This window comes from Streptomyces sp. NPDC000404, assembly GCF_040300365.1.
GTDB classification, from domain to species: Bacteria; Actinomycetota; Actinomycetes; order Streptomycetales; family Streptomycetaceae; genus Streptomyces; species Streptomyces ramulosus.
In genome coordinates this window covers 1-57,152 of sequence record NZ_JBEPDN010000008.1, presented here as the reverse complement: position 1 = coordinate 57,152, position 57,152 = coordinate 1, and the positions used below count along the sequence as shown (strand labels likewise).

50 protein-coding genes, 5 pseudogenes and 3 CRISPR repeat arrays (1 of these 58 running past the window's edge) are annotated in these 57,152 nt (G+C 68.4%); of the genes and pseudogenes, 35 read left to right on the top strand and 20 right to left on the bottom strand.

What is annotated here, in order from left to right; genetic code table 11:
• The 13 genes from ABT345_RS16865 to ABT345_RS16805 all read left to right on the top strand — a co-directional run.
• On the top strand, window positions 1-419 hold the 3' portion of the coding sequence (locus tag ABT345_RS16865; RefSeq protein WP_345092837.1) for an SPDY domain-containing protein. The gene continues 382 nt to the left of window position 1, outside the view; only the last 419 of its 801 coding nucleotides appear in the window; its start codon lies off the left edge, out of view; its stop codon occupies window positions 417-419.
• Between the two features lie 46 nt (window positions 420-465).
• Window positions 466-1,290 (top strand): SPDY domain-containing protein, encoded by an 825-nt coding sequence (locus ABT345_RS16860; RefSeq protein ID WP_345092840.1) that lies wholly within the window; start codon window positions 466-468, stop codon window positions 1,288-1,290.
• A 144-nt stretch (window positions 1,291-1,434) separates the two neighbouring features.
• A complete protein-coding gene (locus ABT345_RS16855) occupies window positions 1,435-2,214 on the top strand; it encodes an SPDY domain-containing protein (protein ID WP_345092842.1) in 780 nt (259 codons plus the stop codon).
• A 704-nt stretch (window positions 2,215-2,918) separates the two neighbouring features.
• Entirely contained in the window at window positions 2,919-4,718 is a 1,800-nt protein-coding gene (locus ABT345_RS16850) for a type IV secretory system conjugative DNA transfer family protein (protein ID WP_345092845.1), read from the top strand.
• 110 nt (window positions 4,719-4,828) lie between these two features.
• A complete protein-coding gene (locus tag ABT345_RS16845; RefSeq protein ID WP_345092848.1) occupies window positions 4,829-5,353 on the top strand; it encodes a hypothetical protein in 525 nt (174 codons plus the stop codon).
• A 74-nt stretch (window positions 5,354-5,427) separates the two neighbouring features.
• Complete coding sequence (locus ABT345_RS16840; protein WP_345092851.1) at window positions 5,428-6,144, top strand: hypothetical protein; 717 nt, start codon at window positions 5,428-5,430, stop codon at window positions 6,142-6,144.
• Window positions 6,144-6,950, top strand: coding sequence for a tryptophan synthase subunit alpha (locus ABT345_RS16835; RefSeq protein ID WP_345092854.1), 807 nt, complete (start codon window positions 6,144-6,146; stop codon window positions 6,948-6,950). The genes ABT345_RS16840 and ABT345_RS16835 overlap by 1 nt, the downstream gene beginning before the upstream one ends.
• Window positions 6,943-7,521: a hypothetical protein gene (locus tag ABT345_RS16830; protein ID WP_345092857.1), complete on the top strand. Its 579-nt coding sequence runs from the start codon at window positions 6,943-6,945 to the stop codon at window positions 7,519-7,521. Before ABT345_RS16835 ends, ABT345_RS16830 begins: the two co-directional genes overlap by 8 nt.
• Window positions 7,518-8,777 carry a DNA cytosine methyltransferase gene (locus tag ABT345_RS16825; RefSeq protein ID WP_345092860.1) on the top strand — a complete coding sequence of 420 codons (1,260 nt, stop codon included), beginning with the start codon at window positions 7,518-7,520 and terminating at the stop codon, window positions 8,775-8,777. The genes ABT345_RS16830 and ABT345_RS16825 overlap by 4 nt, the downstream gene beginning before the upstream one ends.
• Window positions 8,778-8,990: 213 nt before the next feature.
• Window positions 8,991-9,401 carry a hypothetical protein gene (locus tag ABT345_RS16820; protein WP_345092863.1) on the top strand — a complete coding sequence of 137 codons (411 nt, stop codon included), beginning with the start codon at window positions 8,991-8,993 and terminating at the stop codon, window positions 9,399-9,401.
• A gap of 35 nt (window positions 9,402-9,436) precedes the next feature.
• Window positions 9,437-10,582 (top strand): DnaB-like helicase N-terminal domain-containing protein, encoded by a 1,146-nt coding sequence (locus ABT345_RS16815; RefSeq protein WP_345092866.1) that lies wholly within the window; start codon window positions 9,437-9,439, stop codon window positions 10,580-10,582.
• A 211-nt stretch (window positions 10,583-10,793) separates the two neighbouring features.
• A complete protein-coding gene (locus tag ABT345_RS16810; protein ID WP_345092869.1) occupies window positions 10,794-11,372 on the top strand; it encodes a hypothetical protein in 579 nt (192 codons plus the stop codon).
• 391 nt (window positions 11,373-11,763) lie between these two features.
• Entirely contained in the window at window positions 11,764-12,093 is a 330-nt protein-coding gene (locus ABT345_RS16805; RefSeq protein WP_345092872.1) for a nucleoside triphosphate pyrophosphohydrolase, read from the top strand.
• A gap of 222 nt (window positions 12,094-12,315) precedes the next feature.
• Here ABT345_RS16805 and ABT345_RS16800 read toward each other — a convergent pair whose 3' ends face one another.
• The 7 genes from ABT345_RS16800 to ABT345_RS16770 form a co-directional block, all read right to left on the bottom strand.
• Entirely contained in the window at window positions 12,316-13,170 is an 855-nt protein-coding gene (locus tag ABT345_RS16800; protein ID WP_345092875.1) for a DUF5655 domain-containing protein, read from the bottom strand.
• Between the two features lie 171 nt (window positions 13,171-13,341).
• Window positions 13,342-13,476: a hypothetical protein gene (locus tag ABT345_RS16795; RefSeq protein WP_345092877.1), complete on the bottom strand. Its 135-nt coding sequence runs from the start codon at window positions 13,474-13,476 to the stop codon at window positions 13,342-13,344.
• Between the two features lie 146 nt (window positions 13,477-13,622).
• Window positions 13,623-14,063 carry an SRPBCC family protein gene (locus ABT345_RS16790; protein ID WP_345092880.1) on the bottom strand — a complete coding sequence of 147 codons (441 nt, stop codon included), beginning with the start codon at window positions 14,061-14,063 and terminating at the stop codon, window positions 13,623-13,625.
• 134 nt (window positions 14,064-14,197) lie between these two features.
• Window positions 14,198-14,404 carry a hypothetical protein gene (locus ABT345_RS16785; RefSeq protein ID WP_345092883.1) on the bottom strand — a complete coding sequence of 69 codons (207 nt, stop codon included), beginning with the start codon at window positions 14,402-14,404 and terminating at the stop codon, window positions 14,198-14,200.
• Between the two features lie 929 nt (window positions 14,405-15,333).
• The gene (locus ABT345_RS16780; protein WP_345092886.1) at window positions 15,334-15,981 is read right to left on the bottom strand and encodes a hypothetical protein; all 648 of its coding nucleotides are present in this window, start codon (window positions 15,979-15,981) and stop codon (window positions 15,334-15,336) included.
• 9 nt (window positions 15,982-15,990) lie between these two features.
• Window positions 15,991-16,272 carry a helix-turn-helix domain-containing protein gene (locus ABT345_RS16775; RefSeq protein ID WP_345092889.1) on the bottom strand — a complete coding sequence of 94 codons (282 nt, stop codon included), beginning with the start codon at window positions 16,270-16,272 and terminating at the stop codon, window positions 15,991-15,993.
• A gap of 58 nt (window positions 16,273-16,330) precedes the next feature.
• Window positions 16,331-16,471 (bottom strand): hypothetical protein, encoded by a 141-nt coding sequence (locus tag ABT345_RS16770; RefSeq protein ID WP_345092892.1) that lies wholly within the window; start codon window positions 16,469-16,471, stop codon window positions 16,331-16,333.
• A 627-nt stretch (window positions 16,472-17,098) separates the two neighbouring features.
• Here ABT345_RS16770 and ABT345_RS16765 point away from each other — a divergent pair.
• The gene (locus ABT345_RS16765; RefSeq protein WP_345092895.1) at window positions 17,099-17,311 is read left to right on the top strand and encodes a DUF397 domain-containing protein; all 213 of its coding nucleotides are present in this window, start codon (window positions 17,099-17,101) and stop codon (window positions 17,309-17,311) included.
• A 240-nt stretch (window positions 17,312-17,551) separates the two neighbouring features.
• Window positions 17,552-18,382 (top strand): SAM-dependent methyltransferase, encoded by an 831-nt coding sequence (locus ABT345_RS16760; RefSeq protein WP_345092898.1) that lies wholly within the window; start codon window positions 17,552-17,554, stop codon window positions 18,380-18,382.
• Between the two features lie 19 nt (window positions 18,383-18,401).
• Here ABT345_RS16760 and ABT345_RS16755 read toward each other — a convergent pair whose 3' ends face one another.
• Window positions 18,402-19,373, bottom strand: coding sequence for a helix-turn-helix domain-containing protein (locus ABT345_RS16755; protein ID WP_345092901.1), 972 nt, complete (start codon window positions 19,371-19,373; stop codon window positions 18,402-18,404).
• Between the two features lie 598 nt (window positions 19,374-19,971).
• Here ABT345_RS16755 and ABT345_RS16750 point away from each other — a divergent pair.
• Together ABT345_RS16750 and ABT345_RS16745 are read left to right on the top strand one after the other, a co-directional pair.
• Entirely contained in the window at window positions 19,972-20,448 is a 477-nt protein-coding gene (locus tag ABT345_RS16750) for a hypothetical protein (protein WP_345092904.1), read from the top strand.
• A 76-nt stretch (window positions 20,449-20,524) separates the two neighbouring features.
• Window positions 20,525-21,397 (top strand): ribosome-inactivating family protein, encoded by an 873-nt coding sequence (locus tag ABT345_RS16745; protein WP_345092906.1) that lies wholly within the window; start codon window positions 20,525-20,527, stop codon window positions 21,395-21,397.
• Here the strand turns inward: ABT345_RS16745 and ABT345_RS16740 are convergent.
• Entirely contained in the window at window positions 21,378-21,557 is a 180-nt protein-coding gene (locus ABT345_RS16740) for a hypothetical protein (RefSeq protein WP_345092909.1), read from the bottom strand. The two genes, ABT345_RS16745 and ABT345_RS16740, sit on opposite strands and share 20 nt — an antisense overlap.
• A 263-nt stretch (window positions 21,558-21,820) precedes the next feature.
• A CRISPR array of direct repeats spans window positions 21,821-22,818; the repeat unit is 23 nt; unit sequence CGGGACACCTCCGCTCGCGCGGA.
• Window positions 22,819-22,826: 8 nt separating this feature from the next.
• Window positions 22,827-23,558: pseudogene (gene cas1e, locus ABT345_RS16735) on the bottom strand (type I-E CRISPR-associated endonuclease Cas1e); the annotation flags it as partial.
• A gap of 345 nt (window positions 23,559-23,903) precedes the next feature.
• Between cas1e and ABT345_RS16730 the strand changes: the two are divergent.
• The 6 genes from ABT345_RS16730 to cas6e all read left to right on the top strand — a co-directional run bounded on the left by ABT345_RS16730 (window position 23,904) and on the right by cas6e (window position 31,919).
• Window positions 23,904-26,732: a CRISPR-associated endonuclease Cas3'' gene (locus ABT345_RS16730; RefSeq protein ID WP_345092911.1), complete on the top strand. Its 2,829-nt coding sequence runs from the start codon at window positions 23,904-23,906 to the stop codon at window positions 26,730-26,732.
• Window positions 26,733-26,914: 182 nt separating this feature from the next.
• The gene (gene casA, locus ABT345_RS16725) at window positions 26,915-28,471 is read left to right on the top strand and encodes a type I-E CRISPR-associated protein Cse1/CasA (RefSeq protein ID WP_345092914.1); all 1,557 of its coding nucleotides are present in this window, start codon (window positions 26,915-26,917) and stop codon (window positions 28,469-28,471) included.
• Between the two features lie 26 nt (window positions 28,472-28,497).
• Window positions 28,498-29,157, top strand: a complete 660-nt coding sequence (gene casB, locus ABT345_RS16720; RefSeq protein ID WP_345092917.1) for a type I-E CRISPR-associated protein Cse2/CasB — start codon at window positions 28,498-28,500, stop codon at window positions 29,155-29,157.
• Between the two features lie 34 nt (window positions 29,158-29,191).
• The gene (gene cas7e / locus ABT345_RS16715) at window positions 29,192-30,385 is read left to right on the top strand and encodes a type I-E CRISPR-associated protein Cas7/Cse4/CasC (protein WP_345092920.1); all 1,194 of its coding nucleotides are present in this window, start codon (window positions 29,192-29,194) and stop codon (window positions 30,383-30,385) included.
• Window positions 30,382-31,215 (top strand): type I-E CRISPR-associated protein Cas5/CasD, encoded by an 834-nt coding sequence (gene cas5e, locus ABT345_RS16710; RefSeq protein WP_345092923.1) that lies wholly within the window; start codon window positions 30,382-30,384, stop codon window positions 31,213-31,215. Before cas7e ends, cas5e begins: the two co-directional genes overlap by 4 nt.
• On the top strand, window positions 31,212-31,919 hold the full coding sequence (cas6e, locus tag ABT345_RS16705; protein WP_345092926.1) for a type I-E CRISPR-associated protein Cas6/Cse3/CasE: 708 nt from the start codon (window positions 31,212-31,214) through the stop codon (window positions 31,917-31,919). The genes cas5e and cas6e overlap by 4 nt, the downstream gene beginning before the upstream one ends.
• Window positions 31,920-33,447: 1,528 nt before the next feature.
• Here the strand turns inward: cas6e and ABT345_RS16700 are convergent.
• A complete protein-coding gene (locus tag ABT345_RS16700) occupies window positions 33,448-33,663 on the bottom strand; it encodes a DUF3761 domain-containing protein (protein WP_351322801.1) in 216 nt (71 codons plus the stop codon).
• Between the two features lie 852 nt (window positions 33,664-34,515).
• Between ABT345_RS16700 and ABT345_RS16695 the strand changes: the two genes are divergently transcribed.
• The 4 genes and pseudogenes from ABT345_RS16695 to ABT345_RS33250 form a co-directional block, all read left to right on the top strand.
• A complete protein-coding gene (locus tag ABT345_RS16695; protein WP_345092932.1) occupies window positions 34,516-34,833 on the top strand; it encodes a WXG100 family type VII secretion target in 318 nt (105 codons plus the stop codon).
• On the top strand, window positions 34,833-39,131 hold the full coding sequence (locus ABT345_RS16690) for a DUF6531 domain-containing protein (RefSeq protein WP_345092935.1): 4,299 nt from the start codon (window positions 34,833-34,835) through the stop codon (window positions 39,129-39,131). The genes ABT345_RS16695 and ABT345_RS16690 overlap by 1 nt, the downstream gene beginning before the upstream one ends.
• Window positions 39,132-39,140: 9 nt before the next feature.
• Window positions 39,141-39,611 carry a hypothetical protein gene (locus ABT345_RS16685; RefSeq protein ID WP_345092938.1) on the top strand — a complete coding sequence of 157 codons (471 nt, stop codon included), beginning with the start codon at window positions 39,141-39,143 and terminating at the stop codon, window positions 39,609-39,611.
• Between the two features lie 16 nt (window positions 39,612-39,627).
• Window positions 39,628-39,995, top strand: a pseudogene (locus ABT345_RS33250) (IS630 family transposase); the annotation flags it as partial.
• A 32-nt stretch (window positions 39,996-40,027) separates the two neighbouring features.
• On the opposite strand, the pseudogene ABT345_RS33245 reads toward ABT345_RS33250, so the two are convergent.
• A pseudogene (locus ABT345_RS33245) lies at window positions 40,028-40,156 on the bottom strand (hypothetical protein); the annotation flags it as partial.
• A 190-nt stretch (window positions 40,157-40,346) separates the two neighbouring features.
• Window positions 40,347-41,351: a CRISPR direct-repeat array (repeat unit 29 nt; unit sequence GTCGGCTCCGCGCGAGCGGAGGTGTCCCG).
• A 496-nt stretch (window positions 41,352-41,847) separates the two neighbouring features.
• Between ABT345_RS33245 and ABT345_RS16675 the strand changes: the two are divergent.
• Window positions 41,848-43,215: a NucA/NucB deoxyribonuclease domain-containing protein gene (locus tag ABT345_RS16675; protein ID WP_345092943.1), complete on the top strand. Its 1,368-nt coding sequence runs from the start codon at window positions 41,848-41,850 to the stop codon at window positions 43,213-43,215.
• Between the two features lie 42 nt (window positions 43,216-43,257).
• On the opposite strand, the gene ABT345_RS16670 is transcribed toward ABT345_RS16675, so the two are convergent.
• The 4 genes from ABT345_RS16670 to ABT345_RS16655 form a co-directional block, all read right to left on the bottom strand.
• The gene (locus tag ABT345_RS16670; protein ID WP_345092946.1) at window positions 43,258-43,725 is read right to left on the bottom strand and encodes a hypothetical protein; all 468 of its coding nucleotides are present in this window, start codon (window positions 43,723-43,725) and stop codon (window positions 43,258-43,260) included.
• Window positions 43,726-43,922: 197 nt separating this feature from the next.
• The gene (locus ABT345_RS16665) at window positions 43,923-44,582 is read right to left on the bottom strand and encodes an HNH endonuclease family protein (RefSeq protein WP_345092949.1); all 660 of its coding nucleotides are present in this window, start codon (window positions 44,580-44,582) and stop codon (window positions 43,923-43,925) included.
• Between the two features lie 51 nt (window positions 44,583-44,633).
• A complete protein-coding gene (locus ABT345_RS16660; protein WP_345092952.1) occupies window positions 44,634-44,774 on the bottom strand; it encodes a hypothetical protein in 141 nt (46 codons plus the stop codon).
• Between the two features lie 18 nt (window positions 44,775-44,792).
• Window positions 44,793-44,996 (bottom strand): hypothetical protein, encoded by a 204-nt coding sequence (locus ABT345_RS16655; protein WP_345092955.1) that lies wholly within the window; start codon window positions 44,994-44,996, stop codon window positions 44,793-44,795.
• 134 nt (window positions 44,997-45,130) lie between these two features.
• Here ABT345_RS16655 and ABT345_RS16650 point away from each other — a divergent pair, with 134 nt between their 5' ends.
• The 3 genes from ABT345_RS16650 to ABT345_RS16640 all read left to right on the top strand — a co-directional run bounded on the left by ABT345_RS16650 (window position 45,131) and on the right by ABT345_RS16640 (window position 47,201).
• On the top strand, window positions 45,131-45,832 hold the full coding sequence (locus ABT345_RS16650) for a DUF4232 domain-containing protein (RefSeq protein ID WP_345092958.1): 702 nt from the start codon (window positions 45,131-45,133) through the stop codon (window positions 45,830-45,832).
• A 326-nt stretch (window positions 45,833-46,158) separates the two neighbouring features.
• Window positions 46,159-46,524 (top strand): hypothetical protein, encoded by a 366-nt coding sequence (locus ABT345_RS16645; protein WP_345092961.1) that lies wholly within the window; start codon window positions 46,159-46,161, stop codon window positions 46,522-46,524.
• 311 nt (window positions 46,525-46,835) lie between these two features.
• Window positions 46,836-47,201 (top strand): hypothetical protein, encoded by a 366-nt coding sequence (locus ABT345_RS16640; protein ID WP_345092975.1) that lies wholly within the window; start codon window positions 46,836-46,838, stop codon window positions 47,199-47,201.
• 918 nt (window positions 47,202-48,119) lie between these two features.
• Window positions 48,120-49,245: direct repeats of the CRISPR family, unit length 29 nt; unit sequence GTCGGCTCCGCGCGAGCGGAGGTGTCCCG.
• 116 nt (window positions 49,246-49,361) lie between these two features.
• On the opposite strand, the gene ABT345_RS16630 is transcribed toward ABT345_RS16640, so the two are convergent.
• The 3 genes and pseudogenes from ABT345_RS16630 to ABT345_RS16620 form a co-directional block, all read right to left on the bottom strand.
• Window positions 49,362-50,426, bottom strand: coding sequence for an IS110 family RNA-guided transposase (locus tag ABT345_RS16630; protein ID WP_345092964.1), 1,065 nt, complete (start codon window positions 50,424-50,426; stop codon window positions 49,362-49,364).
• Window positions 50,427-51,319: 893 nt separating this feature from the next.
• Window positions 51,320-51,754 carry a DUF6193 family natural product biosynthesis protein gene (locus ABT345_RS16625; RefSeq protein ID WP_351322542.1) on the bottom strand — a complete coding sequence of 145 codons (435 nt, stop codon included), beginning with the start codon at window positions 51,752-51,754 and terminating at the stop codon, window positions 51,320-51,322.
• 420 nt (window positions 51,755-52,174) lie between these two features.
• Window positions 52,175-52,267 (bottom strand): annotated as a pseudogene (locus ABT345_RS16620) (3-oxoadipate enol-lactone hydrolase); the annotation flags it as partial.
• A 1,519-nt stretch (window positions 52,268-53,786) separates the two neighbouring features.
• Between ABT345_RS16620 and ABT345_RS16615 the strand changes: the two are divergent.
• From ABT345_RS16615 to ABT345_RS16605, 3 genes are all read left to right on the top strand, one after another.
• Window positions 53,787-54,353 carry a hypothetical protein gene (locus ABT345_RS16615; RefSeq protein ID WP_345092684.1) on the top strand — a complete coding sequence of 189 codons (567 nt, stop codon included), beginning with the start codon at window positions 53,787-53,789 and terminating at the stop codon, window positions 54,351-54,353.
• A gap of 11 nt (window positions 54,354-54,364) precedes the next feature.
• Complete coding sequence (locus ABT345_RS16610) at window positions 54,365-54,601, top strand: hypothetical protein (RefSeq protein ID WP_345092687.1); 237 nt, start codon at window positions 54,365-54,367, stop codon at window positions 54,599-54,601.
• Between the two features lie 358 nt (window positions 54,602-54,959).
• Complete coding sequence (locus ABT345_RS16605; RefSeq protein ID WP_345092690.1) at window positions 54,960-55,343, top strand: hypothetical protein; 384 nt, start codon at window positions 54,960-54,962, stop codon at window positions 55,341-55,343.
• Here the strand turns inward: ABT345_RS16605 and ABT345_RS16600 are convergent.
• Window positions 55,315-55,616 (bottom strand): annotated as a pseudogene (locus ABT345_RS16600) (SOS response-associated peptidase family protein); the annotation flags it as partial. The gene ABT345_RS16605 and the pseudogene ABT345_RS16600 sit on opposite strands and share 29 nt — an antisense overlap.
• Before the next feature lie 115 nt (window positions 55,617-55,731).
• Here ABT345_RS16600 and ABT345_RS16595 point away from each other — a divergent pair.
• Complete coding sequence (locus tag ABT345_RS16595; protein ID WP_345092692.1) at window positions 55,732-56,727, top strand: GNAT family N-acetyltransferase; 996 nt, start codon at window positions 55,732-55,734, stop codon at window positions 56,725-56,727.
• Window positions 56,728-57,152: the final 425 nt, after the last annotated feature.

The following is a 57,152-nucleotide window of genomic DNA, read 5'->3' as shown; positions in this document are numbered from 1 at the left end:
AGCGGTGGCGCAGGGCACCGGGAGGCCATCCCACCGCGATCAGCCCGGACGGCGCCGCGTTCCTTCAGTGGCATCAAGCCGGTCCTGGCCAGGCCGTGTGGCGGCTCGGCGCCGGCGTCGAGACGGTCCTGAGCTGGAGCGCCACGGCTACGTCCACCACCCCGATGCACCTGATGGAAGCCCTGACCACCGCGATGGCCGCCCCCGAACCCGTCATGCGGCCCCGCGGGCACGTCCCGCCCACCTCACGCATCCGCGCCCACTCGCGCTCCGTACTGCCCTCGCAACTTCGAGGCTGGCAGCAGAACCGCCTCAACGCAGCGCGCGCCGCGACCTGGGCTCGCGGCGGCTGGACCAGTGCCCGTCCGCGCGGCAAGGTCCCGCCGCGCTTCGCCGCGCAGGGCGTCCGCAACCGCTGACCGCGGACCACCGGGTGATACCTCGACCGATTTCGCAGAAGGACTCATGCATCAACCGCCCTCGGACGGGCTCTCCCCGTCCCTCGAGCACATCGCTGCTGTCGGCACGGACGTCAGATATCCGTGCGATGTCTGGCCCCGCCACCTCGCCGGGCCCGGCGACGCGCGTCACCTCACCCACCCGCTCGCCGCCTCGGGGTGGACCCGCACGTCGGATCCGCTCGCTCCCGGTCTGGTGCTGCTCAGCCCCGATCAGCAGACCAGCGTCAGCATCAACCCGCAGTCTCCGGACCGGTCTTACTGGTGTTTCATCGGCCGCGACGGCACGCCGGAGGAGTGGTGGGCCGAGTTCGGGCAGGGGACGCCGGTAGAGATCCTTGCCGGACTGGCCGATGCTCTCATCGCGCCCACTCCTGAACCGGCTCCTACCGTCCCGGACGTGCTACGCCGGCACGGGTGGACCTGGGCCGGCGACGACGACTGCCTGATCTCCGCCTCGCCCGACGGGCTGGCCACGGTCACCCGCGACGGCAAGGCCGACGTCCGTGCCGTCGAGCCCTGGCACATCAAGGTGCGCGCAGCGACCAACCGCACCCTGTGGCACGGCTGGCTGGACTCCACCACCCCCGCCCACCTCGTCGCCGCCCTCGCCGAATCCTTGGCCAGCCCCACTCCGGTAGTGCGCTCCACCGCCAACATGCTGGCCCCGGGGGCCCAGCAGGCGCGCAGTTCCATGACGTCCGCGCAGCTGGCCGACGCGCACCTCCAGCGGGTCGAAGCCGCCGCCCGCAGCGGCCCCACCGCGCCCTCGCCCACCCCCGCTTCGGCGCTTCCTCCGCCCCCGGTGCCGGGGCAGCGACGCACGCGCTGACGCCCGACGCGCGGCTCTCCGCACCACGCCGACACCAGGATTCATGACCACCCCCGCACCAGTCCTGTACCGCCACCACCACCTCGTTCTCAACCGCCTTGCCCCTCCGGTAGCACCGCCCTCGCCCGTGCGAGAGCTGCCCCGATGAGGCGCACCCCGCAATCCGTCCTGCGCCACCCCGTCGCACCGCGGTACCTCGCCGGCAGCGGCGACCCCCGCTACGTCACCGCCCCGCTGTACGCCGTCGGCTGGACCGTGAGCACACAGCACCTGCCCGGTATCCGGCTGGCGTCCCCCGGCGGCTCTCGGACGCTGCAGCTCGCGCCCCGCCCGGACGGTGAGTCGGCACCCCACCCGCACGGAGAATCGTGGACGATCACCGGCCGCCCTGACCGCGGCTGGGCATGGAGCATCTCGGCCGACGGACAAACGCCGGTGGAGATCATCGGCGCCGCCACCGACGCGCTCACCTCCGGCCACGCGCCCACAGGCAACGACGAATTTGCCGTCCTCCGGTCTGCCGGTTGGAGCGTCTCCCGCGGCCGTCTGACCACCGCCACCTCCCCGGACGGCACCTGCGTCGTCGGCACGACCGCCGGCGCCGGCCTGTCCATCCTGGCCGACTGCCCCGATACCGGCCGAACGTTGTGGCGGGCCCACCTCAGCGGTGCAACGCCAACGCCCGTGGTCACGGCGCTGATCGGCTCCCTCGCGAGCCCTTACGGAGTGCTCCGCCCGCGACACGCCCTCCCCGTCAGCCCCTCGCACCTGCGCGTCGGCGAGGCCGTGCGGATACCGGCGCACCGCCTCGTCGACCTCCGTGTCGCCGCCGCCCGCCGAGCCCTCCGCCGCGGCCAATCAGGCCCCTTTCCCCTTCCGCCGAGCCCGGCCGGCGACAGCCGCTCCCCTCGCCGCCGTCCCTGATCCGAGGAGAACCACATTCCCGACGACACCCACGCTCACCAGCTGCGGCACCTGGCCCGCTACAGCCGCGCCAGTGCGGCGCTCAACTCCGCTTGGGACGCGTACAGCGACGCGTCTACGGATCTCGACGGCTGGCCGCACGACGACCACGCCTATGCCCTCCGTCAGGCCGAGCGCAACGCCGACGGCCTCGCCGCCTTCGAGCCCGTCCGCGACGCTGCACGCCAGCTTCTCGCCACGGCCGAGATCCAGCTCACGCGGATCTCGCCGTACGGGGGCCAAGGTCGCTGGCCGTACCAGATCGGCCTGCTGCGCACCGCGCTCGACCAGCTCGACGGCCTCCAGGAGCAGTGGGACCGCACCCGCGACGGCCTCCCTGACGCAGCCGCACCCGGCTCCCCGGCCTACGACGACGCTCTCGCCGCCTTCCACGCCGCGGCCTGGCCCCACCTCGACACCTGGGCCACCCATGGCTACGCCCTCACCGAGATCAACGCCGTCGCCCGACGGGCCCCGTCTCCCCTGGCGCCGGCCCCGACGACCACAGCCGTCGCACGGCGTCCCGAGGTCTCCGCGCGACGGTGACGCACGTGCCCGCGGCCAACGTCCGCTCACGCCCTCTGCCAGAACGTCCCGCCGGCGGCGCGCCGCGACGGTGACCGCGCTCGACTCACTCCCCTTTCAGATACGGTTCTGCTCTCCTCTTGCCCTCTGCTTCCCGCCCCTCCTCCGGTGATGGGTACGACGTCGCCTTCCGCGTCCTGCTCGGGGCGCTCGTCGTCGCCGTCGTTCTCGCTCACCTCACCTGGCTCTCCGGCAACACCGCCGCCCTGATCTCCGACGGCAGCTGGGCGCCGTACGAGCCGACCACCGCCCTCCTGCACCCTGACCGTCTCTGGCCGTCCGCCGGAGAAACGTCCCTTCTCATCTCCACCCGCATCATCCCCCTCGCCGCCCTGCTCGCCCTCGGCGCCGGCGCCGGGCTCCTATGGTCCCGGCACCGCGACACCGCTGGCTCCGGCGGCCGGAAGACGAAGATCACCGGCATGGCCCGAGCCCGGGACATCCAGCCGCTCCTGGCCAAGGCAGTCGCCGCCAAGGCCCGTGAGCTGCGGCCAAGTCTGGCGGGCACCGCGGACATCGCCCCCTCCGCCACCGGCATCCTGCTCGGCAATCTGGACGGCAGCCGCCGCGAAATCCGCATGTCGTACGAGGACGTCGCCGTCGCGATCATGGCGCCCCGCAGCGGAAAGACCACCTCGCTCGCGATCCCAGCCGTCCTCTCCGCCCCCGGCCCCGTCCTCCTGACCAGCAACAAAGCCGCGAACGACGCCTTCACCACCACGCTGGACGCTCGGGCGAAGGTGGGCCGGGTGTGGACGATGGACCCGCAGCAGATCGCCCACGCCGACCGCCAGATGTGGTGGAACCCCCTCGCCGACGCCAAGAGCTTGGAAGGCTCCCAGCGGCTCGCGCAGCATTTCCTCACCGCCAGCGTCGACGCTTCCCAGCAGGGCGACTTCTGGTCGAAGGCCGGATCCAACATCCTCGCCCAGCTGATGCTGGCCGCAGCGCTCGACGAACGGCCGATCACGGACATCATGGGCTGGCTCGCCGCCCCCGGCGACCGCACTCCGCTCGACATCCTCCGCGATCACGGCCACGACGCAGTCGCCGCCCAGCTCAAGGGCACCATCGAAGGCCCGCCCGAAACCAGGGATGGCATCTTCGAAACGAGCCGCCAGTACGCGGCCTCGCTCCTAAACTCCAAGATTTCCGCCTGGGTCACCCCTCAAAAGGACGTGCCCGAGTTCCGGCCGGCCGACTTCGCCACGTCGACCGACACCCTCTACCTGCTGAGCAAGGACGGCGGCGGCGGAGCCTCGGCGCTCATCGCCGCGTGCGCCGACTCCGTGATGCGCGCCGCAACGGCCGAGGCCGAGCGCGCCGGCGGACGCCTCGACCCGCCGCTGATCGCCATCCTCGACGAGGCCGCAAACGTGTGCAAAATCAGTGATTTGCCTGATCTGTACTCGCACTTGGGGTCCCGCGGCGTCATCCCGATCACCATCCTGCAGTCCTACCGCCAGGGCCAGCGCGTCTGGGGCGAGGTCGGCATGGACGCCCTCTGGTCCGCCGCCACCATCAAGGTGATCGGCAGCGGCATCGACGACATCGACTTCGCCGACAAGTTGTCCCGGATGATCGGTGACCAAGAAATCGAGACGGTCTCCACCTCTCACTCCGAGTCCGGCAAGTCGACCTCGGTATCGATGCGGCAGGAGCGCATCCTCCCCGCGGATGCCGTCCGCGCCCTCGCCAAGGGCAAGGCGTTGCTGTTCGCGACGGGCCTGCCCGCAGCGCTGCTCCGGCTGCGCCCCTGGTACCGCGAGCCCGGCGCCGACCAGCTGTCCGCCGCCTCCACGCGCGCCACGAAGGCGATCACCGCCCGCGCCCTCGCGAAGCACGAGCCACACCAGGACGACTACGGCCAGGCCGCGTAGCTCAACCAGCCTACTGATTTTCGGAGTTCATTATCGAGACCGTTGACCTTTCCCGTCACACCAGAGTCCTGGGCGCGCTGGCATCCGACCTCCGCGCCCTGGGCGAGGCCGTGCAGACGGCGCGGAGCAGCAGCGAGTTCGCCCGGCCGGTGAGCGACCTGGGCGCCGTCACCGCGCGGGCGCACGAGGTCGCACTGCGGGGCCACGCCGAACTCCAGGCCCTGGCGGCCAGCCAGTACGCGGTCATGGGCGGAGGCCAGGAGCATCTCGCCCGCCTCGTCGAAGCCGTCGCGAACACCGGCCTCGGCGCGGCCTTGTGCTCCCGCTCGATCCATCTGCGGACGGAGGTGCTGCTGTACGAGGACGCCGACACCACCCCGGCGTCGAGCCGCGAATGCCTCACGGGGGCAGTGGACCGGCTTCTCGCCGCAGCTGACGGGTGCAAGATCGTGGCCCACCACCTCTCCCGCCGTCTGGCCTCCGCCGCAGCTCGTAGCGCAGATCAAAAGCGCATCGCCGACGCGCTCTCGCAGAGCGCCGCCTCGCCGTCGGCCGCAGCCGCTCCGACCACCACACCCTCCGGCGCCGCGGCGGCCGGCCACCGCCCCCCGGTAGCCACACACCGCCCCCGCTGATGACCGCCTCGTCGGCGTCCTGCAGCCCAGCTGGAGACTCCCGGCACACCTACGAATCCGATGGCCTCGATGGCATGTCCCCGCGCAGCGCGGTGGAGGCGGTGCTCGCCGGCCTCCGCGGCCATCACATCACCGCCATCGCACAGCCGCAGCGGCCCACCGCGTCGGTGCAGCTGTCTCGGCCGGCCTCGGCCATCGCGCAGCGCTGCCCCACCCCAAGGAACTTCACCATCAGCAGCATCCCCATTGCCCTGGACCTCGTCGACACGGCCGATCAGATCGATCGCTTCCGATTCCGTCTGAGGGCCGACCCTCCCGATCTCCGGTTCCCGGCCCTGACCGGCGTGAGCGCGCAGGTCCGCACCCTGGTCGACATCACCACCGCCGTTCAGGGCAAGTTCGACGGCTACATGCACGCCTCCCGGACCGACGGGCACGCGCCGATCGTCATCCAGGCGTACAGCACCGCCCTCGCCTCGCTGGGCCAGGCCTTGGCCGAACTCAGTGTCGTTCAAGCCGAAGTCGCACTCCACGACCGCGCATCCTTCTCCGCGTATCGCAAGCGCCCGTCGGACGTTGACGTGGAGCGCCTGCGGAAGGACGCCGACGAGGTCGTCACGCACCACCGCGGGGAGGCGGACGAGATACTCGAATGCACGTCGATCGAAATCCGGCACGGCGCAAGCAAACTGGCACCGCCCTCAGCCCGCGTAGTGTCCGCTGCCCGCACCCACCCCACCCACGCCCCGACGCTCCCCGACGCGGCGCCGAACTCAGCGAAGAGCCGCTGATGCCCGCCCCGGCAACCCATGCCCTCCACACCGCCCTTCCCTGGTCACGGTGTTCGCTGGGCCTGTTCCTCGCCGCCGGCCTTCACCCAGCCGCGGTGGAGCGCCATCACCTCACCCGTCTCTCCCAGGCAGGGGCCGCCCTATTCGAAGTCGGGCTCCCACACCACGACGCCTTCCTCGACGGCCCCGTCATCCAGACCGCCTACCATCGCGCCCTGCAGCGGGGGAACGCGCTCGAACGCACCGTCCGCACCGTCGAGCACGCCGCCGGACTCCGTCCGACCGTCGTCATGACCTACTGGGAGCCCGTCAGACATCACGGCCCCGCCCGCCTGGCGCGCCAGTTCGCCGACGCCGGTGCCGCAGGAATGATGGTCGTCGATCTCCCCGACCACAGCGCCGCGCACTGGCACGACACCGCGGCGGGAGCGGGGCTGCACACCCCGCGCCTCATCCCGCGCCACACTCCCGCTGGCGTGCTGCCGAGCGCGGTCGCCGGAGCGCCCGGGTGGCTGTACGCGCCCGCCAGCTCGGCTCCGACCGGCTACCGGGGCCCGCTCGACACCGAGGCTCTCGCCGACTTCACCCGGCGCCTTCGCGCCGCGAGTCCGCTGCCTGTGGTTTCAGGGATCGGGATCTCCGCCCCGGCCCTCGCAGCCAAGATCGCACCGCTGGTGGACGCGGTCGTCATCGGCACCCCCCTCGTCCGTGCCCTGAGCACCGACCCCGATCAAGCCCCCGCCCTGGCCGCCGCGTTCGCCGCGGCCCTCCGCCACCCGCCCTCCCCTACGGACCTCCATGACTGATTCCCCCGTCCCCACCCGGGCCGAAGCTCTCGCCGGCCTCACCGCCGATGCGCTCGCCCTTCACCGTTCGCTGCGCGCCGGCCACCCCGCCGACACGCACACGCTGACCTCCTGGATCACCGACACCCACGTCCTCACGCGCACCGCGCTGCTCTTGTTCCGTGACCTGACGCGGCCCCGGCAGCACTCCGCCGAGGACCTGCTGCGCCTCGACCGCGTCGCGCAGATCGCCAAGGCCGCCCAGCACGCCGGCGCCGAGCTGACCGCCGCCCTCGCCCAGGTCGTCGATGGCGAGCGCCGCCGCTCCCGCTCCAGTGCCGCGGGGCCCGTCGTCCTGATCGGCCCTTCCCCTCAGCAGCACCTCACGTCGGCCGCCGAACTCCTCGACCGCATCCCCACGCTCTTCCACGCCCTCCACCACGCCCCTGACACCACCGCGCTCCAGGCCGTCCTCCAGACCACGGGGGTCGATGTGGATGAGCAGCAGCTGCGTCTCGTGGACGGCCCGCCGTCCTGCACGTGCCGCGAAGACGCGCAGAGCCCGGCTCGGTCCGTCGAGTTGGCCGCTTGATCCTGGACCTCTTCGCCGGTCCGGGTGGCTGGAGCCACGCGCTGAGCGTGCTCGGCGTCCGGGACGTCGGGCTCGAATGGGATGAGTGGGCCTGCAAGACCCGTGCCGCTGCCGGGCAGTTGACGATCCGGACGGACGTGGCGGCGTATCCAGTGTGGCCGTGGGTGGGCCGCGTCCACGGGTTGATCGCATCGCCGCCGTGCCAGGCATGGTCGAGGGCCGGGAGGCGCCTGGGCCTGATCGACCAGCCGCTCGTCCACCAGGCCGTCGCCGACCTCGCGGCCGGACGCGACACCCGCGTCGGTCTCCTGGCTGCCTGCCGCGACGAGCGGAGCCTTCTCGCCGCCGAGCCCATGCGCTACCTCCACGCCCTGCGCGCCGCCGGGCAGCCGGACTGGGTCGTCATGGAGGAAGTCCCCGACGTACTGCCCCTGTGGCGGCAGTACGCGGCCATCCTGCGATCCTGGGGCTTTTCGGTGTGGACGGGCGTCCTCAACTCGGCCGACTACGGCGTACCGCAGACCCGGCAGCGGGCGATCCTCCTCGCCTCCCGCGTCCGCGTCGCCGCTCCCCCCGCACCCACCCACGCCCAACATGCCGAGGGAGAAACCCTGTTCGGCCCCGGGCGGGAGCGCTGGGTGTCGATGGCGGCGGCGCTCGGCTGGGGCGCGACCGACCGCCCCGTCCCCACGGTCTGCGCGGGCGGCGGGCCCGGCGGCGGACCTGAGCCCTTACCGTCCGGCGCCCGCCGGGCGCTGTCCGGCGCGCGAGATCGCGGCACCTGGGTCCCGGTCGACACGGTGCTGGAGCCCCGGGATTCGGGTCGGGCCGCCCGGCTCGGCGGCCGCCGCTCCCAGACCTCCGATGCTCCGGCGTCCGACCGCACCGGTCAGACGGGACGGTGGAGGTGGGCGCTGCGGAGCAACAACCAGACCAACGCCACCGTGCGCGGCATCGATGAGCCGGCCGGAACGCTGTTCTTCGGGCACAGGTCCAACGAATGTACCTGGGTCGCCGATCCCGACCCCGCTGAGCAGGCGGACGGTGCACCCAACCCGCCGCCGGAGCCGATCCGGATCACCGCCCGCGAAGCCGGCATCCTGCAGACCTTCCCGGCGGACTACCCCTGGCAGGGCAACAAAGGCCGAGCCTTCAACCAGATCGGCAACGCCGTGCCCCCGCGCCTGGCGGCCCACCTCCTCGCCCCGCACCTCGGCGCCGCTGTCCGCCCCGACGACTTCACCCTGGCCGCCTGATGTCCTCACCGATCCCACAGATACCTCACCCAGGGAGCCCTCACGCCCTCCGACATCCCCACACCGCACGACCTCGCCCGCGCCCTGGCCCAGCACCTGCACCCGGATGCCACGCCCCGCGACGTCACCATCGGCGTCGATGCGCGCCGCACTGCTCCCCCGCACTTGCGCCACCGTGGGCGGGGCGGCCCCGTCAACGCCGTCGCTCTGTCGTTGCATGCCGCGCTCTTCGGCCTGCCGGAAGACCGCCCACCCCTGCCGACGGCCCTCGACGAACTCCTGCAGGCCACCTACACCGCCCGCGACGGCGATCAACAGCAGGCAGTGCTCGACCAGCTGTCCGATCAGCTTCGCAACGCCGCCGAGATCCTCGAATGGGCCCGCAACCACGCCAACTGGCGCAGCCTGCCGCCGGATACCTGGGAATGGCTGCGAGACGCGACGGACACTGCCCGGCTTCTGGCCGACGGACTCGACAGCATCAGCCCCACCTTCGCCACGCCAGTGCCCTCGGCCTCGAACACGAACGCGAACGCGAACGCACCGAGCCAACCCTCGGCCGCCCCGTCGCCTCTGCCACCCGGCCCCAGCGCCTCTCCGGGGCTTGCCGCCTGCCGCCGCTGACCGCCCCCTCTCCAGCCCCCAGCTCCGTTACCCCCATGACGTCATCACTCTGGTCGCCTGATGCCCGCGCCCCACGTGAACACGATGCGGTCCAGGACGGCGTGTTCACGGCACAGCCCGTGCAGTACGCCGAACAGGCCCTGCTCGGCGCTCTCCTCCTCAACCCTCGCCTTCTCCCCGGTCTCCCCCCGCTCACCGCCGACCACTTCGACAACCACACCCACGGCATCCTGTTCACCGTGATGGGGCGGCTCGCGGTGCCGCCCCCGGCTGAGCACGCCACGACGCCGGTGTGGGTGACCGCCGTCGCCGACGCGGCCCGGGCCGACGCGCCAGGCGTGACGCAGTCCTACCTCCACACCCTCATCGCCGCCTGCCCCGCCCACGCCCACGCAGCCGCGTACGCGGGGATGATCCGCGCCGACCACGCCCGCCGCACCCTGCGCGAGCGCGCCCTCACCCTGGAACAGGCCGCGACCGACACCCACCATCCCCAGCCGGCCACCGCGACGCTCGCCGCCGCCGACGCTCTCGCCGCCGAACTCGACGCCTTCGCCGCCGCGCACGCCCCGCACCCCGGCTCGCTCCCCCACGCCCCTACACCCGCACCACCGCCCCGGATGCCGTCCGAGGACGTCCGGGCCGACGAACGCGACCTGCTCGCAGCCCTCGCCGCAGCCCCCGACACCCTGCAGCGCCTGCGCTGGCTCTCCGCCGACGACTACGCCATCCCGCTGCACGGCGCCGTCCACCGGTGCCTGAACGCCCTCGCCCACCGCCGCGAACCCGTCGACCCCGTCACCGTGCTGTGGGAAGCAGCCCACCGCGGACTGCTCGACCACACCCCGGCCGCCGACGTGATGGCACTGGTCAGCACTCCCACCGGCACCCCGGAGTACTGGGCCACCGTGGTGGTGGAGCGCGCACTCCTCCACCAGGCCCATACCACCGCCCGGCACATCCACGCCTACGCGGACGCCCCCGCCAACACCCCGCACCAGCTCATCACCGGCAGCCGCCGCGCCCTCGCCGCACTCCACGCGATCCGCGTCCGCTGGCACCAGGCCGCCGCCGCGCCCCGAGCCCCGGGAACTCGCCGCCCCGCCGCCGCACGAGGACGCCCACCTCCGTCGACGCGCCTACCCGTCCCCGCCGCCACAGCGCCGAGACGATCCTCGTGACGCAAGACCACGCCCCTCACACCCCTCCGGCTCCCGCACAGGGCACCACCGGACCTCACAGGCAGGACCAGCCATCGACGCTTACCTCCACCTCGATGTCCACCCCTCACATCCCACTGCCGTCGTCGCCACCCTCACCGGCACGCAGTCCTGGTCTGTCAGCTCCGCGCTCCTGAACGCCGACTGGGCCGCGGCATCCGCCGACACCCTGGTGCTCGCCCGCATCGACCGCCAAGAACCGTCCGTAGCCCGCCAAGTCGCCCAGTTCTACACTGCCCTGGGTGCCACCGTCGTGATCACACCCCGGCTACAGGAACTGATCGACAACATCGAGACCCGGGGAATGTCCCCCCAGGCTCAGCGGCTGTATGAGGACATCCGCGACGGCGACCTCGTCATCCACGCCCACGCCCATAACGGCAGCACCACCGCCGCGGTCGGCACGTACCTCTCCACCGGCACGAGCATCCACCTACACGGCGAAGACCACCTCCGGCAGCAGACAGAGGATTTCTCCTCAACCGGCCGAGCCCTCCGAGCGTTCGAGGACACCTACGGCGACCGCGTCCGTCCCGGCCCCGCTCCCGCGACCGAAGCGGAGCGGCAAGCCGAAGACGCCGTCACCTCCCTCAGCGCACCGACCACCACGCCTGCCGAACCCGCCGGGCCTCAGCACCTTCCCGCGTACGCCCTCGCCCACGACACCCGCGCGCACCGAAACCACCTCAGCCCGACGCCCCCGACTCCTCCGGCGCCGCGGGCCGACCTCACCGACCGCCGCACGCGGTAGCCGCGCGAACAGCATCCCTGCCTGCACCAACGACCTGACCACCACCTCACCGGTAGCAGCCACCACCGCGAAACGAACCTCATGACACAAGACATAGATGAACTACAGAATGCCCGGTACAGCCCCACGCGCATCCGAGCTACATGGAACGGCACAGGAAGCGTGAGCGACGCGGCCAAGGCCCTGGGGTTCTCCCGCTCGAAGGGGTACGACCTTGTCCGCCGCGGAGCCTTCCCGTGTCGTGTCCTCACCATCGGTCGCACCTCCCGCGTCGTCACAGCATCCCTGCTCCGCGTCCTCGAGAGCGGCGAACCGGAATACAACACACCCTAAAATGGCCTGACTTGAGGGGTGGCGATCGGAGTTCGCCTCACGATGAGGGCCGCAACGAGTGAAGCACCACCCGAGCGACGAGAAGCTCGTCAGGGATCTGATTCCGCAGATCATCCGAGAGCGCGGGGCCATACCGGGCGCCTATATCGCGAACCCGGAGGAGTATCGCGGCCGACCGCGATACAAGTTCGTCGAAGAGGTCACGGAGGTCCTGGCAGCGCAAGAGGGAGATGACGCACTGACCGAGCTGGCAGACGTGCTGGAGGTCATGCACGCCCTCGCCGCGGACCTGGGATCCGACATGGCCGAAGTGGAGACGATCCGCGTGGCCCAAGCACAGGAGCGAGGCGGGTTCGCCGACCGGGGCATCCTACGCGGAACCCGGTAACCGCTACTCGGCAATGTGAACGGGCGAGCGCCGTTCCCGAAAGGCGCCACGACGTCGCACCCGGGCCGCACAACAGCGAGTTCGAAGTCGCCTCACCCAAGCCCCCTCCACGTCGAAACAGATCACAGCGTGGGCGCCGGTTGACCGGCGCCCACGCTGTCGCTCAACCGGCACCGCCTGATCCGCCTTGAGCAGCACCACGGTCGGCACGGCCGCGATCTGTCACACTCCGGCATAGCTCAGCTGGAACAGCTCACGGGCGCGGTGCAGGTCTCGCTCGGTGCGCAGCTGCACCTCCAGGTCGCCCCCGCCGTGATGGCCGAGACCGGTGACGTCCCTGGTGAACCCGGGGACGAGGTCCACCACCTTCGGGTCCGCCTTGAGGTAGACCAGCACCTTGCTCTGCCGGGGCGGGCAGATATACGCGAAGTTCCGCAGCCGGCGGTACGCCCGGTACGTCTTGCGCTGCACGCAGGTGACGCCGTCCCCGGCGCCGAGGAGCATCTCATCGGCCGCGTCCGCCAGCTCCGCCATCGCGCCTCGCGCCTGCGCCGTCGTCTGCGGCGGCGCTTCGCAGCGCCGCAGACGCCTGCCGGCCGACCTCCCGGTGACCGACGCCACGGTCTCCAGGCCGATGTGTTCACCGCCGAAGTACCGGTAGCGGACCAGATCGATGCTGTGCCGGTGCTCCCGCACCGCATGAGCGTCGTAGCGGGTGTAGTCCCCCGCGATGCAAATCAGCCGGGGCGCGGTCCACAGGATGTGCGCCGCGGCCGAGGCTCCGATCCGGTCGCTGACCAGCCCTTCGAACACGCTCCGGTGCCGCATGAGCCAGGCCAGGTAGTACAGGCCCTGGTTGATCACCCCCGCGTCACGCCCGAGCTTGTACTCGATCACCACCGGGCTGCCGTTCTCATCGACCCCCAGCGAGTCGATCCGCCCGCCCCCGTCGCCGTCGCAGCCGATGACATACTCGCTCGCCACGAACGTGACCCCCAACATCACGTCCATGTTCGCCTCCACCAACCCCTGGACATCCGCCTCGACTTCAGCGAGATGCGACGCGACCTCAACCACACCGTTCTCTGTGTGAAACAGCTTCAGGCCCAATCCCCTCCTTGGAATGCCCAGCCATAACACCGGGAGGTACTGGGTTATTTCCTTGAATCCCTTAACTCTTGCAGTGATTTCGTGCGGCCCTCGTCAAACCGCGCGCGGAGCGCTTGGCTCAGGCCGTCGCGATCCCGCTCAACCTGCCAGGCCGGGGCGGACCGCCCCGTCGATGGCCGCTTCGCCTCCTTCGACCGGCACGCCATGCTGCTGCACCGCCTCGTCGACGCCCTTGGCGGCAGACACAGCCCTCGCGTTCTCCTGGGAGTTCACCCCTCGGTGGTACGCCCGGCCTCCAGTGCAGCGTCAGCGCACACTCTCTCTCGCACATATCGCGCCGCCAGGCGCAGAGGGGCCGCACCGCACCGCCCACCGGGCCCTCTCCGCATTCGGCTATCACCAGGACGGGGCAGCAGGATCTACTTGGCCCTGGCCTCCGCCTCCACCAGCTCCTTGAACTGCTGGAGATCGCTCCGCACTCCACGCTCGATCGCGACTGCCTGCGCGAAGCCCTGCGGGCCGCCGAAGGATTCTTTGATGGTGCCCGGGTCGTACTCGAACCGGGCCTGGAGCCGCGTGTGGCCGCGGTCGATGGGCAGCAGCGAGAAGGTCCCGGCCAAATCGGGACCGCTCGTGGTCTGCCACGTCATCACGTTCTCCATCTCACGGTCGACGATCTCGATGTCGAAGTCCTGTGCCCGGCCGGCCGCGTCAACGTCAAGGTGCGCCCGTCGCTCACCCTCCGGCCGAGCCGCCCGTACACCGTTGAGGAACTGCGGATAGGCCTCCGCACGATGCAGGCAATCCCAGGCTGCTTCGAGAGGGACAGCGATATCGATGTGTTCTTCGAGCGTAGACATAAGCACCTCATACTCTCCGGGGCTTCACCAGCACACCCCGTATCTTCGTCGGGCCCCTCGCGCCGGCCGCTTCGTCCACCCCAGCCCCTCATCAGGTAGGTCCGGCCTGGACCGCCCCGGAAGTCGCCACCGCCTCACGTCCACTCCTCCGGACTGCCGCCGTGCCACTCGATCGCCCCCTGCGCCGTCGCCAGCAGCACATCCGGATCGTCGACGCCTGCGCGCCGCAGGAACTCCTCCACGTCCGCCAGGTTGTACGCGAGGCCCAAGATCTCGCCGCCGATCGTCACCCGACGGCCGCCCGTCGGCGACGGCGGATGCACGACAACGGTTCGCCTCATGGAGCCATAGTCAGCCCCTGGGCCCCGTCCCGCACCCCGAAGCCATGACAGGCGGCAAGCGCGACGCCGGCCACCATGACGAGGGACAGCGGGAAGGGCGCCCTCCCCGGCCACGGGGCGCAACGAGCCCGAAATCCCCGCCACCACCATCGTCAGCCCCCTGGCTCCCGGGCTCCTCCCCCTCCAGTTCCTGCTCCGTAGGATCAGCGACTACCGCCTCCGACTCTGCCGCTCCCCGGCACCTTGCTGATCCGCAGCCCGGATGTGGCCCACCTCCTGCACGGCATCCTGGATGGGGCAGCCCGCCTCCATGAGCATCGCCACCAGCGCATCCAGCGGCCCGAGCGCCAGCTTCAGCGCGTACTCGGAGGGCACCTCGGACGCGTCCAGCGTGCCCAGGCCTGCAGCGGTGATGCCTCTGTTCGCCGCGATCCGTTCAGCAGGTGCTCCACCGCGCCCACAGCTCCGCCAGCTGCGCCGACGTGCCCAGCGTCCATCCAACCGCTCTCGCTGAGCTGCCACACCGCCCCGGCCGCCACCTTCAGCTTCTCCGGACGCCCCGTCGCCCGGTTCACCGGATCTCGGCCACCGCCCGCTACCGTGCCAGCCGGCCGTACCCGGAATGCCGCCATGTCGATCGGGAGACGGTCCAAGGTCTGCCCGCGGGAGATGTCCTCCAGCAGCCGCTCCACGTCCGTCAGGTAGTGCGTTACGCTCGATGGCCGCCCCGGCTCCCGGGGATACGCATGGCCTCCAGCCTCATCGGCACGGCCTCAGATCCCCGCGCCCCTTCGGGTCCCGGGGAAGAGCATGGCGACGTGGGGCCGGTCCCGCGCCTGCTCGCACTGCGAGGCCGTCTCCGGATCGCCCGCTAAATTCAACTGCGGACATTGTGTTGTTGGTTGGCCGTGATCCTCTTTCTGTTCCGGCTATTTGTGGGCGTTGGCCTGTTCGTCTGCCGCGGTGACGGTGGCGGGCTTCCCGTCCTGGAGCTGTTGAAGGCGCTTCAGTGTCGCGGAGAGCATGACCTCCGCGCCCGAGGGGTCACCGCCGGTGGCGCCGTCGATCTTCACGCGGATGTTGACCTTGCCGGAGCGGCTGTAGCCGTAGACGCTGTCGTCGCTCGCGCCGGGGTTGATCACAAGCGTGCTCTCGTCACCCACGGGGTGCTTGAGGTGCTGCTGCTTGTTCGTCTCGTTGCCCTTCCATGCGGTGTAGGTGCTGTGCGCGTCCTGGGCCGAGTCGAAGAGGCAGATGTGGACGGATGCCATGTTGAGCGTGGAGCCGTTGTACTCGTAGTCGACGTCTGAGCCGCGGGCCCATCCCTTCGGGGTGGAGTCGTCGTCCGTGGCGTTGCAGTACTGCCCTTCGGTCGTCGACTTGGCGCCGTGCAGGGAGTAGCCCGGGAGCGTCTCGCCGTCCCCCAGCAGCGCCTGGGTCAGATCCGCCTGGGTCAGGTCTTTCGTGATCGGCTTCGGGGTCGGGGAGGAGGCCGGCGTGTCGTTGCTGGAGGAGCAGGCGGTGAGTGCGGCCATTCCGGCGAGGGCAGCAGCAAGTGCGACGCGAACACGTGACATGCACACAGCCTATCCAGCTTGATCGTCAACGAGCTTGGCTGGCTCGTGCAGCCGGGGCGCCCTTCGTTCGTGTTCGTCTTCCCAGACTTTGAAGAGGAGTTGCGGGTCTGTTCCGCTGATCTGCGCAAGGCGGAGGATGAAGATCGTGCTGGGGAACTTCTTGCCGGACAGGAAGTCGGCGACGTCGCGGGGAGTGGATCCGGTCCTGTCGGCTACCGCTTCAGCCGTCAAGCGTGCTTGCGAGCAGATCCGCTCCAGGACCACTCCGATGTGATGCCGTCTCTGATGCATGGGCGCTCCGGGTGCGAGGAGTGTTTGGGCGCCGCATTACGCGGCGCCCAGACCTTGTTCAGAGCTGTTGGTTCGAGTCGCTGTCGCAGCTGTGTCGCGTCAGGTGCAGGCACAGGAGTGCGAGGGTGGCGACTTCCTTGAGCCAGGATCCGTGCTCCTGGAACAGCAGCACATCCGCCTGGCTGGCCAGGATGCGCACGCAGTTCTCAAGGCAGGAGCCGCACGGTCGCCTCCATGTCCTGGCGCGTGATCGGGCATGCCGTGGTTTACGTCGCCGTCGTCGGGGGGAGGGGGCCATTTACGTTCTTCTCCTTCGAGGGGGCGTCGGCAGGGACTCCGGCTGAGGTTGCGATCCGTAGGCCGGGTCCTGATGCCGCCCAGCTGAGTAGCTGAGTGCATCCGACGCTAAACGGAACGTGGCGACCCGAGGGGCTTCCTGGGAGGCGGGATATCCCGAACAGGGCCCGGATTAACGAGAGTTGATCCGAGGCAGCTGCCGGTCCGGCAGGCCCCTCCACCTCCGGGACGCATGGGCCGTCCAGACTCTTTCCCCTGGTGAGAGGGCAGTTTCGGTGCCTACCGGGCATCGCTTTCGCCTCCGCCGAGGACGCTGCCCCTCCAGGTGCGCGCTCGTCCGGAGAGCCTCCTGACGGCCCTCAAAAACGTTGCCCTTCGGGCGGCACTTGCATTTGGACCACCGCCCAGATTCAGACATTGTCGCCTCAAGCGCGCATACATGGCGGTCGCCCGGTGAGCCTCCCTGGCGAGCCGAAATGCAATTGCATTTCGCGCGTCGGGAAGTTCGTTCACCACAGGGGGTAGTGCGGTGGAGAAGCAGACAGGTACGGCGCGGGCGACCGGCGTCGTCTGGTGGAAGAGTTCGCACAGCCTCCCCGAGGGGGCATGCGTCGAGGTGGCGCAGCCGCCGGGAGGAGTGGTCCTCTTCCGTGACTCGAAGATCCACAACGGCCCAGTGATCGCCGTCTCCGAAGCCGTCGCCACGGCCTTCATCTCGGCAGTGGTCGACAGCAGTTTCTGAGATCAGGTTCACCGGAGAGGGTGCGCAATCCGAGCCGCATGCGGCGTGTGCTTCTGCACCAGCGGAGTTGATCACATGCGGCTCGCTCCCCCGCAGGATGATGCCCGATCAGTTCCTGGCGGGATGCGTCATCGCTGTGCAGAGCTGAACATCGCCGGTAACCGGCCGGTAGACAGAGCAATAATGCAAGTGCATCTCGCCTGAAGCTGGGTAGAGGGCGAAGAGCGACAGGAGGTCACGGTGGGGAACCAGCAAGAGCCCGAAGCGGAATGCACAGAAACGGACTTAGGGCAAAGCCGGGCCCACAGTGCACGGATGTACGACTACTACCTCGGCGGGAAGACGAACTACGCCGTGGACCGACAGGCTGCCGAGGAGGTCGTTCACGCCTTCCCTGCGATTGAGACAGTGGCCCGCGTGAACCGCGCCTACATGCACCGGGCCATGCGCTTCCTCGCCGGCGAAGGTGTACGCCAGTTCATCGACGTGGGCACGGGCATCCCGACCGCGCCCAACGTCCACCAGGTGGTGCAGGAAGTTGCTCCGGACTGCCGTGTCGTCTACGTGGACAACGACCCGATCGTCCTCGTGTACGCGGACTCCCTGCTGAGCGGAACCCCACAAGGTCGGACCGTTTACGTGGACGGCGACGCCAGCAGGCCCGCAGACGTGCTGACTGCCGTGAAGGCCGAAGGGATCGTGAACTTCGATCGCCCCATCGCTCTGAGTCTCCACGCACTGCTCCACTTCGTCACCGACGCGCAGGACCCCTACGAACTCGTCAACGTGTTCATGGATGCCCTGCCGGCGGGCTCGTTCCTGAGCCTGACCCACTGCACCGGAGACTTTGCACCGGATGCCTGGCAAGCCGTCGCCGATGCCTACGCGCGGCAGGGCACTTCTGTCCGCGTGCGTTCCCGGACAGAGGTCGAGCGGTTCTTCGACGGCTTGATCCTGGAGAAACCTGGCGTCGCAGTGGGGCACCGCTGGCGCCCGGAGGCTGCCAGCGGACCGAGCCTGGTGTCGGACGCACAGGCTTCGTTGTATGTGGGTGTAGCTCGCAAGCCGTAACCACGACCACGGGGGCAGTTCAGCGATAGCAGTTGGACTGCAGTAGGTGGTGCAGCTTCTGTGTCGTCGCGGTCGGGCTCAACGACATGTGCCGGAGCATGTCGAACTTCCTGACCCTACGGTCCACGGACTCCTCGTCCTGGATGACCAGACCGCCGTCGAAGTTCTCGGAGTAGGCGATGGTGGGCAGCAGCTTCTCGGCGAAATCGAAGATCATCGTGGAGCCCACCTCCGACGGCAAGGAGCGGTTCAGCTCAGCGAGGCGCAGCTGATAGCGCGGGTCCTCGTTCAGCTCGATCAGGTGCTGAACCTGCCGGCGCATGATCCGCGCGTTGCCGACCGGGCGCAGCAGCGAGACTTCGTCGATCACGCAGACCAGCTCCTTGCCCGGCGTCTCGGCGAACTTGGCCTGGCGCTGCTGCCGAAGCTCGACCAACGCAGCATGGTTACTCGGGTCCGACCCGCGCCCGATGACCGCCTTGGCGTACTCAGGGGTCTGCAAGAGCCCGTTTAGGTACTGCGGCTCGTAGGACCTGATTCGCTGAGCTACATCCTCGAAGCTCATGACGGCTTGCAGATAGGCCGTTGTTATCCCCGACCACTTCTTCCACCACTCCGGCCGTTTGCCGATCAGAGCCAACTCGCGCATCGGCTCCCGACCGGCATCATCGATCCGGTACAGCGAGAACAGGTCCTCCAAGTCCCGCTGGTCGATGCCAATGCGTCCGCCTTCAATCCGGCTGACCTTCGACTTCGACCAGCGCAGCACCTTCGCCACGTCCTGCTGATCCAGCTTCAGCGCCTGACGCCTCTGCCGCAGCTCCCTGCCGAGCACCATGCACGGCGCCGACAGAGTGAGCTCATCCCTCAGGAGCTGCACCCGGCCCCTGGTCTTCTGGCCACCCTCATCGGTCTCCTCAGCGCCCGCCGTCCGCTGGACCACAACCAACTCCCTGATTTCCGCGCTCTCCGTAATGCTTTTGGTACTCATGGTGCATGAATCTTCGGCAACGAGTGGACACGGTCGCAAAAAAGTCCGATATAGCCCGTATGGGGTCTTGAATATGCCCTAGGCGTATCTCTTCCAGGGTGGACGCACCTGCAGCAAGGGTCAACACACTGTCCCGGCCCACCTCCCCGGGGGTACCTTCTCAACTGGCGAACTGCCCAGCGCGTTGACCAGCCGGAGTCGACCTGGAAGTTCGAGACGACCGAATGCGCCAGAGCCCCACACCTTTGCGTTCGGTACGCAATTCGGAAGTGGCGAAAAGCCGCCCCTTAAAGTCCCTTTCCGTTCCTCTGTCAGCCGTACGCCCCATCCGGGTGCGCCAACCCACCGGAGCGCCGAAGTACGCCTGCGACGCCATCACCATGCCTCGCATGCACGTGCAAATGCTCGCGTTGAGCGGTCGTCAACGAAGCGTTTAATGCCGCTGCCTAGCGTTTCTGGTGCATCGATCGCCGATCAACGACGAGGTGGGTTAAGCGTGTTGTTCCGTACACGAAGCAAGGGAAAGGTTTCTTCCTTATACGCCGGGGTGAGAACGTCTCGGAGGCGGGCCACGGTCATGGCCGGGGTGCTCGCGAGTGTGTCCGTGGTGGCACTGGGGACGGCTTCCGCAGCGTCGCAGGGGTCGGAGAAGTCGACGACGGCCGTTGCACAGGCAGCCCCGGCGACCGACTCGACACGTGCGCACTGGCAACCGCCGACACACCAGAGCGCCGCGGACTCCGAGGTCAACACCGACTACCTGATCAACGAGGTGTCGCCGGCGCAGCACGGCGGCTCGTGGTACCAGTCCCACCTCAACGGCATCAACGTGACATGGGTAGCGCCCTCGGGGCGGGATCCGTACGACGGTTGGGACTGGATCGAGATCGTGGACAGTCATGGCAAACGCATCACGTGGGACTGGGCCTGCGCCAACGCCCACTGCGACGCGTACGGCTCGACCATGATCAGCAAGGAGCTGAACGAGGGCGAGAAGTACCAGGCCCGCTACTGGAGCGACGGAGGCCGGGTCACCAAGGGCCACCTGCAGGCCGAGTTCGATTTCTGGGCCTGACATGGGAGGCCGAGAAGAGATGACGCGAGGAACTGAACACGGTGCTCTGCGGCGACGATTGATCACTGCGACGGTCGTGATTTCCGTACTGGCGGGCACGCTCGGTGCGGGAAACGCGGTCGCCCAGGACAGCCCGGAGGCCCGGCCACAGGCGCAGGCCCGTTCACAGACGCAGGCCCAGCCTCAGCCGAAGGCGGGGGGAACCAACAAAGAGTACAGCGACCTCTACACGCGCACGATCGGGAACATCCGCAACGCGATGAGAGGAGACGCGGCCGTCGAACAACACGGATCCGGCTATCTGATCGACAACCCCGACTCCGGTATTTTCCAGCAGATCAACATAGGAGGGCTCGCCGATCGCGACGACATCGCGGGCGGTGCGTTCCGAGGGCTCTTCCGCAGGTCCGACAACTATCTGCTGGGCTTCTACGTGGCTCAGGGGGACCGTCAGACCGTCTACACGTTCACCGAGAACGGCAGCGACATGATTCCTGCCAACGTGTTCCCGGGTGTCCAAAGGTCGCGCTTCCCCTTCCGCGTCACCTACAGCGACCTTCCCGAGATCAGAGTCGACCGGAGCACCCTGTCAGACGCCGTACGCCTGCTGTTCGACCACGACCCCAACACGAGCAACGCCGGCCTGCGGGGCCATGTCGAGACACTGGCCGTGGCCCTGGCCGAAGGGGCACGGTTCACGGGGATTTCCGCGCAGATCGCCCAACTTCTCCAGGGTGGGCTGGAGTGGAGAGTGGGTAACCACGCGGATGAGATCCAAAACTGGAGCAGTCGGTCCGAGGTCGTCGTGAACGCGCGGAGAGAAGACCCGACCGGCACCGGCCCCGAGTGGCTGCTGAGAGTCCCGACCCGTTGGAACGGCGCCATGGTGTGGCTGAGCGCTCTGGACCTGGCCCGCCGGATCGCCCTGGTCAAGCCAACGAGGCGCTGACGTAACCCGGTCGTCGTGGGCAGCCTCCACCATGCTCCACCTCATGCGGGAGGGCCCGCCGCTGCCACTGCGCCAGCGTCTCGGCGCGGCCGCCCTCGGTGCCCTCGGCGACGACGAGCCGCACGGTGTCCGCTTCGAAGTCGAACGCAGGCATCCCCAACGCGAACACCCCGAATACGAGTGGCTCGACAGGGATGCCCAGCCGGGCGGAGAACGTCCGGCCCTGCCCCAGGCAATCGCCTGGGGCAGGACCGTAAGGACGGAGGAGTCGGCCTGCACGCCGGGAGACGATGGCCCTGTTGCCGCATGCCGGACGGCAGCTGTCCGTGCCCGATCCCACCCCTCATGGCACTTGCACCGGGCAAGGTTGCGCCGTGGGCGCACCGGCCTCGGTCGGAGCTGATGGAGCGGTCGGAGTGCGGGCGGGACATCTCCGCTCGCGCGGAGCGAACACCTTGTGGTCCTCGACGCCGGACTTCACGATCGGGACACCTCCGCTCGCGCAGAGCGAACCGCTGCTGGTCGCGTACGTCGCGCTCATGTCCCGGGACATCTCCGCTCGCGCGGAGCGAACTCGACGAGCCACACTTCGACCCGGGCGCGCTTCGGGACACGTCCGCTCGCGCGGAGCGCACTTGGCCATCGGGGTCGCGGCGGCGCCGATGGCCGGGACACCTCCGCTCGCGCGGAGCGAACCTGTCCGGACCTCGCCGAGGCGGGTCCGATGGCGGGACACCTCCGCTCGCGCGGAGCGAACCCCAGGCTCTGTCCTGGATCCGTACTCACGGCCGGGACACCTCCGCTCGCGCGGAGCGAACATGACTCGCGCTGCCGTACTTGCGCTGGGCCGGGACACCTCCGCTCGCGCGGAGCGAACGTCTCCACAGTACGGATCGTGGAGCCGGGATACGGGACACCTCCGCTCGCGCGGAGCGAACTCGATGACGAAGTGCGTGCGCCTCTCCGTGGTCGGGACACCTCCACTCGCGCGGAGCGAACGCACGGTGGCCGGTGGCTCCCGCCAGCAGCGGCGGGACACCTCCGCTCGCGCGGAGGCGAACGCCGGGCTGCAGCGGCGCGAGTTCCCGGGCCGCGGGACACCTCCGCTCGCGCGGAGCGAACGGCGCCAGCACCGGGGGCGGGTCGAGCACGTCCGGGACACCTCCGCTCGCGCGGAGCGCACGCCACCGCGAACGGTGGCCTTGCGCTGTAGTGCGGGACACCTCCGCTCGCGCGGAACGCACCCGCCTCGGCCGTCCGAACCGCCGCGCGTGGTCGGGACACCTCCGCTCGCGCGGAGCGCACGTTCAGAGGAGCGCTACGTGCTGCGCTCCGTTCGGGACATCTCCGCTCGCGCGGAGCGCACGGTGCCGGTGATGGTGACGACCGTACCGCCCGCGGGACACCTCCGCTCGCGCGGAGCGCACGTCCCTCTCGGGATCGGAGCCCGGTCGTGGGTCGGCAGTGAGGGTGATGCGTGGAGGGAGAAGGCGAGGGGAATGGTGAGTTCTGCTTTGTAGAGGTCGGCGATGTCGTAGACGAAGGACTGCTGGTTCCCGCTGTGGACGAATCCGAGGGCAGGTGAGCAGCCGAGTGCGACGACGGCGGCGTGGACGATGCCGTACAGGCAGGTGTTGGCTGCGGAGAGTGCGATGTTGACGGGGTCCTGGCTGTCCCAGGTGTCGGGGTCGTACGTGCGGCGGAAGCGGCCGATGCGGTGCTGTTTGGCGAGGAGGCGGTAGAGGGCTTTGATGCGTTGCCCTTCGAGTCCTCGTAGTTGCTGGAGGGTCGCGCCTGCGGGTGCTTGGCCGGGGCCGAAGCGGTGTTCGTACATGGCGGTGGCGACGGCGAGCCGGCGGGTGTCGTCGGCCCAGGCTCGGGCTTGGTGTTCGAGCCAGGTCGTGGTGAGGGTGCCGGGGACGGTGGCGGCGGAGCAGCGGACGCCTCCCATCCCGCTGATCACGACGGTGGTTTCGTGGCGGGCGAAGGTGGCCAGGGCGCGGGCGGTGATGGAGGTGCCAGGGCCGAGGAGGATGCAGGCGAGGGCGGCGGTGGGGAGATAGACGGTTTCCCGGCCGCGGCTATCGGTGGTGATCTCGCAGACGCCGGTGGTGTGGGCCCCGGCGGAAGGAGCATCCGCGGCTAAGTCCGGCTGCGGGATACTGACCTCCAAGAGCAAAGTGGCCCGGACCGAAGTCCGGGCCACGGGTCGGGTCTACTGCCCTGACCACCATTCCAGCAGGATGCCCGCAAGCATCTTGCCGACGAAGGCGCCGGCAGCCCGCTTGAAGAACCCACTGCAGCAGCGTTGGGACTTGTTCATGTAGTTACACCTTGGAGATCGGCGGCTACACGGGTGCCGACTGGGACCCGCTGGGCGGTGTCACTGAGCCGTGGGGACGCGTCCCCTGCTGTATAGCCGCTGGATCTCCTCGACCCGCCTTTCATCTTACGCCAAGCTCTGTCCACTCAGGGCAAGTTGTCTTATGGCTGCTACAACGCTTGCATGGAGATCAGTATCGAAACCGGGATCGGCGACAAGAGCACCCGATGCCGCCACGGCAACCCCCGGCTTCTGGACACCCGCCTGTGGGGCAAGGAGCGCGGCCTGCAGCGCCCGTACCCGGTGGTGTGCCACCTCGTCGACACGGGTGCGTACTTCACGGAACTGTGGGCGTCAGCTGTCGGGCCACGTATGCGTGCCCGTGTCGCTCTGGCGTTGGGGTTGTCGGAGACGGATGCCGGGCGGGAGCTGGCCCTTTGGGCTGCGCTGCATGACTTGGGCAAGATCTCGCCGTCGTACCAGCACTCCTTCTCCAACGATGAGCGTGTGCGGAACAAATATCCGGGGCGCTTCGAACAGATACTCGCCGGTGGCAGCTACCGGCACGGCGCAGGCGGCACTGACAACGGCGCGGGCCCGCACAGCCAGATCACGCACTGGACCCTGGCTGGGATTCTTGAGCAGCTGGGCTATCCGCCGGGTGATCCCGATGGGCCGGTCGGCGACCGGGTCGGTCACGCTATCGGGCAGTTACTCGGGGGGCACCACGGAGTCTTCCACCCACGGATGAACCGTCGGCAGCTGAAGCAGCCGGCAGCGTTCCTGCCACAGGCAGGGAGGGGCGAATGGCCGGAGCAGCGCCTGCACCACGTCCGCCTGTTGCGCACGCTGATCACGAATGATGGCCCTGTACCGACCGGGGCTCTCCCGGCGGAGCTCGCGGTCGTCGTGCTCGGCGCGGTGATGATGGCGGACTGGATGGCCAGCGAAAAGCAGTCGATCGAGACCGTACGGTGTCTCCGGGACGAAGAGTGCTGCTGCCGTGTGGTCCTCGCGCAGCACTGGACACGTGCCCGGGAGGCGGCCCGGGACGCAGTAGAGCGGCGGGCGCTGGGGCGGTGTGGATTCGCTGCCCCGGCAGGGGAGGAAGCGCTGAGCGCTGCCGAGTTCACGGACGGCTCCGTGCACGGTCGGCTCGCGCGAGAACTGCTCACAGCGGCCGAGCCTGCGCGTGCCGGCCTGCTGCTGGTCAGTGCTCCGGCGGGGGCCGCCCGCCGACGGCTCGGGCTGATCGCGGCCTCGCGGCTGGGCCGGGCCTCCGGGGCTCGGGGTATTGCTCTCGCACTGCCTGAAGAGCTACACCTCGATGAGGCATCGGCAGATCTGGCGCCTTTGGCAGGCCTCCTTCTGAAGGGCTCCGGCGAGCTTGCCCGTCTTCACCCGATGTCCTTCGATGGCGATCCGGAGTCGGCCTTCGAGGAGATCCCAGAACTCAGTCTCGGTCCAGATGACCGGGCCATCGCGTTCCAGTGGCTCACCCAGCGGCGCGGGCTGCTGGCTCCCCTTGGGGTGGGCGTGCTCGACCAGTTCCTGCCAGCCGTGCTGCCTGTGCACGACAATGCGGTGCGGCTCTTCGCGCTCAGCGAGAAGGTTCTCATCGTGGACGACGTGCGTCCGCAGGAGCCGTGGCTGCATCAGCTCCTGTGCCTGATGGTGGAATGGCTGGCTGCGCTCGGAGCCCCCGTGGTCCTGCTGACCGACACCCTGGCCGGAGCGAGCGCCGACCGCTTGGTGCAGGCGTATCGGAGGGGCGCACGAGCGGCTCGGGGGCTGCGGGGCCGGGAGGAGGGCGCATCCCCGTCTGTGGAGCTGCCACAGCCAGGTTGGCTGCATGCCGATGGGCAAGACGGTGCGGTCACCAAGTCCGCGGTCGATCCTCCCGAGGACTCGGTCCTGCGCGTCTCCTTGTGCGAAGTCCGGCCGCGGCTCAGCGGCACAGACCCGTACGTGGACGCCGTCATGCGCCAAGCCCGGGACGGCGGCTCGACCCTCGTGTGTTGCCGCAGTGTGGAGGAGGCCCAGCAGACGTTCCGTGCGCTCGAACACCACCGTCACCGGCATGCGGCACCCGGCGAGGTCCGGCTGCTGCACGAGCGTTTTCGCCGCTATCGTGTCCGCGAACTGGTGGCGGAGTGCACAGCAGCCCACGAAAAACCGGCGCAGGACGGTTCGGTGCTCGTGACTACTCCCCCCTTCGCCGAACATCTCCCCTTCCGCTTCGATTGGGTCGTCACGCCCCTGGCCCCGCTGCCGTCGCTGCTGGCCCTTGGCTCCCGCGGTCGGAATCTGATCCTCCTGGACAGCGAGGAACAAGTCGGCTCGCCGATGGATCAAGCGCTGAGGCAGCGCACGATCCAAGTGCTCCGTTCCCACGGAGCGCAGCTTCGACTCCCCAGTGAAACCGCAGAGTTGGTCCGCAAGGTATACGACGCTGACCATTTCCTGGCCGCTCCTGGGGACGCATCGGCTGTGCAGCAGCGCCGGCTGGCCGCCGCGGCCCACGGGCACGAAGCTGAGCTGCGGCACGACGCCAGGATCACCGGCATCCCGAGCCCGGTGAATGTTCACGACAACCTGTACGAGCTGACCCGGGCCGAGTACGGCCTCACTGAGAAACACCTCACAGCCACGATGGGCTTCGAGCAGGCGTATGTGCTGTTCGTCCACCTCCGAGGCAAAACCGCCTTCCTGGACCCCGCAGGAGAGAAGAAGGTCCCGTTCGTCGACCTCGGGAACGAGCCCGGCCGGGCCGTGGCCGCTCTGGCTCGGCATACGATTCCAGTTCCGCCACATTGGGCACCCGAGGGCGGGATCTCAACACAGATCGGCCGTAACCGGTTCGACAACATCAAGTACAAACACTGGGCGGGACGGGCGTGGCTGAATCACGTGTACCCAGTGGTGCTCAGCGCATCCAGTGGTTCCTTTACCGGATTCCTCGGGAGCATGCGGCTCGGTCTCACCAGAACGGGGCTAGTCAGGCTCAGTTGATTTCCCGAACGGCCCGCGCTGCAAGTCGTGAGCCCTTACGATCGCTGACGGCTCACGGCTGTGGAAGGCCCGTTCTCAGGATCGCAATAGGTGCGTGCCCTTCGGGCAGGTCGGACCTGCTGTGCAGCCCTGCGGACGGAAGTGACCAGGAGACCGGGAGAGCTGTGGAACCGCCACGGGCGATGAATCTCTTTGACGAACCGTGGATCCCCGTGCGTTGGCTCCCTGGCCGAGATGGCCCGGCATGCATCGGCCTCCGGGACCTTCTGGGGCGTTGCCAGGACATCGAAGCCCTGGATGTCCCGCTCGCCGCTGCCCAGTCAGCGCTCCTGCGGGTGCTGTACGCGCTCACCGCACGAGTCACCGGGCTCGACGAAGACCCGAAGCTCGACTGGATAGGCCGGCGCGAGGACATCCTGAAGGGCTGCGCGCTGCCGCAGAAGGGCATCGAGGACTACGTCTCCCGGTGGCGCGATCGTTTCTTTCTCTTCGACGATGTGACCGGCCGCCCGTGGCTGCAGGACGTGCGTCTGGCGGACGAGTGCACCGAGTCCAGCGGCGTGAACAAGCTCGTGATGACCCGGCCTTCGGGCAACAACCACGCCTGGTTCATCCACGCCCGCGACAGCACCCCGCACTCGCCCTCTGCGGGCACAGCAGTGCTGTACCTGCTGATGTGGCACTACTACGGCGCTCCCGGCAAGTGCACAGCACGCACGCTCCACGGGGAGCGAATCTCCGAGGCCAAGCGCGGACCGTTGCACGGCTCACTCTCCTACCACCCGGAAGGGCACTCGTTACTTGTCACCCTGCTTGCCGGGCTCGTGCGCCCGGCGCCAGAGGTGCAGCGCGAGGAAGACCTCTGCTCCTGGGAGCAAGACAAGCCGGCAGACCCGGCGGGCGCTCCGCCAGTGCCAGTCGGCCCCTGCGGCTGGTGGACGAACACCTCGCGGCACGCTCTCCTGCTCCAGCCCGATGCTCGCGGAGAGCACGTCACAGATGCCCGCATCACCTGGGCATACCGCCTCCCGGGAGTCTTCGACGACCCTTACCTCATCTGGGAACGCAAGCTCGTCAAGAAGAAGCAGAGGGAGGAGGCAGTTCGCTCCGCCCGACCGGCCAAGGCGAACCGGGCCCTGTGGAGAGACCTCGACGGGCTACTGCGACACCAGCCTCCGGAGGCTCAGGGTGAACAAACCACGGTGGAACCACCGAAGGTGTTCGATACAGCGGTCGAACTCACCGACCAACTGCGCGTCCGAGCACTCGGCTTCGACCAGAACAAGGCCAAGAACACCCAGTTCGTCAGTGGCCTCACCCCCGCGACTGTGGGCCACCTGACCGACCAGCTCGCTGAGGCTCAGGTAGCGGTCGGCCGACTGCGCAGGCTCGGCGAACGGTACGGAGAGAACCTCACCGAAGCAGTACGCAAGGCATGGGTGCTGTACACGAGGGGCGATCCCAAGCAAGCGGGAAAACTGGTTCCACAGGCCGAGGCCCTGTACTGGCCAGCTGCCGAACGCGAGTTCTGGGCCCGCTTCGACCGCCTTGATCGCACCGGCGAGAGCCCCGACGGCGGCCTGGACATCCGTGCCGCGCGTGACGCCTTTCTACGACTGGCCCGCGAGGCCTACGCGCATACGACCGACCCGCTTACCCACACCGTCCGCGGCAACCAGGCCGTGCTCGAAGCCCGTGGCCTGCTGTGGATGACGCGCCCCCAGCGCAAGAACAAGTAGCTCATCCCCCGACCGGAAGGTGTCCCATGGCCGAGGACCACGATGCCGCAGCACGTGCACGCCGCACCGAACATCTACGTTTCGTGTCGGAGATCCAGCGGCTGTGCGCCGATAGCCCCGAGGCTCACGCGCGTCTGCGTCGCGGCCTGGGCAAGGACGTCGACCAGGTGGCCGGGATGCATGAGTTCATCGCGCATTGGCTGCCCGAGAGGCGGCACCGGGAGCGGGACCGCGCCTACTACACAGTCGCCGCGCTCATCGCCGACCAGCCACGCCACGTTGTCCGCGGCCGGCCGGCGGATGACGCCGAGCCGGAGCCGCTCACCGGCCCCTACGGTTCCAGCTTCGGCCACACCCTCGCCGAGTCCGTTCTCAACTCTCCTGCACAGGAGCGCCCACACCGGCGCGACACCACCCGCAGGCGCCTGAGCCTCCTCGTCCGCCAAAGCCCCACCGGGCTGCACCGCTACCTGCCCTCGGCCACCCGGCTCCTGCGCCGGTACGAGACCGAGCCCGACTGGGCCCAATTGCTGAACGACTTGGCCCGCTGGCCGTGGAACGCAGCCGACATCGGAAGCCGGTGGCAGCAGGACTACTTCCGCACCCTCCACCGCGACGAGTGGAGTAAGAACGACAAAGCCGACGCCACCCAGGCCGTACCTCAGCCTGGATCGTCCGCCGTTTGACCGCTGTCCCTGCACCCTCGAGAAGGAGTCCTCCGTGCCGACCGCCCACCTGCCCGCCTGCTTCGTGGACGTACATATCCTTCAGAGCGTCCCCGTGTCCACGCTGAACCGCGACGACCTCAACGCCGTCAAGACGGTGGACTACGGCGGAGTGCGGCGCACCCGCGTCAGCAGCCAGTCGTGGAAGAGGGCGCTGCGCCAGGATTTCCAGAAGGAGATCGGCCAATACGCCACTCGAACCCGCCGGATCGGCAAGGCCGTTGCCGACGTCCTCGAAGAGAAGCACGGCTGGGATCACAAGGAAGCACGTCAGGCCGGCGCTCACATCGTGGCGGCCTCGGGCATCAAGTTCGGCATCGAAGGGAAGCCGGGCCAAGAGGACTATGAGGCCGTTACCAACGGACTCGTGTACCTTTCCTCCGAGTCGGTCGAGGACCTCGCCCACCTTGCCGCCAAAAACCCAGAAAAGATCAAGAAAAAGAAGATCGAAAAGGCAACCGACAAGTCACAGCTTCCCCTGGCCGATGTCCAAGAGATCATCCGTCGAGGCAACGCCGTCATCCACACCTTCGGCCGCATGCTCACTGAAGTCGACGATGCAGGGGTTGATGGTGCAGTCCAGGTCGCGCACGCATTTACCACCCACCGCAGTGACGTCCAGGTCGACTACTTCACGGCCGTTGATGACCTGACTGCCGCATGGGGTGAGACCGGCAGCGGCCACCTCAGCGAGGCCGAGTTCTCCGCCGGCACCTTCTACCGCTTCGCCACCATCGACTTGCGCGAACTTGTCACCAATATGGGCAAGGTCCATGCCTCCGAGGGCCCCCGCAACGTCTCCGAGGACACCCGCAACATCGCCGAGGCATTTCTCTCCTCCTTCATCCGTTCTCTGCCGCAGGCCAAGAAGAACTCCACCGCTCCGCATACCGCACCTGACCTCGTCCACATCAGCGTCCGCAGCGACCGACCACTGTCCTTCGCCGCCGCCTTCGAGACCCCTGTGCGCTCCGAGCAGGGCGGCGGACACAGCACCGCCTCCCGCAACCAGCTCGTCGAGTACGCACAGACCGTCACCACCCTCATGGGCACCGATCGCATCCTCGCTGCTCACTGGGCCGGCATCGGCCAGAACATCGAAGGACTGGGCACCCGCGTCACCTCCTTCGACTCACTGATCAACGCCAGCATCGAGGCCGCGTTCGCCCCTCTGGAAGGCGGCGCATGACTACCCCACAGCCGCCACAAGAGCCCGGGCTGCTGCTGCGCCTCGCCGCGCCGCTGCAATCCTGGGGAGAGCGCAGCCACTTCACCGAAGAGCGTGACACCGCTGCCTTCCCCACCAAGTCCGGCGTGCTCGGTCTACTGTCCTGCGCGCTCGGCCGGCACCGAGGACAGGCCAACGAAGACCTGCGCCGACTGAGACTCACCGTGCGTGTCGACCGTCCCGGCTACGTGCTGCGCGACCTGCACACCGTCGGCGGCGGCCTCGCCCCGAAAGACACCGTTCGGACGGCGAAGGGCGGCACCCGCGGTGCGGACAAGTCCACCGTCTACGGCCACCGTCTCTACCTCGCCGACGCCGCCTTCGTCTGCGCACTCACCTGTCAGGAAGAGGCGGTCCTCAACCGCTGCGCCGACGCACTGACCGCCCCGCATTGGCCCCTGTACCTGGGCCGCCGCGGCTGCCCACCCGAGGGACCCGTTTTGCTCGACCGCAGTCCCGACGTCCTCAACAGCCTCCTCCACCTCCCCTTGCCCGCGAAGGCCCCGGCCCCCGCAGTGACAGTGCTCGCTGACCGTCCCCTCGGCTGGCTCCCACGGCATCCCGAAGACCCGGACGACGGCACCCGCCCAAGCTCCGAGGTCCAAGACGAACCAGTCGATACCACTCCGCACCGGCGCGCCTTCCGCACCCGCCGGCTCTACCGAGGCTCCTGGCACCCACCCGAGCACCTGTACACCGACAAGCTCGGCACCAACTACCTCAAAGCCCTGGCCGCACATCGGCACGCCGCCACCACGCCCCCGCCCAGCAGTGCGGAGGTAGCCGGATGACCACCTGGCTCACCCGCCTCACCCTCGATAGTTCCCGGGGCGACGTACGCGAGGAACTGCGCAACGCCGTCGCCATGCATCGGCGCGTGATGTCTCTCTTCCCTGACCTCCCTGGAATCGAAGAGGCACGCCACCACCTCGGTGTACTGCACCGGGTCGAACAGGGCGAACGATGGGCCGTACTCATGGTCCAGAGCAACAAAGAGGCCACCCCTGAGCAGCTTCCGGACGGGTACGCAACCGACTCGGCTTCCCGCAACATTGAGCCACTCTTGGATGCGCTTGCCCACGGCCGCCGCCTGTCCTACCGCTGCGACGCCAGCCCCGTCCGCCGCCCCGGCCACACCACGCGGGAGCTGTACAAGAACCTGCCTCGCGTCGTCGCCCTCCACGGCCGCCATGCCGACGAATGGTGGTACCGCCGGGCAGGCCTCGCCGGTCTCAAGATTCACACCCACCTCTCCCACCCGCTGGACGCCGCTGTCGGCCGCCGCGGCAAAGGCAACGGCACCCAGAAGGTGCGCCACCACCGGGTCCGCTTCGAAGGCACTGCGGAAATCATCGATCCCGATGCGCTCCGAGCCGCGATGACCGGCGGCATCGGGCGAGGTCAGGCATACGGATGCGGGCTGCTAACGATTGCGCCCCTACGGACGGGAGAGGAATCGCCAGCGACTTCCCTTCGTCAGAGGGCCAACTCTTAGCGGTTGTTTTCTGTGGCGAGGGCCGATGAGGGCTGCTGCTGTGTCGACGCTGACAAGGAAGTGTTCCATATTGCGTTCGTAGCGTGGGTAAGGAATCGGCAGCCGCTCAGCCATGACGTTGGGACGTCGGCCCCGCGCCAACGGAGGCGTCCCGGCACTGCTAGGCACAGGGCACACAGAGGTTCCGTCGGCTCCGCGCGAGCGGAAGTGCCCCGTTCAGCAGGTCGACGTCCGTGTTCTTGGCGGCGTCGACTCCGCGCGAGCGGATGTGTCCCGACCGCGGTGGCCTTCTTCGTGGCGTCGGTCTCGTCAGCTCCGCGCGAGCGGATGTGTCCCGTCGGCGAGGTCGGCGGCCTCCTCCAGCCACACGTCGGCTCCGCGCGAGCGGAGGTGTCCCGTGGCCCGGCCAGTTGCCGTGGGAACGAATCCGGTCAGCTCCGCGCGAGCGGAGGTGTCGCGTGACGACGCTGCAGCACACCGAGACGATCGCCGTCGGCTCCGTGCGAGCGGAGGTGTCCCGCCGCGGCGCCAGACCTCGGCGCGGGCCGCCATGTCGGCTCCGCGCGAGCGGAGGTGTCCCGGTCGCCAGCGCCGCACGGCGTGCGGTGGAGCGGTCGGCTCCGCGCGAGCGGAGGTGTCCCGAAGCGCAAGCGGGTGTGGGTCGGCGTGGTCGAGTCGGCTCCGCGCGAGCGGAGGTGTCCCGACCAGGCGTACTCGGTTTATGAAGAGGCGTTCGTCGGCTCCGCGCGAGCGGAGGTGTCCCGTACCTGTGGTGCGGACGGCTGACCGTCCCGTAGTCGGCTCCGCGCGAGCGGAGGTGTCCCGGCCCTGGTCCCGTACGGGTGGGGCGTGTTGCAGTCGGCTCCGCGCGAGCGGAGGTGTCCCGACCTCCTCTACGGGGTCCTCGCCGCCCTCGCGGTCGGCTCCGCGCGAGCGGAGGTGTCCCGGCGGACGGCCCGGCACTCGGCGCAGGTCTGCAGTCGGCTCCGCGCGAGCGGAGGTGTCCCGGCGTTCACGCAGCTCGTCGAGCGGTACGGGCCGTCGGCTCCGCGCGAGCGGAGGTGTCCCGCCGACGTACGAGACCCACCAGCGCCGCGCCATGTCGGCTCCGCGCGAGCGGAGGTGCCCCGGCCGCCACCGAACTGGGAGGCGACCACGTCCGGTCGGCTCCGCGCAAGCGGAGGTGTCTCGGACGCCCGTGATACGGCCGACGACCCGGATGAGTCGGCTCCGCGCGAGCGGAGGTGTCCCGAGGCCCCGGGTGCGGGCGCTGCGCGGCATAGTGTCGGCTCCGCGCGAGCGGAGGTGTCCCGCTCTCTCCGGCCGCGCATAGACGGATGATCTCGTCGTCTCTGCGCGAGCGGAGGTGTCCCGTGGCTCCATGACCTGCCAGGAACCGACGTCTAGGGCCTGTTGCGAAAGTGGAGTCACCAGGCCCGCGTGCCTAGGATCTGTCTGGAGGTTAGGAGCAACCTCCAGACAGGCTCCGGGACTCGCCGCATGACTGGGCAGCGTCCCGAGGTGATGCCTACTTGTACCAGTAGCGCACTCCGCCGTGGCCGGAACAGGTCCCGCGGAAGTGGGCGCTGTAGGAGTAGGAGCCGTCCTTGCACTGCGCGATAGCCCCGGCCGGATGACGGCTGCCGGCCTTGCACGTGCCCGTGGTGTGGTGCGCACATCCCGCACCGGCCGCGTGGGCCGTAGCGCCGGCAGCAACCGGTCCGAGCAGCGCCCCAGCCGCCATCATCGCGGCCATACCGACGCGCATCCTCGTGAGCATCGAAATCTCCCCTGTCCGTAGTGATGGGTGTCAGCGTGCCAGAGCGGTTCCGCCGAAGGAGTTCGTACAGAGTCCCGCTCACCGGTTAGAGGAAGATCGGAACAGCGTCGTGACGGTATGCGCGAATCGCTTCGCACGGTGCTCCATGTAGCTGGCAAGCCCGCCCACGCCGGGAGCTAGTCACTCGCCCCATCGGCTCCTTGCGGTATGTCGAACTCACGGTGGGATGAGACCAGCAGGGCCAGTTCTTCCGCCCAGGCCCTCAACCGACTCGGGGCCGGGCAGGCAACGGCGACCAGCGTCCACTGCGTGCCGTCGGTGCCACTGCGCTCATAGACCGGCTGGCCGTCGCCCTAGCGGGAATCCCGGCGGCCGTGGCGGCTCGTCCATGTGCCCGTGGCGGTAGGCCCAGGCGGCGAGCTCGACCCGGTTGCGGACGTCGAGCTTGAGCTGCGCGGATCTGCCGCCGGAAGTCGGCTCCGCGCGAGCGGAGGTGTCCCGTCTCCCGCACCGCCGTGGTGACGGGCGGCCGGGTCGGCTCCGCGCGAGCGGAGGTGTCCCCCGGCTCGCCCGGCCTGAGCGCCGGCAGCGGGGTGCCGACCAACTGCCGCAGACGCTAAGCCGTCTCTTCCTGCAGGAGCTCCCGGTGGGCGAGACCATTGGACAGACCGCGGCGTCAGACGCTGTAGCGTTGTGGCTGAAATATGCTCCCACCAGGGCGATTGTCAGTGCTGCATGTCATGGTCGCTACGCGTGAACCGGGGCGCTGTCAGCGCTCCAGCAGTGGCAAGAACTTGGTCAAGGGGGAGACAGCGCATGGCTGGCGACAGCTTTGAAGTGGACACCGATCAGCTGAAGTCCGCCGCTCCGACGTTCCACCGGGAGTCCGTCGCCTTGGAACAGGCGGCGTCCAAGCTTCGCCACACCCTCGACGGGCTGGGGGAACCCTGGGGAGCTGACGAGCAGGGCAAAAAGTTCGAGCACGTCTACGCACCGCACCGGGCACAGATCGAGAAGGCGGCCGAAGCCCTGGTCAAGGGCCTGTCCAGCATCACCAAGGCCATGAACGACATGGCCGCCAACCACGAAGACGCCGACCAATCGGCCAAGTCCGGGTTTGAAGGCGGTAAGTGATGGGCGCTGCCGACAAGGCCAAGGAGATCGTCCAGGACCTGACGGGCATGTGGTGGCCGAAGGGCGATGAGGATGAGCTGCGGGAGGCCGCCCGTGCCTGGCGGACCTTCGCCGACGAGGTCGAGGAGTGCACGGCCGCCTGCCACAAGCAGGCCCAGGACGTCATCGACACCAACAAGGGCAAGTCGATCGAGGCGTTCGGCGACTTCTGGAAGAAGTACCACGGCGGCGGCAAGGGGTATCTCGACGATGTCGCCTCCGCTGCCCGGGACATGGCCAAGGCTCTGGACAAGTTCGCCGATCAGATCGCCGAGGCGAAGACGAAGATCGAGCACGAGCTGGAGATCGCCGGGGCGGTCCTGGTCGCGGGGACGGCGCTGGCGCTGTTCACCGGGGGCATCAGCGAGGTGGCGGCGGCCGGCGCCACCGAAGCGATCGTCGCGGCAGCCAGTACAGCGGGCGTGGCGGTTTCCGCCACCGTCGCTGAGATCGCCGGAACAGTTCTGGCCACCGCTGCCATCGGCGGCGTCGAGGCGATCACGGTGGATGTGGTGGTGGCCCAGGGCGGGCGCAACTTGCTGGGTGAGCAGCACGGCATCAACGTCGCCGAGATCAAGGAGGCCGGTGTTTCCGGCCTTCTGCTGGGTGGCGCGCTCGGTGCGGCCGGGCGCACCGCCCAGGCGTTGGGTGAAGCCCGCGGTGCGGGCGCGCTGCGGGACGTCAATGTGCCTCGTCTGGAACTGGCCGGCACCGGCCGTGCCTCTCTGGACCGCTTCAGCAACGGTCTGCGGAGCTTCGGCCGCGACTTTAGATGCCGGGTGTTGAAGAAGGACCCGGTGGACGTGGCCACTGGCCGGATGGTGCTGCCGCAGACCGATGTCGTCCTGCCCGGGGCGCTGCCGCTGGCCTTCACTCGCAGTTTCGAGTCCTCCTACCGGGCCGGGCACTGGTTCGGCCCTGCCTGGGCCTCCACCGTCGACGAGCGCTTGGAGATGGACGAGCAGGGTGTGGTCCACGTCGGCGCGGACGGCACCTTGCGTCCCTACCCTCACCCGGAGCCGGGTGGCGCGGACGTGCAGCCCGAGACGGGGTCGCGTCAGGTGTTGCGGCGTACCGAGGCGGGTGACTTCGAGCTCACCGATCCGGCCACCGGCTATACCCGTGTCTTTGCCGAGCATGCCCGGGGCCTGGCGTTGCTGGAGGAGGTCTGGGACCGCAACGGGCATCGGATCACCTTCACGTACGACGAGACCGGCGCCCCCACCGAGATCACTCACAGCGGCGGTTACCGCCTCAAGCTGACTACCCATGCCCACCGGGTTACTTCCCTGCACCTGGCCGGCGCTGCCGCGGACGGCGGTGACCAGTTGCTCGCGGCCTATGGCTACGACGAGAGGGGGCACCTCGCCACGGTCACCACTCCGGCCAGTGAGGTCCCGCTCCGTTTCGAGAACGATGCGCAGGGCCGGATCACCGCCTGGGTCGACACCAACGACTCCCGCTTCGACTACACCTACGACGACCGGGACCGCTGCACCGCTCAGTCCGGTTCCGCCGGGCACCTGCGCTCCACCTTCGCCTACGACCGCGAGCCGGAAACCGGCCTGCGCCGCACCCGCCTGACCGACTCCCTCGATCACACCAGCACCTACCTGGCCAACGAGCACCTGCAGATCGTCGCGGAGACCGACCCGCTGGGTCACACCACCCGCACCGAGTGGGACCGCTTCGACCAGGTCGTGTCCACCCTCGATCCGCTGGGCCACCTCACCCGCTACACCTACGACGAGGTGGGCAACCTCGCCCGGATCGCCCTCCCCGACGGCACCTTCGGTCAAGCCACCTACAACGATCTCCGTCTGCCGACGCGGGTCACCGAACCAGGTGGCGCCGTCTGGCAGCACGCCTATGACGCGTCGGGCAATCTGCTGGCCACCACGGACCCGGCAGGCGCCGAGATCTCCTACGCCTACGACACGTCGGGGCACCTGGTCGCCGCCACCGACGCGGCAGGTCACACCCGCCACATCGCCAACAACCAGGCCGGGCTGCCGACTGCGGTCACCGACCCTCTGGGGCAGACCACCACCATCGAGCGCGACGTCTTCGGACGCGTCACCTGTGTGACCGACCCGCTGGGCCACACCACCCGCCTGGGCTGGGCGCCCAGCGGCAATCCCGCCTGGCGCGAGGCGGCCGACGGGACACGGGAGACCTGGTCCTGGGACGGCGAGGGCAATCTCCTCGCCCACACCGACCCGGCAGGCAACACCACCCGCCATACCCACGGCGCCTTCGATCTGCCCGCCACCCGCACCGACCTCGACGGCACGACCTACGCGTTCGCCTACGACTCCGAACTCCGCCTCACCCAGGTCACCAACCCGCAAGGGCTCAGCTGGACCTACACCTACGATGCGGCCGGGCGTCTCACCGCGGAGACGGACTTCAACGACCGCACCGTCCGCTACACGCACGACGCGGCAGGCCGGCTCACGTCCCGCACCAACGGCGCGGGCCAGGCCCTCACCGTCACGCACGACGCCCTGGGCCGTACCACCTCCACCACCGCGGACGACGGCACGCAGACCACATACGCGTACGCTCGCTCCGGCCAGCTGATACGTGCGGCCAACAGTGACGCCACCGTCACCTGGCAGCACGACGGTCTCGGTCGCATCCTGACCGAGACCGTCAACGGCCACACCAGCACCTACAGCTACGACGTCCTCGGCCACCGCACCAGCCGCACCACTCCCACCGGCCTCACCTCCCGGTGGACCTACGACGCGGCAGGCCGCCCCACCGCCCTGACCACCGGCGGCGAAGGCCTCACCTTCGCCTACGACGCCGCAGGCCGGGAAACTGAACGCCGCCTGGGCCAGGACATTCGCCTGACCCAAGGCTGGGATCCCACCGGCCGCCTGACCAGCCAGTCCCTCACCCACCACATACCCGGCGAGGACCTGCTTCTCCAGCACCGCACCTACGCCTACCGCCCCGACGGATGCCTCACCGAGATCCACGAACTCACCGGCGGCACCCGCCTCTTCGACCTCGACCGCTCAGGCCGCGTCACAGGAGTGCGAGCCCATGGCTGGAGCGAGACCTACGCCTACGACACGGCAGGAAACCTCACCCACGCCACCACCCCCGCTCGCACCGAGGGCGGCGACCGCGAGTTCACCGGCACACTCCTGCACCGCGCTGGCCACGCCACCTACGAAAATGACGCCCAGGGCCGCCTGGCCCGCAAGACCCTCCGCCTCCTCAACGGCCAGACCCGCACCTGGGCCTACACCTGGAACGCCGAGGACCGCCTCACGCAGGTGACGACACCCGAGGGCGAGACGTGGCGCTACGCCTACGACCCGCTCGGACGCCGCACCGCCAAGCATCTCCTCGACGAAGACGAAACGGCCCGCGCATCCGTCACCTTCACCTGGGACGGCACCCGCCTGGCCGAACAGACCACCCATGACGGGCAGATCACCACCTGGGACTACGCCCCGGGCACCTACCGCCCACTCAGCCAGACCAGTCGTCACACCCCGGCCGGAACTCCACAATTCCACGCCGTCATCACCGACCTGACCGGCACCCCCACCGAATTGGTCACACCCGAAGGTCACATCGCCTGGCGGCATCGCACGACACTCTGGGGCGCCCCGCTCCCCTCCCCGTTCCAGGCCACAGGCGCCGTCGACTGCCCCCTCCGGTTCCCGGGCCAATACGCCGACCCCGAAACCGGCCTGCACTACAACTACTTCCGCCACTACGACCCCGAAACCGCCCGCTACGCCTCTCCGGACCCCCTCGGCCTCGTCCCCGCCCCCAACCACTACGCCTACCTCGACAACCCGACAGCCGGCTTCGACCCTCTGGGACTCGCCGCGTGTACGGACAAGGGCGGCTGGTACGGCGCACTACAGCCGGCGCGCGCAGGAAACGAAATCAACCACATCCCTGCCAAGTCGGCGTACAAGCACCTGACCGACCCCAGGCTCACCGAACACATGGGGCCGGCCATCCGAATGGATCGGGCCGATCACCGAGAAGTCATGAGCACCGGAAGCAGCCGGGAGGCCAAAGCCTGGCAGGCCCAGCAGCGTTCCCTCATCGACCAGGGTCGGATCGACGAGGCCATCAAGATGGATATCGACGACATCCGAGCCCGCTTCGGCAGCAAGTACGACCAGCACATCCAAGATATGGTCCAAACCCTTCCGGATAACAAGGGGTTCCAGAACCTGCTCCACGAGCACGGCTGGACCATCAACTACGACCTGTTGAAGTAAGGCAAGTCCATGGATTTCATCATCGACCCGCCGAACGGCGTCTCCCCGCTCCAGATCGGCATGTCCTACGAGCAAGCCCTGGAAGCAATCTCCGCCTGGGGCGAACCGAGCGTGTCCGGCCCCTACGCCCACACCTCTACGGTGAAGATCCGGGTGGACCACCACAGCATGGACATCGTCGCCCATCTCGAAGACGCAGAAACCGTAACGGCCATCGAACTGTGGCGCTTCGAAAACGACGCTCCGGAAATTCGGGTCCTACTTGACGACGTCGACGTGTTCCGCACCCCGGCCCGAGAAGTACTGCGGCAACAGTCCGAACGAGGTCGCACCGTGGATGAATCCGACCCCGAGAGCCCGGAAATCCCCAACCTCACCCTCGCCTTCACCCGCGAAACCGGCCAGGACATCCCCCGGGAAAAAGATGGCCTTCCCTTGTATTTCACTTCCGTCCTTGTCGCAGGCGTGGACTACTTTTAGTCACCCAAGATCCTGATTGCGTTATCCACAGGGTGGCGGATTGACAGCTGAACGGTGGTGCAGGCGCGAGGAGTTGCGTCTTCAGACGGGCGAAGCAGTTTATCCTGGGTGAGGGCAGTTCAGTGATCTCCGGGCCCTGCGGGTCAGTGTCCAATCGGCGCAGCGATGGCGTCACGTGTGGGCCGAGGGCGGTCCGCGATCCTTGCGGTCGCAGGGCCCCGCACGCTGCCAGGGCTGAGTGAGAAACAGTTCGTGCAGTTGGAGAGGGAACTGGCCAAGGGATCGGCTGCGCACACTGGGAGGACCGGCGCTGGCCCCTGGGCCGGATAAAAACCGTGATCGGTCGCCCCTTTCACCCGATCCAGGGCGTTCGCGATTCGCTCGCGCAGTCGCGGGTACAGCAGCACATCCCAGAGCACACCGAAGACGGCTCCCACATCCAGCAGATGGCAGATCACCGGATACGGCCCAGGCAACCCCAACTCCTTGCCCCACAACCGCTCATCAAGCCGCCACCAAGCAGCACCGAAATCTTCTACACCCATACCAAACGGCTAACACCCACCACTGACAACGAGCCCTGATCCGGGGCTCTCCTCAAACAACAACCGGCCCACCCAGCTACCCTGATCAGGAATCCGAAGACCACCACCTGACTGCAAGGGCGTCACTGTGAACGAAAACCTCCTTGGTAAGGAAATCGCAAAGCCCAAATAACACCGCAGGTCAGGAAGGGTCGGCTCCGCGCGAGCGGAGGTGTCCCGGACACGCCCCCATGCTGACACAGATCCGACAGGTCGGCTCCGCGCGAGCGGAGGTGTCCCGGTCGCGGCCACCGTGCTGCCGGCTCCGGGTGAGTCGGCTCCGCGCGAGCGGAGGTGTCCCGCTCGCGTGGCTCGTGAATCTGGCCCGCCGCCGGTCGGCTCCGCGCGAGCGGAGGTGTCCCGGGTCTAGACGGGCGAGGGGAGCTTCTTCGCGAGTCGGCTCCGCGCGAGCGGAGGTGTCCCGGGTCTAGACGGGCGAGGGGAGCTTCTTCGCGAGTCGGCTCCGCGCGAGCGGAGGTGTCCCGGTAGCGGAGGTACGCACCCTGCGTCTCGTCGCGTCGGCTCCGCGCGAGCGGAGGTGTCCCGCGGTTCGCGACGGCTGAAGAGGTTCTGCGGCAGTCGGCTCCGCGCGAGCGGAGGTGTCCCGGTGAGGGTGCCGTGCTCAGTGCCGACGATGTGGTCGGCTCCGCGCGAGCGGAGGTGTCCCGCGGGTCCGGACCTGGGCGGGCCTCATGGGCGCGTCGGCTCCGCGCGAGCGGAGGTGTCCCGGCCCCTGGCCAGTGCTTCGCCCCCGTGCATGCGTCGGCTCCGCGCGAGCGGAGGTGTCCCGTCAGATAACCGAATAGCCGCCCGGCCGCGAAAGTCGGCTCCGCGCGAGCGGAGGTGTCCCGTCGTTCTCTACCCGCATAGACGGCGGTGTTGCGTCGGCTCCGCGCGAGCGGAGGTGTCCCGTCAGTGAAATCGGCCTCAACAGCCGCGATCGGGGCGGCTCCGTGCGAGCGGAGGTGTCCCGTCCTCCAGGTCGTAGTGCTGGGCTTCGGCGTAGTCGGCTCCGCGCGAGCGGAGGTGTCCCGCGCTACGACCACGAGGCGCTCTGCGACCTGCTGTCGGCTCCGCGCGAGCGGAGGTGTCCCAGCCGGCACCATCGTTCGGAACCGCACCTCGATGTCGGCTCCGCGCGAGCGGAAGTGTCCCGTCGTATGCGGTGCCAGCGGAAAGCTATAGAGCTTGGCCATCGTCGACTTCATGCAGCTCTTCGCCGTCTCCGGCTTCAGCCCGAACGAGACGGCAATGCCTGCGCTGGTCAGGCCGGACGACGCCACACCCAGGACGACGGTCTCACGAAGTGTCAAGGAGACAACGACTGGTGATGCGCGCGGTTCCGCGGGTCCTACTGATGCCGTAGAGAAGTATGCGCAGGATGCTGCGGGGCACGGGCATGGTGCTCATCCAGCGGATCCGAACGCGTTGACCTCTGGCGGGAACCGACGCTTGCGGTGCCGCTGTCGGCTGAATCTGACCTTCGTCGTTGACGCAAACACCTGTTGATCACGTCAACCCTTCTTGATCCTCTATATGGAAGTAACTGGTCATACAGAGGCCAGCATCAGCGTTCATACGCTTCAGGGGGATACATCTTGCTACGAGCCTTATTGCAGCACCGGTCACGTGCGGCCCTCGCCGTCGCGACCGTGACGGCCGCGCTCCTTCCTCTGGCCGTGCCGGCAACTGCGGGGGCAGAGACGGAATCTGGTGAGCTGACCGTCAGCTCGTCGGTCGTCCCGCTGGGTACCCCCGTACCTTCGCTCGCCGAGCTGCACGCAACACCGGCCCGAGCGACGGCTGTGCTTCCCGGCGAATACTCGGCGGGCCAGCCCAAGGGCGCACTGGAGATGGTGGGACCGGCAGCGAAGTTAGGAAAGCTGTCGGACCCGTCGGCACGGCCCAACCCGCCTTCGGCCGCTTCCTTGCGCGCCGGCAGCAGCACGCCGTATCCGGAACCGCCGCACACCATGACGGCGAAGGAATGCTTCGACAAACTCGACGGGACCGGTAAAGACTTTTACGTCAAGTCCCGCTTTGCGGTCTGCTCTGGTGCGGTGTTCACGCAGGTCTGGGCGCAGAACAAGAAGCCCGTGGGTGAGAGCAGGTTCGTGATCGTCGCGATGTCCACCATCGCCAAGAGCAGCCGTGCGATCGACGTTCACTACGACTACCTGCACCTCGATCAGACGGGGCGTACCGGGACGAGCGGCATGATGATCAGCCCCTCCGCCCGGTTCCTGGAGAAGTGGCCCGCTACGGCCACGATCAGGGAGTCGGGAAGCATCCCCGGGCCCCGAAGCTGGGCAGCTCTGAAGGCCGACCCAGCCCCCGACTTCACTCACACCCTGACCGCGGACACCGGAGTCGGCAGGGGGAAGGACGACGCGGTCTTCGCCGCCTATCAGCCCAAGGTCAACATCAAGTTCCCCGCGGGCTGGAGCGTGAGCGGTGCCCGCAGCGGCGAGCCCTTCTTCCTCGCTCCGCGCTGGGACAAGGCGCCCTACCTCCCGAAGAGCAAGGCGACGGGAGCGGCCGTGATGAGCTACTTGGCGGGCATTCCTTTCAGCACCAAGCAAGGGGCCAAGGAGAAGGAAGCCGCCGACCACATCAAGATGGCACTCACGAAGCCGGGGAAGACGCAGCCCAGCAACACCGCGAAGAGTCTTCCGGGGGCGGGGACGGACAGGCCGCTCAACCGGCTCTACTACGACGAAACCCGCCGGGATGACAACCGCGCCGAAGCCGTCAAGACCTGCAAGGCCCATTGGGGTAAGGACTACTCGCAGGGCAACAAGTACCAGTGCGACGAGTTCCCCTTCGCCACCACCTACCAGGGGGCCGCACAAGCTTTGCCGAAGTACGACCCTCAGGGCAAGGCGCCGAAGAAGAATTTCTCCGCAATGCCCATCACCACTGCGGACAACCTGTACGGCGGCAACATCTTGAGCAATTTCTACCGCCGGAACCGCATCATTGACGGCTCGGACGACGGGTTCTTCATCACCTTGTCCTAGCCAGTCACGCGACCTGAGGGAGGCCCGTGCATCGGGTCTCCCTCACGCGTCCACCGGCCAGAACTGCGCCAAATAGCGCTCCACGCCGTGAGGCACTTCCAACTGGGCTCGCTGTGCAACCTCTTCCCGCCCGCTGCAGGACAGGCGGACCTTCCACCTCCGGCCTGGCTCTCCCAACTCCACGCTATCCGCTACCGGCCCGCCAAAGGCCCAGAGGGAAAGCTCTCCCGTGGCCGAGAAGATCTCTGAATCGCCGCTAATATCCCAGGCCCCGTCGGCCTCGGGCGGCGGTTCCGCATCCCACACCTGAACGGTGAGCGAAGCGACGTGCGTGTGGCCGGCGCTCACGACATCGATCCGACCTTCGTGTGCGGTCAGGAATGAAGAATCGGCTTCGAAATCTTCCGGGTAGGGCACAGGAACGAAGTCATCGTCTGCTTCTTGGAAGCAGAAACTGAAGAACTCTGCGCGGATGGACAAGAATTGCTCTGCAGCGACCTGGGAAGCCATGCCCCTCCAACATGAGACCTTGCTCCACCCACACAGTAGCCCAGTCGACGGCACCGCCGGCCTCCGCGGGCGGGGCCTCAGTGAGCACCTGGTGAGTACAGGCCGTCGGGGACACCATCCGACTGCACGCTGCCGCCGGACGTCGGCGGGGTTGATCGAGGCCCGCATGCCGCACAGAGCAGATGTCGCATCCCTCGTCAGGCGGGGGTGTAGGTGAGTTCGGTGTCGGGACAGGCGGTGACGAGACCGCGGAGCGCGTCGCTTTCGATCTGGTCGATGGTCAGGGACCAGCGGAGTTTCGTGGAGATCCAGTCGGCGAGGTAGGTGCAGCGGGCTTCGGGGGCCGGCGGCATCCACTGGGCGGGGTCCTGATCTGCCTTGGAGCGGTTGGTTTTCGCGGTGACGGCGACCAGCGAGCGCGCGGAGTCTAGGTCGTTGGCGTACGCCTGGCGGCGGGCAGCGGTCCACTGGGAGGCGCCGGAGTCCCAGGCTTCGGCGAGCGGGACCATGTGGTCGATGTCGAGTTTCCTGGGGTCGGTGACGTGCTGCTGGTCGTAGTAGGAGAACCACTCCCCCGAGCGGATCTTGCATTTGGGCCCGATCTCGACGGGCATACGGGACTCGGCGATGAGGACTTCGGCGCGGGTGGTGCAGCCGTTGTGGTCGGCGTCGATCCAGTGCTTGAAGCTGGTGCGTTGGTATCCGTCCCGGGATTCGGCGGCTAGCGGCAGTTGGTCGACAGCCTCGTGCAGGTAGGTGGTGGTGTCGTCGGCGTGGGCAGGCGAGGCCGTGGTCAGCGGCAGCAGCGCGAGGGCAGCGCACGCGGCCGCCTGGAGGGTCTTCTTCAGCTTCAGCATGGGGTGTTGATATCGCGCGGCGGCTGGTGCACGGGGGCGTAACGAAGAGCGTCACCCGCGCGGGTGATTCGCCGACCGCAGCAGACGCAGTAGCGCCACTTCGGCGTCCGTCGTGGTGAGGATCGTCGGGCGCCGCGCCGGGCAGCGCGCCAGCGGCTGGTCCTCGGTCGCGATCACCCTGGAGCGGTGCATGGGGGCAGGGGGCGCGGCTCAGGCGTTTGAGGGGAGGCGCAGGGCGAGGGTCGTTGCGAGGTGCCTCGCCGCGTGGGCGCCGGCGCCGCCGGTCTCGGCGAAGTGCTGAAGCAGTTGTACGGCCGCTTGTGCCTCTCGGGCAGTGACGAGCGGCAGGCGCTCGTCGTCCAGGGCGGTGACATCGTCGATGAAGTCCAGCATCTGCGTGTCCAGGTCAGTCATGCCCTGGCAACAGCGCCGGGCATCGCCACGTCACGGCCCCTCCCACACCCTTGTGTGGGACGTGAGTGAGGCGTTTCCAGGACGTCAGGGGCCCCGACAAAAGTGGTGTGCACGGTGTGCACACCACAGGAACGATGCAAAGAGGTCCCGCACTCGACCGCAGGGGCCCGATCACGCGTACTTCCCGCATCCACGCCACCGTCCTGGCCACCGCCACCCTCGCCCTGAGCCTGACCGCCTGCGGCGACGGGGACACCGACGCGAAGAGCGACGCCGCCGGGCAGAGCCAGTCCGCCGCATCCGGCCAGGGCGCCAAGGGACATGCGAAGTCGGCCTCTGCGTCGGCCAGCACGAACGCCTCCGCGGACGAGAGCAGCGACTCGGCGGGCGTCGGGGAGTGCGTCGTCGACGAGCTACTGCTCACCGCGTCGTACGAGGGCTCCAAGCCGTGCACGGTCACCTCGTACCCGTCCGTCAAGATCGACGGCGAGGGCGCCACCTGGCCGCTGTCGAAGAAGGCGGAGGGCGGCGGCCAGCCGATCATGCTGAAGCCCGGCGGCAAGGTCTACAGCGCCGTCAACATCTTCGACTACCGCAAGGACAACAAGACCGGCCCCGGCCTCTCCGTCGCACTGCGCGACAACAACGGCCAGTGGCGGGCACCCCGGGGTGCCGGGCCGGCCGCCGGCGTCCCCGCCACGACGGGAGCAGGACCCGCGATACGGTTCAGCAGCCCTTGGTTATCGAGAGGACTCCCGCCTGGAAGATCTCTTTCCCCTTACCCCTCGGCGTCGACCAGCACTGACTGGCCACACCTACGCGCACACGCACCTTGAAGCGCTTGGAGCAGTGGTTGTTGTAGTAGATGGTGGTCGATGACATACCGTCGGTGAAGCTGTAGTTGGCCTTCTTACCCTTCGGCGACGAGCAGGAGAAGCTGTACCGCCCCCCGAGGATTTCCGCCCGGCCAGTGTCGGCCGCTGCGGCGGAAGTTGCGGCTACCGGGATCACGAGTGAAGCGATGGCGCAAGCAGCAAGCGCACGACGCATGGCAATTCCCCCTTCTTGCCTAACCCTTGTTCCATAAATGCTCTACGAAATCCTTGCTGACCAGCACGAACTGCGGCCCACGGCCCATCGCTGAGGCTCCCATGAACCCGCAATGGACTTCGATCACGTCAGCTCAGGAGTGGAGCTTCTTCGTTTTGCAGTTGTGGTACTTCCCTCCTTTGACGCGACATATTTTCAGCGTTACACTTTTCCCTCTCTTGACGTGTCCGGCCTTGCGAGTCTTCCCCTTCCCGCACACAAAGGCTTCGGCTGCCTCCTTGCCGTGGTTGGTGTTCCATATGACCGTACCCGTGACGCAAGAGCCGTCTGCCTTTCGATCCTTGGCTGTGACTATGCCCGAATTGGCATCAAAGTCAGCCTGGCCGTAGGAAGTCTTGATGTATCCACTGGTGCCAGCGAATGCCGGGGTGGCACTGGATGCCCCAACCAGCACAGCAGTGGCGCAAAATACGGCTGATGCTGCGTACAAACTGCGTCGCATGAAGACCCTTCTAATCGGAGTGCGCTGCCAGCAAGATACACACTCGCGCGTGTGTAGAGGTTAGGGGGCGAACGGCTCTCTGGTGCAGGGCCGATTCAGCCATTAAGCCCGGCGCCGCGATCGAATCAGCCACAGCGAGATCAGCCCCCGCCCAGAATTTTCGAGACAACCCTTAGTAGAGACAGACCTATGCCCGACGACGACAACGCCATGTCACCATCACGGCGCGAGACATCTACGGCGAATTGCGCACCCTGCCCATCGAAGTACAGCGGATTGGACAGATCATGGACAGCAACGCCTCCAGGCCGGACGACCACGAGACGCGGATCCGTGGCGTCAACAAATGGAAGTACGCCATCTCCGCGTCGGTCGTGACATCAATCGCTTCAGCCATCGTGGCTCTCGTGCAGATTGCCCGGAGCATCGCGAAGTCGGAGAACGGCTATCGCGAGGGCCGCAGCAACGGCCACCGGAACAACAAGCAGCGGTACAGTCCGGCGGTCCCGGGTCTGGTGGAGCGACGGCCAGCCGTGGTGTGCCATCTTCGTCTCGTGGGTCGCGATGAAGGCTGGCCTCACCGCTCTCTTCCCGCGAACGGTTTCTTGCGCAACAGGAGTCAGCTGGTTCCGGCAGCGCGGGCGCTTCAGTGAGCACCCGGTGATCGGCGGCCAGGTCTTCTACGGTGCGGGCGGCGGATCGCACACCGGCACGGGTGTACTCGAAGGTCGCCTGCTCCCCGCGGCTGGCGAGCCAGGCCGCGGCCGCTGACCGCACGTAGAGGTGGTCTGCGCTGTCCACGCCGCGGGCGCGGCGCCCGCACACGTGCGGCAGCCCGTCCGGATCGGGGTGGTGGGCGAAGTGGCAGGCCCTGTCGGTATAGAGCTTGGTGGTCAGCTGCCCGCCGCAGCCGCCGAGGAGGGTTCCGCACCAGAAGGTGTCGCTGTCGTAGCAGCGTCGGAAGGCATCCAGTTCGATCGCCTCCATCGGCAGCATCAACGGCTCGTCCGAATCCGCGCCGCCCAGCACCGCCGTCTGAATCCTCCGCCTGTCCGCCCGCACAAACTCCCCCATCCCGCCCCGCCACCGCATCGTTCCGTCAGCAGATTGATCGACCAGATCACCTTCGGCCGTGTTCATGCCCTGCACCGCAGTGACGCATCCGCCAACTTCACGATCTCCTCATCCCCGCGGCCCGCGCTCAGCTCGCGGCCCGGGCCGCGAGCCCCTGAGGCCAGCGGGGCGAGGTCGCCGCCTCGATCGACTTCTATCACCACGCTGCCTCTCCCCGGACGCCGCGGAGGTCTTCCGGAACCTGAGAATCCCCAGGGTCATCCTGGCCTGGGACCAGCAGGCAACTGCGTTGATCGGGAGTATTCACCCGCTCGGTTGACATGAGACTGTCGATCGTGGGAACCGCCCACCTCCAAGGAGGAGGCTGCTTGCGTGGCGAAGCCGTTACGGTGGCTGGCATGTTCTTCGTTCGAGAGGCGGCGCCCGGGGCGCCGATGAACTACCACCCCCTTGGTAAGGAAATGGCAAAGCCTGAATAACACTGCAGGTCAGGAAGGGTCGGCTCCGCGCGAGCGGAGGTGTCCCGCGGATCCTGGAGATCCTCAGCGACAGTGAACAGTCGGCTCCGCGCGAGCGGAGGTGTCCCGGAGAAGACCAGCCTCCTGGACGCGGCCACCGAGTCGGCTCCGCGCGAGCGGAGGTGTCCCGATGCCCCGGGCTACGGGACGGCTGAGCAGTGCGTCGGCTCCGCGCGAGCGGAGGTGTCCCGAAGGATCCGGACGACGGGCCCCGGCCCGACGAGTCGGCTCCGCGCGAGCGGAGGTGTCCCGGCTCCCGGTGTCATGCGGCGGCTCCTGTGGTGGTCGGCTCCGCGCGAGCGGAGGTGTCCCGGAACGGGCTCCGCGCGAGCGGCTGGTACCTGAGTCGGCTCCGCGCGAGCGGAGGTGTCCCGTTCGCGATCTCCTTCGGGCTCGTGACGATCCCGTCGGCTCCGCGCGAGCGGAGGTGTCCCGCCGAGGCCGGTGCCGTAGCAGACGCCGACGCCGTCGGCTCCGCGCGAGCGGAGGTGTCCCGGTGGGCGAGCCGACCGACGCCGAGGAATCGGGGTCGGCTCCGCGCGAGCGGAGGTGTCCCGCCGACCTTCCACGCCTCGCGCTGCTGCTCGGCGTCGGCTCCGCGCGAGCGGAGGTGTCCCGGTCTCGCGCGCGTCGTTCACCTCGTCATCCGTGTCGGCTCCGCGCGAGCGGAGGTGTCCCGAGTTCCACAGGGTTCTCCAGGGATACAGGGACGTCGGCTCCGCGCGAGCGGAGGTGTCCCGTCCCACGGGAGCCTGAGCGTGATGGCCGGCGCGTCGGCTCCGCGCGAGCGGAGGTGTCCCGCCCGCACACGCCCCCCTTCCCCCCGGCCGTGGTCGGCTCCGCGCGAGCGGAGGTGTCCCGGTTCCGGCGCAGTTCGTCAGGATGGTGGACTTGCCGACTCCGCGCGAGCGAAGGTGCCCCGTACCGGTTCGACGTCGATGACCCGTTCTGCCGGCCGACTCCGCACGAGCGGAGGTGTCCCGCTGCTGGTGGACGCGGTGGAGAGGTGGGCGGCGCCGACTCCGCGCGAGCGGAGGTGCCCCGATGGAGGCCGAGATGGACGAGGGGTACAGCTCGTCGACTCCGCGCGGGCGGAGGTGTCACGAGGTCGGCCACCGGTGGTAGATCGTCCAGCCGTCGCGCAGCATCGTGGGAACCGGTGTGCCATCCCTGGCCGGCCGAGCCGCACCACGCATACTCCTGGGAGCGCTGAAGGGCCGTTCACAAGCCGCTGGAGCCCTGCTGCTGCCCCTGGACGATGCGGTAGAACTCCCGGGCTACATACCGCTTCAGGCAGCGGATGATCTCACGCCGAGTTTTCCCTTCCGTAACCCTTCTCTCGTAATACTCCTGTGTACGCGGGTCAAAGCGGAGTCGAGTCAGCACAATGCGGTGAAGGGCGGAATTCGCCTGCCGATTTCCGCCACGGTTGAGCCGACGATGACATCTACTGCCGGAGGAGTATTCAACCGGGCTTGCCCCACACAAGGCGGAGAACGACGCTTCACCGCGCAAGCGGTCCGCATTATCCCCCATTGCAATCAACAACACGGCGGCGCTCTGCGGTCCGAACCCCACAGTGGCGATCAGTTGAGGGTAATGCTCCTCGATCAACTCGGACAGACGCTGTTGCAGTTCTCGGGCCTGCACGTTGAGCTGCTGGATTCGCTCAGCCAGTGTGCGCAACGTGAACCTCGTAGCCCGCAGTACAGGGTCCGTCCCTTCCGCCTCCTCGTCGAGGAGAGCACAAGCACGAATGAGAGCTTGGCGCTTCATGCCAGTCAGATCTTCCCGCAGCGCTGGATCAGCAGTGACCAGGACCGCTTTGAGCTGGTTAGTGGCCTGGGTGCGGGCTTTGACGGCGGAGTCCCTGGCCACGAGGTACATGCGCGCGCTCTCTGTCGGGCCGTTTCCAGACTTCGCTCGGGAGCGCGCACGGCCGCTGAGCACGGCGCGGGCGGCGGCTTCTGCATCGCCCTGGTCGGATGGGCTTCGTCGGCAACGAGCCGAACGCCCCGGTCCAGGTGCCTCGATGACGTCGATGCCTTGCGACAGCAGATACCGCGACAGGGCCGCACCATAGCTGCCGGATCCCTCTACTCCGGCACGCCGAACGAAACCTAACCGGGATGACCATTGCGCGAGTTGACGATAGCCGGAGGAGGTGGCCGAGAAGCTCTCGATAGCCAGAGTCTTCCCCGTCATCGAAATTACGGCAGCCACATGAAAATCTCGGTGTGTGTCAACCCCAAGGATCACCTCGTCTGCATCCTGAGGAGTATCCATAGGACGAATGGGGCTTGTTGCTTCGATTGTTCATCCACTCCCGTTGGTGGTTGCACATCAGCGCTACCGCTGGCCCGGATAAGTGGTCGCCGGTGAGATGGTGCAGATTTCACGCACGGCAGTCCTCTAGACACACTCACCCGGACCAGCGTCAGTACACACTGCCGAGCCCCGCGAACGACGTAGAATCGTCAGGACACTTTGGGTCAAAAATCTCAAGAGCCAGAACACGGCGCGACGGCAGTATCGCTGCCATCCTTTCCATCTCCAGATCAGCAGTACACCGTTCCCCCCTCCTCAAGGGAATATCCGTCGGAGCGCAACAGCACCCATGCGCCCCCAGGACCTTCGCCGCTAGGAAACTGCGCGCCGGCGCGCATCGCACGCCCCAGCCGCCGAAATGCGCCGTCTCGCCCCCAGCGCGCAGCTCCCCGAGCACAAGGAGTGGAAGCCTGCCGTATCGGCGGCGCGCTACCGGCCGCTGCTCCTGCTGCGGGCCCCCTCTGCGGCGTCCAACGGCTCCGCCTCCAGCAGGTCGGCCGCGTGGCAGTGCACCGCCACGCGCCTCTTGTCCGGGTCGTCAGGCAGACGGTAATTGGCGTGCCGCCCGGCAGTGCGGCGGCCTTGCTCAGGGACGGCGTGAACCCGACTTCCTTGAACGCCTCCAACGCCTGGGGGGGGCTGCCACAGGTCGCGCTGGGCAGCCGCTATCCGAAGATGCCACTTCACGGCAGGTTCCCCTCACCAGGCGCTGAGCCGCCCGGGAGCTCGCGACGGTACTCGCCTACTCCGGGGCGACCTGCGTGGTCGTTCAGCTCAGGGTGTGCTCGGGTAGGGGAACTCTCGGAACGCCTCAGCAAGCGTCATGAGGTACGGCGTGCCCGTACTCAGGATCATTCGGCACCTGGGTTCACGGTCGGGTGCGGGTCAAGCAAAGCTTCATGGGCCGCAAGTTGTTCGGGCGTTCCCACGAATGCCGGGCCGGCGTTGGCCGGCAACTTCGCGACGACCACGGCGATGGCGTCTTCTACGGTTGCGGCCGAGCCGACTGATTCGGTACGTAGCGGGCCTGAAACCCAGTAGCCACCGCCCTTGGCGGGCTGGATGTAGGGGATGTCCCATGTCCAGCTGGGTTCGGTGCAGCGGCTGAAGTGCAGTTCCCCCATGCCCGTCCAGGGGAAGAGCTGCCGAAGGCGAGGCTCCCGGCAGGCGGCGTCGATGAGATCGTCGCGGACTCGCCCGTCTCGGCGAACGGCCTGCCAGCCTGCTTCCGTGATCTCGTGGCCTGTGGAGGGATGGGCATGCGTGCCCTGATCATCGAAGGGCATGAGTGTCTTCCTCCTGGTGAGAGTGAGCCGCCCAGTAATTGACCTCGGCTGCGCAGGCGGCCCAGTCTCCAGCGGCGCGGCGAGGCTACCGAGCCGCGGCAGAACCCGAAGCGGAACCAGCAGCAGTCAGCCCTGCAGGCCGTGATACCTCGCCAGCGGCACCGCGCGCACCCGGAGAGGAGCCGCCCGCCCCAGCACGCAGGACAGGTCCCACCTCCGCATACAGGCCAGTCCGTACGCACACTGCCGTACCCATCACATAACGGAGCCCCACCGGATCACACCGGCAGGGCTCCGTCACCTAGCAAGCTCTCACGCAGATATCACGGACGGGACTGCGTACTACCGGATTCCCAGCTCTGACCAGGCACAAAACCCTCGTCCTGGACCTGCCGGACGCCTCTGGACACCCTTCGCCAGCATGTGCCATGTTGTCCCGAGCGAAGCGCCCAGGACGAGGACGGGGGCGTCGGCGGGGCCGTCGATGCGGTGCTGCAGGGTCTTCTCGCTCACCCGGCCACGCTACCCAGCCCTGACGCGATCCTGACACCCGGGTCAGGAACTCTGTGACGGAACCGGTGCACTCGCGCCCGGCCCGCCTCCCCTCTCACCGGAGCCCCTGTAACAGGGGACCGTGGCCTGGAAATGACGTGGAGGTGCGGAGCTTGGGGACATGCCGATCGGCCCCGGATGAGGGCCGCATTCGGCATCCGGCGGCGCGCACGCTGCCGGGTGATGCGCGAACGCGCGGCGCGGCGTTGGGACTTCCGACACAAGGAGCGTGGGTGTCTTCACGCAGGACCGGGTGTGCGCCGGCGGCCGTCGCTCTCGTCCGGAAGCCCCGAGGTGACGGTGCGGGAGCCCGGAGAGAAGCCGTGGTCGCACCCCGGGCTCCGTCCGCTCGGCCAGGCGCCGCCGGCAGGGCATGTCCGACGCCCGGCCCCGCCCCGGAATGATCCGCCGGACAGCCCCTGATCCAGGACGGGCTGGAGGTCCGTGCGGACAATCAGCGCGCCGGTCGGAATCTTTCCCTCGTCGCGAAGCCGACGTACTGGCGTGTTCGAGCAGCAGGGCCAGGCATCAAGATCAAGCCCTTCCGACGCATACCAGCGGCACCTACGGAATGGGCCTTCGCAGGCAATGCGCAGATCAGGGCGCGCCACGGGAAGCGCAGATCACGCCGGGGGCATCGTTGACATCTTGGACGGACTCTTTGCCAGCCTCTTCCTTATCGCTGACTGATTAGCATCAACTCGGGAGTGCGGATTGCCGATCCGCAACGCAGGGGGGATGTTCGCATGGTCTGGGCAATGCTTCGGTCTGGCGGCAGAGGGCACAAGGTGTCAGGTATGGCCAGCGCCCTTCTCACGGCCGGGTACCAGGCCGAGCGGAAATCCTCGCCTTCGCGGGCGCCCTCCCTCGCCTGATAGCTCCGCACAGCCGCCATGACCGTGTCCGCGCTCTCCAGCGCCGTATGACAGGCGTCTGCGGCCTCACCTGACACCTCTGCACCGCCCTCGCACCGCCCTCTCGGGCAGCACTTGCGCACGCGCCCAGGCCGGAATCCGGACACCGCCGACTCGGCGCATGGAGCTCGGACAGCCATATGACGCAGAAAGCGAAGGAAATATGGGAAGGCCAGAGACCCACGTAGATCCCTCCGAAGGCCCGCGGCAGCGTTTCGCCTACGAGTTGAGAGCGCTCAGGCGATCCGCGGGGAATCCGCCCTGCAGAGAGCCGGCCGACCGCGCCGAGTACTCCGGGACGACTCTGTCGAAAGCTGCCCGTGGCCTCGGTTTCCCCAGCTTCGCCGTGACGCTCGCCCCCGGACCCGTCGGAGTGGCCGGTGCCGCCGGTGTGGCCGGCCTGTCCGGCCACAAGCCGAAGACAGCGATGCTCAGCATGGTGGCCGGAACCTGCACAGCGTCCGGGTTCTGGCTCGGAAGGAGTCTCCAGAATGCGTGACCAGACGGCTCCCGGCCCCATCGAGGCCCAAGTCCCCCGCAGATCGACAGCGCGGTGGACGAGGACCATGCTGCGTGATCTCAGGTACTGGACGGCCCGCCGGCCGCTGCGGGTTCCCGAGGGCCGGCAGCACATCCTCCATTCCTCGAGCGCGCGGATGACCATCCTGGCCTTCACCGGAACCGATGTGCTCGTCGCGCTGCTCATCGACGCGAAGCTTCCTCCTGCCGGCCGGGCGGTCCACATCCTGTGGGTCGTGTTCTCCCTGACGCTGTCACTGGGGATCTGCGCGATGACTGCCCGGGCACCTCACCTGCTCGACGACAACTCCTTGCATCTGCGGACCGGCCCCTTCCGCGCGCTGACGCTTCCCCTGGCAGCGGTCAGCAAGGTGAGCGTCGCCCACCGGTACATCCCCGGGCACGGACTGCGCCGTGTACCGGACTCGGCAGAGGAGGTGGCGTGCTCCGTCGGCGGCGCGACCCACCTCGTCATCGAACTCAGGCAGCCGGTACTGGTGCGTGTACGCAAGGGCGAGCCCGTGCTCGCGAAGCGGGTCTGTCTCGCCGCCGATGAACCGTCACAGGCGACGCGCCTGATCAGCCAGTCGATCAACAGAGACGCGCAGTCATGACCGACGGGCCCGTGGGCACTCTCGACCAGGTCCGTGAAGTGCAAAACATCCTCGCCCATACCGGGCTCGGACCTCTCGCAGGTACAGCCGATCTCCGACGGCTTCCGAGCCGCAATCGCAACTGGATCTGCACCACTGACAGCGGAACGCGTGTCTTCGTCAAGAAGCTGGAGGTGATGACGGCGCAGCGTCGGCTGCTGGGCCGGGAAAGCGGGAGGCCGAAACGGTGGCAGCTCACTGCGACCTGAGGCTGGACCAGTTCCTGGTCGCCGACGACGGCACGGTCCACCTCACGGACCTCGAGGAGTTCCGGGCGGAATGTCGCCTGCGGCATTGGGACTTCAGCGATGGGTCGCGATCACGCTGGGGCTGCGGTGGCGTTGGTGGTGGCTCGCTTGAGGTCGGGCCTGGCACGTGGCGGCTGCACTACGGGGAGGACGCAGGGCCCTCCTGGTCTGTGGCTGAGCGCGCGAGTTGACCCGAGAGTTGCCAAGGTTGGTGCCGTAGCCGGCCAGCAAGACATGGCGACCTGCTTCACCTGCGGTTTCGCCGATCCGGGGACTGGATTCCTGGCTTCTTGGCCGGCGTTGCGAGGAGACTGTGCGCATGCAGCTCCCCGCCGACGCCGTTGCCGCGACCGCGCTGATCGAGGTCGTGCGGATTTCCGGCGTCCCGACCGAACGGGGTACCCCTTACCCCGGGAGGACTATTGCCCTCTGGACCGGGAACGAGGCCGCCGATGCCTTGTCGCTGATCGGGAGCCTGCCCGGCAGCGAACAGCATCGCTGCGGCTTTTCTCCGGGGTGGAGTGTCCGCGCATACGGGGACTCCCTTGAGCTGGCCCTGTTCGAAGCGGCGTTCTGCTTCCGCTGCCACGAGGTCCGTATGCACGGGACGGCTGTACCTCCCGCCCTGGCCACGCAGTTCTTCGACGCGGACACCGCGCCCGCTCAGTCCCTCCTCACCCTGTTCCGCACGGCGACACCCTGAAAGCCCCGGGAGGCCCGACCGGTCCGGCTTCAACTGCCGGGCTGACCGCCGGCGGCCTGGTCCAGGAGATAGGGCCGTTGTTGCGGACGTTGTTGACGGCGGTGGAGACCGCTCGGTCCAGGTGTCCTGCCGCGTAGGAGACGAGCAGGGCGCGGAGTTCGCCCGGGTCCTGGTGGGCGGGTCGAGCCAGGCGCTCCAGCCGTCGGGGGCGATGGCCAGGGGCATGCGGGGGTGGATGCGTCCGGCGGCCCCGGCGACCCCGGCGGTGATGATCTCCAGCGCCGAGCGGACCGCCTGCTGCGGCCCACGGCAGGCGGTGGGCCGATCGCCGCCTCACCCTCCATACTGACCACCGCGTCGAACCCGTCGGCGCGAAGGGGGTTTCGGCGTGGGTGCGAACAGCAGCGGCGGCCGTGCGGCACCGCAGCGGCCGCCCGGTTATGTCTTCCGGCCGTACCGGGGCCGGGCGGACCACGGCGCGATGGCCGCCGTGCGGCGGGGATGCGCCGCACGGGACGGCGTCGATCCCGGCTCGGTGGTGGAGGGGCTCCCGACGGCGATCGAGATCGCGGAGTCGTGCGCCGCGCTGGACGATCCGTCCGCGGATCAGATCCTGGTGGAGAACGGCGGCGTCGTCGTCGGCTATGTGACGGTCAGGTGGTGGCAGGAGCGGGACGGAACCCGGCTGTACCTGCACCGCGGCCATCTGCTGCCCGAGCACCGCGGCCGGGGCGTCGGCACGGCCATGCTCGCCTGGGCCGAGAGCCGCATCCGCCGGCTCGTGCGGCAGCAGGGAACCGCGCGCACCGCGGTGTTCGGCGCGAACGCCATGGCCTGCGAGGAGGAAGCGACGGCGCTGCTGCTCGACGGCGGCTACCGGCGGGTCTTCAGCCTGGTGGAACTGCAACTGGCCGACCTCCGGCGGCTGCCCGAGGCCGGGCGGTGGCCGGACGGCGTCCGCATCGGCGCCGTCGAGCCGGACAGCTACCGCGCGGCCTGGAGAACCGTCGTCGACTCGTACGCGGATGCGGCCTTCACCCCGGAGTGGACGTTCGACAGGTTCGTCGCCACGGCCGACCCGGCCTGCTGGCGGGCCGCCTGGGACGGGGAGCAGATGGCGGGTGTCGCGCTGTGTTCCGTCCGCCGGCCGGACCCCACCGTGGGCGAGGTGGAAGAACTCAGCGTGCGGGCGGGGTCGAGGCGCAGGGGGATCGGGCGGACCCTGCTGCTGGACGGGTTGCGCCGCCTGCGCGAGCACGGCGCGGTCACCGCCCGGCTGTACACCGGCACGGCGAACCCGCACCGCTCCTACGACCTGTACGAGAGCGTGGGGTTCCGGCGGAGGAACGAGTACGTGCGCTATCGCAAGCCGTTCGACGGCTGACGGGGCGGGGCCGGGCCGTCCCGGGTCCCGCACGGACCGGGACCTCTGGGCCTGCCCGCGACCCCGGGCGCGATGCAGTCGTGGGCCGCGGTCTCCGGTGGAATTCACCGGCCGGCGCGGGTACGCCGATCAGCGTCAGCCTGCCGAGGGCGCCCGCGGTGAAGGAGGCGCGCAGCCCCGGGGAGAGCGGTCCTCCGCTGCCCGGGCCCAGCAGGCCGGCCCCTCGCAGAGCACCGGAGGCGCGTCGCCCGGCCTGGCCCGGCCTGCCGGCGCGGATCCGGGCGGTGGGATGCGCGGCGCGCCGCCGGCCAGGGCGGCAGGCCGCTCCGCCCCCCCCCGGGACGCCACAGGCGCCCGTCCCGCGCGGCGGAACACCACACCCCGACGGACGGACGGTAACCATCACCGGACTCACAGCCACCCCC

Coding starts and splice junctions, on each gene's coding strand:
- ABT345_RS16860 (WP_345092840.1), top strand. CDS start 466: ATGCATCAACCGCCCTCGGACGGGCTCTCCCCGTCCCTCGAGCACATC.
- ABT345_RS16855 (WP_345092842.1), top strand. CDS start 1,435: ATGAGGCGCACCCCGCAATCCGTCCTGCGCCACCCCGTCGCACCGCGG.
- ABT345_RS16840 (WP_345092851.1), top strand. CDS start 5,428: ATGTCCCCGCGCAGCGCGGTGGAGGCGGTGCTCGCCGGCCTCCGCGGC.
- ABT345_RS16835 (WP_345092854.1), top strand. CDS start 6,144: ATGCCCGCCCCGGCAACCCATGCCCTCCACACCGCCCTTCCCTGGTCA.
- ABT345_RS16830 (WP_345092857.1), top strand. CDS start 6,943: ATGACTGATTCCCCCGTCCCCACCCGGGCCGAAGCTCTCGCCGGCCTC.
- ABT345_RS16815 (WP_345092866.1), top strand. CDS start 9,437: ATGACGTCATCACTCTGGTCGCCTGATGCCCGCGCCCCACGTGAACAC.
- ABT345_RS16790 (WP_345092880.1), bottom strand. CDS start 14,063: ATGTCTACGCTCGAAGAACACATCGATATCGCTGTCCCTCTCGAAGCA.
- ABT345_RS16785 (WP_345092883.1), bottom strand. CDS start 14,404: ATGAGGCGAACCGTTGTCGTGCATCCGCCGTCGCCGACGGGCGGCCGT.
- ABT345_RS16780 (WP_345092886.1), bottom strand. CDS start 15,981: ATGTCACGTGTTCGCGTCGCACTTGCTGCTGCCCTCGCCGGAATGGCC.
- ABT345_RS16775 (WP_345092889.1), bottom strand. CDS start 16,272: ATGCATCAGAGACGGCATCACATCGGAGTGGTCCTGGAGCGGATCTGC.
- ABT345_RS16755 (WP_345092901.1), bottom strand. CDS start 19,373: ATGAGTACCAAAAGCATTACGGAGAGCGCGGAAATCAGGGAGTTGGTT.
- ABT345_RS16730 (WP_345092911.1), top strand. CDS start 23,904: ATGGAGATCAGTATCGAAACCGGGATCGGCGACAAGAGCACCCGATGC.
- casA (WP_345092914.1), top strand. CDS start 26,915: ATGAATCTCTTTGACGAACCGTGGATCCCCGTGCGTTGGCTCCCTGGC.
- casB (WP_345092917.1), top strand. CDS start 28,498: ATGGCCGAGGACCACGATGCCGCAGCACGTGCACGCCGCACCGAACAT.
- cas5e (WP_345092923.1), top strand. CDS start 30,382: ATGACTACCCCACAGCCGCCACAAGAGCCCGGGCTGCTGCTGCGCCTC.
- cas6e (WP_345092926.1), top strand. CDS start 31,212: ATGACCACCTGGCTCACCCGCCTCACCCTCGATAGTTCCCGGGGCGAC.
- ABT345_RS16700 (WP_351322801.1), bottom strand. CDS start 33,663: ATGGCGGCTGGGGCGCTGCTCGGACCGGTTGCTGCCGGCGCTACGGCC.
- ABT345_RS16695 (WP_345092932.1), top strand. CDS start 34,516: ATGGCTGGCGACAGCTTTGAAGTGGACACCGATCAGCTGAAGTCCGCC.
- ABT345_RS16690 (WP_345092935.1), top strand. CDS start 34,833: ATGGGCGCTGCCGACAAGGCCAAGGAGATCGTCCAGGACCTGACGGGC.
- ABT345_RS16685 (WP_345092938.1), top strand. CDS start 39,141: ATGGATTTCATCATCGACCCGCCGAACGGCGTCTCCCCGCTCCAGATC.
- ABT345_RS16670 (WP_345092946.1), bottom strand. CDS start 43,725: ATGGCTTCCCAGGTCGCTGCAGAGCAATTCTTGTCCATCCGCGCAGAG.
- ABT345_RS16665 (WP_345092949.1), bottom strand. CDS start 44,582: ATGCTGAAGCTGAAGAAGACCCTCCAGGCGGCCGCGTGCGCTGCCCTC.
- ABT345_RS16660 (WP_345092952.1), bottom strand. CDS start 44,774: ATGCACCGCTCCAGGGTGATCGCGACCGAGGACCAGCCGCTGGCGCGC.
- ABT345_RS16655 (WP_345092955.1), bottom strand. CDS start 44,996: ATGACTGACCTGGACACGCAGATGCTGGACTTCATCGACGATGTCACC.
- ABT345_RS16650 (WP_345092958.1), top strand. CDS start 45,131: ATGCAAAGAGGTCCCGCACTCGACCGCAGGGGCCCGATCACGCGTACT.
- ABT345_RS16645 (WP_345092961.1), top strand. CDS start 46,159: ATGGACTTCGATCACGTCAGCTCAGGAGTGGAGCTTCTTCGTTTTGCA.
- ABT345_RS16640 (WP_345092975.1), top strand. CDS start 46,836: ATGGACAGCAACGCCTCCAGGCCGGACGACCACGAGACGCGGATCCGT.
- ABT345_RS16630 (WP_345092964.1), bottom strand. CDS start 50,426: ATGGATACTCCTCAGGATGCAGACGAGGTGATCCTTGGGGTTGACACA.
- ABT345_RS16625 (WP_351322542.1), bottom strand. CDS start 51,754: ATGCCCTTCGATGATCAGGGCACGCATGCCCATCCCTCCACAGGCCAC.
- ABT345_RS16615 (WP_345092684.1), top strand. CDS start 53,787: ATGCTGCGTGATCTCAGGTACTGGACGGCCCGCCGGCCGCTGCGGGTT.
- ABT345_RS16605 (WP_345092690.1), top strand. CDS start 54,960: ATGCAGCTCCCCGCCGACGCCGTTGCCGCGACCGCGCTGATCGAGGTC.